Genomic DNA, 57,671 nt, shown 5'->3' with positions numbered 1-57,671 from the left:
CGCCGACTTGCGCGTTCGGAAGATCGTCAGAATGATCGCGAGCCCGATGACCACCTCGGCGGCGGCCACCACCATCACGAAGAACGCGATGACCTGGCCCTCGAGGTTGCCCTGTATCCGGGAGAAGGTGACCAGCGACAGGTTCACCGCGTTGAGCATCAGCTCGACGCACATGAACACGACGATCGCGTTGCGCCTGACCAGGACCCCGACCGCGCCGATCGCGAACAGCAGCCCGGACAGCACCAGGTAGTTCCCCGGGTTCACAGCCCGCTCCCCTTCCCGGCGCCGACCGGCGCCGCGCCTCCAGCCGCGCCCGGCCCCGTGGCGTCCACCGGGCCGGACGGGTCGTTGCCACCGCCCGCGTCGTCATCGCCGCCACGACCACCCGGCGCACCGTCACCAGGCCCCAGCTCGGACGGCGCGCCGCCGACCAGGCCGCTCGAGCCGCCGGGCAGCGCCGGCAGCTGGTCGACCGAGTCGGTGCGCGCGTACACGCCGGGGCCAGGCATCGGGGTGAGCACGGCGCCGCTCTCGATCCGCCGGCGCAAGGTCTCCCGCTGCGACGGCCTCGGCCCGGTCCGCTCGCGGTGGCTGAGGATCATCGYGCCCACGGCCGCGACGACCAGCAGCGCGGACACCGCCTCGAAGGCGAACACGTAGTCGGTGAACAACAGCCGGGCGATCGCGTGGATGTTGCCGCCGCCGGCCTTGTTCACGTCCGCGACGCCCGCGGCCGGCTGGCCCTTGATGACCTTCCCGAGGGGGAAGACCAGCAGGCCGGCGAACCCGAGGCCGAGCACGGCCGCCGCCAGCCGCTGCCCGCGCAACGTCTCGACGAGGGACTCGGTGGAGTCGACGCCGATCAGCATCAGCACGAACAGGAACAGGACCATGATCGCGCCCGTGTAGACCACGATCTGCACGAAGCCGAGGAACGGCGCGTCCTGCAGCAGATAACAGACCGCCACGCAGAACAGGTTGGCGACCAGCAGCAGGGCGCCGTGCACGGCGTTCTTGGCGAGCACCATGCCCAGGGCGCCGAGTACCGCGATCGGAGCGATGATCCAGAAGGTCAGCGCCTCGCCACCCGAGGTGCTGGTGATCGGCGCCGCCGCGGCGAGAAGGTGCGGGGTCATCAGTGCTCCGAACCGGACCCGCCGTCGCGCGCCAGCTCCTGGAAGGCGGGCAACGGTGTGTTCGGGTCCCAGCGGTAGTAGTCGGTCTCGCTGTCACCGAGGTACATCGGGTGGGGCGCTGCTTCCATCCCCTCCCGCAGCGGCGCGAGCAGCTGCTCCTTGGTGAAGATCAGGTCGTTCCGGCTGTCGTCGGCGAGCTCGTACTCGTTCGTCATGGTCAGCGCCCTGGTCGGGCACGCCTCGATGCACAGCCCGCACATGATGCAGCGCAGGTAGTTGATCTGGTAGACCTTGCCGTACCGCTCACCCGGCGAGAAACGCTCCTCGTCGGTGTTGTCGGCGCCCTCGACGTAGATCGCGTCCGCCGGGCAGGCCCACGCGCACAGCTCGCAGCCGACGCACTTCTCCAGCCCGTCCGGATGCCGGTTGAGCTGGTGACGGCCGTGGAAGCGCGGCGCCGTCTCCTTCTTCTCCTCCGGGTACGACTCCGTGACCGGCTTGCGGAACATGTTGCCGAAGGTGAGGCCGAAGCCCTTGAAAAAATCGAAGGAGCCCATGGTTCAGCTCTCCTGACGCTGGCGCGGGCCAGCCGGCATGACGATGGGTGAAGCGGCGGAGTTCGCGGCGCCCGTCTCGGCGGGCGGGGGCCACGGGATGCGTTCGAGGCTCGGCGGGCCGAGGTCGTCCTCGTCGTCGTCCTCGTCGATCTCGCCTCGCCGGCCACCGAACGCGAACTCGGCGACGACGAACAGACCGAGGATGACGGCCACGGCGATCAGCCAGGGACGCAGGCCCGAGGAGTTGTTGTCCCGCATGGTCCGCAGCGCCGCGATGAACAGCACCCAGACCAGGCCGACCGGGATGAGGATCTTCCAGCCGAAGCTCATGAACTGGTCGTAGCGCAGCCGGGGCAGCGTGCCGCGCAGCCAGACGAAGAAGAACATCACGATCAGCAGCTTGAGGATGAACCAGATCAGCGGGACCCAGCCGTGGTCGAGCCCCGACAGCCCCGGAATGGGCGGGGGCTGCCAGCCGCCGAGGAACAGCGTCGTCATGACCGCAGAGACGGTGACCAGGTTGACGTACTCGGCGAGGTAGAAGAACGCGAACTTGATCGAGCTGTACTCGGTGAGGAAGCCACCGACCAGCTCGCCCTCGGCCTCGGGGAGGTCGAACGGCGTCCGGTTCGTCTCGCCGACCATCGAGATCATGTAGATCACGAACGACGGGAACAGCCCGATGTACCACCAGTCGTGCTGGCTCTCGACGATGCCCGAGGTCGACAGCGTCCCGGAGTACATGAACACGGCGACGAACGCCAGGCCCATCGCGATCTCGTAGGAGATGATCTGCGCGGCCGAGCGCAGCGACCCGAGCAGCGGGTACGTCGACCCGCTGGACCAGCCGGACAGGATCAGCCCGTACACCCCGAGCGACGCCGCCGACAGCAGGTAGAGCACGCCGACCGGCAGGTCCGCGAGCTGCAGCACCGTGTGGTGGCCGAAGATCGAGACCTCGGGCCCGAACGGGATGACCGCGAACGCGATCAGCGCCGGGATGACGGACACCAGCGGCGCGAGGAGGAACACCGGCTTGTCGGCCAGCGCCGGGATGATGTCCTCCTTCAGCATCAGCTTGACGCCGTCGTAGAGGCTCTGCAGCCAGCCCTTCGGCCCGTGCCGGTTCGGGCCGAGCCGCACCTGCATGCGGGCGACGACCTTGCGCTCGAACACGATGCCGAACAGCGTCATGATCATAAGGAAGGCGAAGACCGCCACGCCCTTGATCAGGATCAGCCAGAAGGGGTCAGAGCCGAACCTGGTCAGGTCCGGGTCGGCGCCGGTGCTGCCCGCGGCGAGCAGCACGGTGGAAACCGAGCCGCTCATGCTCCGCCTCCGGCAGTGATGGTGCTTCCGGTTGTGGTCGCCGCCGGCGCCGCGGGCGCGGGCACCATCCCCGGCGCCGCCGCCCGGGCGACCGTGATCTTCACGATGCCGCCGGTGGACCCGGCCAGCGCCCGGCGGACGTGCGAGCCGGGTGAGTGGGTCGGCACCCAGACCACCCGGTCGGGCATGACGGCGATCTCCACCGGGAGTGTCACCGATCCCCGCTCGGTGCTGACGGTCAGCAGGCCACCGTCGGCCACGCCCGCCTCCGCGGCGGTCGCCGCCGACAGCAGCGCCGCGGCCGGGCGGGCGGTGCCGGCGAGGTAGGGCTCGCCGGCCTGCAGCGCGCCGTCGTCGATGAGCTGGTGCCAGCTCGCGAGCACGGCCGTACCGGCCGGCGGGATGACCGGCGCCACGGCCGACGCGGCGGGCGCGGGCACCCGGGCGACCTCGGCGCCGGCCCGGCCAAGCGCGGAGAGCTCGCGGGCCGCGGCGCCGACGTCCCCGACGCCGAGGTCGATGCCCATCTTGGCGGCCAGCAGGTGCAGCACCCGCAGGTCCGGCAGCGCCTGGGTCTCCAGCGCGCGCTGGAACGGGCGCAGCCGCCCCTCCCAGTCGACGAACGAGCCGGCCTTCTCCGCGGCCGGGGCGACCGGGAACACCACGTCGGCCACCTCGGTGACCGCCGAACGGCGGATCTCCAGCGAGACCAAAAACGGCACACTCGCGAGCGTCCGGAGCGCCGCCGCCGGGTCCGGCAGGTCCTCGACGTCGACACCGGCGACGACCAGGCCGTCGAGCCCGGCGTTCTCGAGGGCGGCGGCGGCGAGGATCTCGGCGGTGCTCCGGCCGGGCGCGCCGGGAACCGGGGCCCCCCAGACGGCCTCGACCTCGGCGCGCGCCGCCGGGTCGGCGACCGGGCGGCCACCGGGAAGCAGCGACGGGAAGGCACCGGCGGCGAGCGCGCCGCGCTCGCCCGCCCGGCGCGGCACCCAGCCGAGCCGGGCACCGGTCGCCTCGGCCAGGCGCAGCGCCGCGGTCAGCGTGCCGGGCGCCTCGACGGCCCGCTCGCCGACCAGGATCACCGCGCCGGGAGCGCGCAGCGCCTCGGAGACGCTCGCCGCGAGCTCACCGTCCGGGCCTGGCCGGCCGCCGGCGAGGCCGGCGAGCAGGTCGGCCTCGCCGCCCGGCACCACCGGCAGCAGGGTGCCGGCGAGCTTGCCGAGCGCGCGGGTCGCGACCGGGCCGACGGCGTAGACGGCCGTGCCGTGCTTCTTGGCCGCCTTGCGCAGCCGCAGGAAGACGATCGGCGACTCCTCCTCCGGCTCGAAGGCGACGAGCAGGACGGCGGGGGCGGCCTCCAGGTCGGCGTAGCTCACGCCGATGCCGGTGCCGGCGACCGCGTGCCCGAGGAACGCCTCCTCCTCGGCCGAGTGCGGCCGGGCCCGGAAGTCGATGTCGTTGGTGCGCAGCGCCAGCCGGGCGAACTTCGCGTAGGCGTAGGCGTCCTCGCGGGTGAGCCGGCCGCCGGCCAGCACCCCGACGCCGTAGCGGTCGCGAGTCTCGGCGAGGCCCTGCGCGGCGTACTCGAGCGCCTCGCTCCAGCTCGCCTCGACCAGCTCGCCGGTCTCGTCATCCCGGATGAGCGGGGTGGTGAGCCGGTCGGCCTGGCGGGCGTAGGTGAACGCGAACCGGCCCTTGTCGCAGTTCCACTCCTCGTTCACCGCGCCGTCGTCGCCGGCGAGGCGGCRCATCACCGTGCCGCGCCGGTGGTCGGTGCGCAGCGAGCAGCCCGACGCGCAGTGCTCGCACGCCGTCGGCGTGGAGACCAGGTCGAACGGGCGGGAGCGGAACCGGTAGGCGGCGCTGGTGAGCGCGCCGACCGGGCAGATCTGCACCGTGTTACCGGAGAAGTAGGACGCGAACGGCTCGTCGCTCGCGACCGCGACCTGCTCGGCGGCGCCCCGCTCGAACAGCTCGATGAACGGGTCACCGGCGATCTGCTCGGAGAACCGGGTGCAGCGGGCACAGAGCACGCAGCGCTCCCGGTCGAGCAGGATCTCCGAGGAGATGGCGAGCGGCTTCGGGTAGGTCCGCTTCTCCTCCTTGAACCTGGACTCGCTGCCACCGTTGGCCATCGCCTGGTTCTGCAGCGGGCACTCGCCGCCCTTGTCGCAGACCGGGCAGTCCAGCGGGTGGTTGAGAAGCAGGAACTCCATCGTCCCGGCCTGCGCCTTCTCGGCGACCGGGGAGGTCAGCTGCGTCCTGACCACCATGTCGGCGGCCACGGTCGTCGTGCAGGAGGCGACCGGCTTGCGCTGGCCTTCCACCTCGACGATGCACTGCCGGCAGGCACCCACCGGGTCGAGCAGCGGGTGGTCGCAGAAGCGCGGGACCTCGATGCCCAGCAGCTCGGCGGCCCGGATGATCAGCGTGCCCTTGGGGACGCTGACCGGCAGCCCGTCGATGGTCAGCGTGACGTGGCCCGGCGGCGGGGCGGGAGGCCCGCCCGGTCCGGCCGCGGCGTCCGCGGTGACAGTCATATTCCGACCGCTTCCATGATCAGTGACGATCCCATGTCAGTGCGCTCCCGCCAGCGCGGCAGGCCCGGTGGCGACGCCGTTGCTGGAGCCCTGCGCCGGGTCCGCCGGCCGCGGCTGGGCCGCCGCCGCGAACTCCTCCGGGAAGTGCTTGATRCCGGAGACGATCGGCGAGACCGCACCGTCGGCGAGCGCGCAGAACGCCCGGCCGAAGATGTTGTCGCAGGCATCGGTCAGGGTGTTGATGTCGCTCGGGTCGCCCTGGCCGCGCTCCATCCGGGACAGGATCTGCACCATCCAGGTGGTGCCCTCGCGACACGGCGTGCACTTGCCGCAGGACTCGTGCGCGTAGAACTGGGTGAGCCGGCGGACGACCTTGAGCATGTCCACCGTGTCATCCATGATCATGAGTGCCGCGGTGCCCAGCAGCGAGCCGGCGGCCACCACCCCGTCGAAGTCCAGCGGGACGTCGAGGTGCTCGGCGGTCAGCATCGGCGTCGACGAGCCACCGGGCGTCCAGGCCTTGAGCGCGCGGCCGCCGCGGATGCCGCCGGCCATCTCCAGCAGCTCGCGCAGCGTGGTACCCATCGGCGCCTCGTACTGGCCGGGCCGGGTGACGTGCCCCGAGAGGCTGTAGATCTTGGGGCCGGGCGACTTCTCGGTGCCCATCGAGCGGAACCACTCGACGCCGTTGTTGACGATGAACGGCACCGAGGCGATCGTCTCGACGTTGTTGACCACCGTTGGCGAGTTGTAGAGGCCGTGCGTCGCCGGGAACGGCGGGCGCAGCCGCGGCTGGCCGCGCCGGCCCTCGAGCGAGTCCAGCAGGGCCGTCTCCTCGCCGCAGATGTACGCGCCGGCGCCGGAGTGGATCACCAGGTCGAGGTCGAAGCCGCTGCCCAGGATGTCCTTGCCGAGGTAGCCGGCCCGGTACGCCTCGGCGACCGCGTTGCGCAGCCGCCGGGCGGCGTGCACCAGCTCCCCGCGGACGTAGACGAACGCCCGGTTGGCGCGCACCGCGTACGAGGCGACGATGATGCCCTCGATCAGCGAGTGCGGGTCGATCATCATCAGCGGGGCGTCCTTGCAGGTGCCCGGCTCGCCCTCGTCGGCGTTGATGACCAGGTAGTGCGGCTTGCCGTCGCCCTGCGGGATGAAGCTCCACTTCATCCCGGTCGGGAAGCCGGCGCCGCCGCGGCCGCGCAGCCCGGAGTCCTTGACCATCTTGATGATGTCGTCCGGGCCCAGGTCGAACGCGGCGCGCACGGAGTCGTAGCCGCCGTGGTCCACGAACGTGTCGAGCGTCCAGATGCCCGGCACCTTCCAGCGCGCGGTGAGAACCGGGGTGACGGGCATCGTCACGCCCCCTTCGTCGTCGTCGGGGCGCCGGCGGCCGGGCTGGCACCGGACCGGGCACCGTCCGCGGGCGCCTTGTCCGGCAGCACGTCCTCGACCGGCGCGGCGCCGGCCGGGCCGCCGGCCCTGTCCGTGTGCGCGATCTCGCCCCGCCAGCCGGCCTCCTCGGCGACGGTGAGGCCCACCACCGAGGGCTCGAGCCAGCCGGGGCCGGCGATGCCCTCGGGCCGCGGGTCCTCGAAGCCGGCGAGCTGGCGGGAGACCTCGGCGAACGTGCACAGCGGGCCGCCGCGGGTGGGCGGGGGGCGCTCGCCACGCTGGAGGGCGTCGACGATGCCCTCGGCCGCGCCCTCGTCGACGCCGTCGTAGAACTCGTAGTTGACGGTCATCACCGGGGCGTAGTCGCAGGCCGCCAGGCACTCCGCGTGCTCGAGCGTGATCGAGCCATCCTCGGTCGTCTGGTCATGCCCCACGCCGAGCTTCTTCGAGAGCCGGTCGTAGACCTCCTGGCCGCCCATCAGCGCGCAGGACAGGTTCGTGCAGACCGAGACCAGCCAGTCCCCGACCGGGCGACGCTTGTACATCGTGTAGAAGGTCGCGACCGCGCTGACCTCGGCCGCGGTGATCCCGATCTCGCGCGCGCAGAGGTCGACCCCCTCGGCCGTGACGCAGCCCTCCGCGGCCTGGACCAGGTGCAGCATCGGCAGCAACGCCGAGCGCTCSCGTCCCGCGGGGTAGCGGGCGATGATCTCGCGGGCGGCGGCCCGGGTCTCGTCCGTGAACGGCCCGGTCTTGGCCTGCGGTGACTCAGCCATCAACGATCAACTCCCCCGAGCACCGGGTCGACCGAGGCGACCGCGACGATCACGTCGCCGACCTGCCCGCCCTCGGTCATCGCGGGCACAGCCTGCAGGTTCACGAAGCTTGGGTCGCGCAGATGCACCCGGAACGGCTTGGTCCCACCGTCGCTGACCACGTGCGCGCCGAGCTCGCCGCGCGGGCCCTCGACGGCCGTGTAGACCTGGCCCGGCGRCACCCGGAAGCCCTCGGTGACCAGCTTGAAGTGGTGGATCAGGGCCTCCATCGAGGTGCCCATGATCTTGCGGATGTGGTCGAGCGAGTTGCCCATGCCGTCGGTCCCGATGGACAGCTGCGCCGGCCAGGCGATCTTCTTGTCCGCGACCATGACCGGGCCGGGGCCCAGCCTGCCGAGCCTGTCCAGGCACTGCTCGATGATCTTCAGGGACTCGCCCATCTCCTCCAGCCGCACCAGGTAGCGCGCGAAGGAGTCGGCCTCGGTCGCCGTCGGYACGTCGAACTCGTACGTCTCGTAGCCGCAGTACGGCATGGTCTTGCGCAGGTCCCAGGGCAGGCCCGCGGCCCGCAGGATCGGGCCGGTGATGCCGAGGGCGAGGCAGGACGACGCGTCGAGGTAGTTGACGTCGATCAGCCGGTTCTTCCAGATCGGCTGGCCGGTCAGCAGCCGGTGGTACTCCTTGATCCGCTTCGGCATGTCGACGAGGAACTCGCGGATCGCGCGCTCGGCGCCGTCCGGGAGGTCCTGGGCGAGCCCGCCGGGACGGACGTAGGCGTGGTTCATCCGCAGCCCAGTGATCATCTCGAGCAGGTCGAGGATCTTCTCGCGCTCACGGAAGCCGACGATCATCGCCGTCGTCGCGCCGAGCTCCATGCCGGAGGTGGCGAGGCCCACCAGGTGCGAGGAGATGCGCTGCAGCTCCATCACCAGGACGCGGATGACGGTCGCCCGCTCCGGTACCTGGTCGGTGACGCCGAGCAGCCGCTCCACGGACAGGCAGTAGGCCGTCTCGGTGAACAGCGGGGAGAGGTAGTCCGCCCTGGTCAGGAAGGTGACGGCCTGCGTCCAGGTGCGGAACTCGCTGCTCTTCTCGATGCCGGTGTGCAGGTAGCCGATGACCAGTCTGGTCTGGCGGACCGTCTCACCCTCGATGTCGAGGACCAGCCGCAGGACGCCGTGCGTCGACGGGTGCTGCGGGCCCATGTTGATGACGATCCGCTCGGCGCCCTCCTCACCGGCGCCGAGCACCTGCTCCCAGTCCCCACCGGTGACGGTGTAGACCCGGTTCGCGCCGTCCTCGGTGAAGCCAGCCTCATAGGGGTTCGCCCCGGGCGTGGTGTGCGTGTCGGCCGTCATGACGCACCTTCGTTCAAACACTGGGCGTTCAAAAACTGGGTCACGAGTAGCTCCGACGCTTCTCGGGTGGGGGCACCTGGGCGCCCTTGTACTCCACCGGGATGCCGCCGAGCGGGTAGTCCTTGCGCTGCGGGTGGCCCACCCAGTCGTCCGGCATCATGATCCGGGTCAGCGCGTGGTGGCCCTCGTAGATGATCCCGAAGAGGTCGTAGGCCTCCCGCTCGTGCCAGTCCGCCGTCGGCCAGAGCGAGGTGAGGCTCGGCATCACCGGGTCCTCGGCGGTCACGGACACCTCCACCCGGATCCGGCGCCGGTGGGTCAGCGACACCAGGTGGACCACGGAGTGCAGCCGGCGCCCGGTCGGGTCGTCCAGGTAGTCCGCGCCGGACAGCGAGGACAGCAGCTCGAAGCGCAGCGCCGGGTCGTCCCGCAGGGAGCGCCCGACCGCGAGCAGGTGCTCGCGGCCCACGTACAGCGTCAGCTCGCCGCGGTCGAACACGACCCGCTCGATCGCCTCGTCGAGACCGGGGAACGCCCGCTCCAGCGCGTCGTAGACGGTGTCCGCCTCGTCGTCGCCGAACGGCCGCTCGCTCGAGCCCAGAACCCGCGCCGGGGCGACGAGGCCGCCGAAGCCCGAGGTGTCGCCGCTGCCCTTCGCGCCGAACGCGTCGCGCCGGCGGCCGTCGGCGGCCGCCGACCCGTTCGGTACCAGTTCGCTCATCAGCCCAGGTCCTCGGTGGTCGGTCCGCCGTCCCGCCCGTGTACGTCGTCGGTCGGCTCCGCGTCGAACAGCTCGTCGAGCCTGCCGGTCGTCGACGGCTGCCCGACGACCGGGAGCTGCTTGCGGCGGCCGAACACCGACGGCGGGGTGACCGCGGCCGGCTTGCGCGCGTCGAGCGCCGCGGGCTCGACGGCCCCGCGACCGGCCGGCAGCGGGGCGCCCGCGGGCATCCTGAAGCGCTTGCGGTCGTTGACCGACAGCGTCCGAGTGTCGAGACTGCCCGCCGGCAGCGCCGACTGCGCGGTCGCGACCTCGATGGGCTTCGGGTACGGCGACTCGCCGATCTCGGTGCGGTCCAGCTTGCCGTTCACCGGGCCGGTCTGGATCTTCCGATGCAGCTTCATGATCGCGTCCATGAGCATCTCAGGGCGCGGCGGGCAGCCGGGCAGGTACATGTCGACCGGAACGATGTGGTCGACGCCCTGCACGATCGCGTAGTTGTTGAACATGCCGCCGCTGGAGGCACAGACGCCCATCGACAGCACCCACTTGGGCTCGGCCATCTGGTCGTAGATCTGGCGCAGCACGGGGGCCATCTTCTGACTGACCCGGCCGGCGACGATCATCAGGTCGGCCTGGCGGGGGCTCRCCCGGAAGACCTCCATGCCGAAGCGGGCAAGGTCGTACCGCGCCGCGCCGGTACCCATCATCTCGATGGCGCAGCAGGCGAGGCCGAACGTCACCGGCCACAGCGACGACTTGCGACCCAGTCCCGCGAGCTTCTCGACGCTGGCGAGAAGCACACCGCCGGGCAGCTTCTCTTCTAGTCCCATTCCAGGCCTCCTCGCCGCCAGATGTAGGCGTAGGCGACGAACACCGTAGCCACGAACAGCACCATCTCGACGAGCCCGAAAACGCCGAGCCCACCGAAGGCGACCGCCCACGGGTACATGAAGATGATCTCGATGTCGAACACGATGAAGAGCATCGCGATGAGGTAGAACTTCACCGGGAACCGGCGGGGGCCGGCCTCCTTCGGCGCCGGTTCGATACCGCACTCATAGGCGTCGAGCTTGGCCCGGTTGAACCGCTTCGGCCCGACCAACATGCTGATCACGATCGACCCGCCCGCGAACGCCGTGGCGATCGCGATCAGGACGAGGATCGGCACGTAGTTGGAGAGCATGCCGAGCTCCTCTCCCCAGAGAAAATGTGGCCGGCGGTGCGCCGGGCTCCCTGCCCCGCCTCCGGCCGGTCAGGACCGCTTCCCCCGGAGGCCTGTCTTGGTGATGCCGTCCCGCCGGTCGCGGCGGTGATTCCCCGCCGCCGCCCAACGGGCGAGTTGCCTTCGCTTTCTACACGCACACCCAGGGGACCTACGCGCTCGGTGCCAGCCGGCACAGCGCGTTGATCACCCGGTCGTGCGCATCACCTCCCCGCGGATCGGTGAGGTTCGCCATGATCTTCAACATGAACCTCATCAGCACCGGGTGCGGCAGCCCGTACTTCGTGGCCACCCGCATCACGGTCGGGTTGCCGATGAGGTTCACGAAGACCCGCCCGAGCGTGTAGTAACCGCCGTAGCGGGCCCGCACCGCCTCGGGATACTGGCGTAGCGCCTTCTCCCTGGCGGCGTCGCTCGTCCTGGCCAGCGCCTGCGCGACCACCTCGGCGGCGAGCTCGCCGGACTCCATCGCGTACGCGATGCCCTCGCCGTTGAAGGGATTGACCATCCCGGCCGCGTCGCCGACGAGGAGCACGCCGTCGGCGTAGTGCGGGGTCCGGTTGAAGCCCATCGGCAGCGCGCTGCCGCGGACCGGGCCGGTCGCGTTGTCCTCGGTGTAGCCCCACTCCGGCGGCAGCGCCGACAGCCAGCGGCGCAGCAGGTCGCGGTAGTCGGTGTTACCGAAGGCCGGGGTGGTGTTCAGGATCCCCAGACCGACGTTACTCGTCCCGTCACCCATGCCGAAGATCCAGCCGTAGCCGGGCAGCAGCCGGCTCGCGTTCGGCTTGCCCTCCCAGAGCTCCAGGTGGGACTCGAGGTAGTCGTCATGGGTGCGTGGGCTGCGGTAGTAACGGCGGACCGCGACGCCCAGCGGCCGGTCGTCCCGGCGGCGGATGCCCAGCGAGAGCGCGAGCCGAGCGCTGTTGCCGTCGGCGGCCACGACCACCGGGGCGCGGTAGGTGACGGGCTCGCGGTCCGCGCCGGAGCGGGCCGTGACGCCGACCACCTGGCCGGTCCGCTCCTCGCGGACGACGCCGGCGACCGTCGTGCCCTCGTGCAGCCGGGCGCCGGCCTTCTGCGCGGTACGGGCCAGCAGCTCGTCGAAGTCGGAGCGCGGCCGGACCAGTCCGTAGTCGGGAAAGCTCGCCAGCTCCGGCCATGGCAGCTCGAGGCGCAGGCCGCCGCCGACGATCCGCAGGCCCTTGTTGCGCGCCCAGCCGGAGTCCGCCTCGGCCGCGTCGCTCCCGGTCCCTCCGGCCGGCGCGCCGCTGGCGTCGTCAGCGCCGTCGGCGTCGGTTCCGCCGGATGCCGTGGGTCCGGCCGTCGCCGGGCGGGCGGGGCCGGTGTCGATGCCCATCCGCACGAGGCTCGCGACCGCCCGTGGCGTCAGGCCGTCCCCGCAGACCTTGTCGCGCGGAAAGGACGCCTTCTCCAGCAGGAGCACGTCCAGGCCGGTGTTCGCGAGGTGGTAGGCGGCCGCCGAGCCCGCGGGACCGGCACCGACGACGATCACGTCGGCATCGGCGCGCGTCGCGCCATCCGACCGCGTCGTGGTCTTCGTCGTCACCGATACTCCCCACCGACAACCGACTCTCCAGCAGGTCCCACGCCGATCCGCCTCCCTTGAGGTTCCGCTGTCCCACCACGGATCCTGGGGTGTGGAGYGATGCGTACTCCAGCCGTTCGCCGGTCGTTGACCGCGCGTTCCTCACACGCTCGTGAATTTCTTCACGAGCGTCTCGCCACGGCCGAGTCTAGGCCCTCATACCGCCATTGGCATCAACCAGGATGCGGCGGGCGCTGGGGGTGGGCGTGGAGCACCCACCCCAGCGCCCGCTTGTCGGGCGCGAGTGCCCTCTTTATGTGGTTCCGGGCCGGGGCAGGTGGCGGCAGCCGGCCGGGGGCCGAGCCAGGGAGGTGACAACGTTGACACCGCGTCAGATCAACGTCACGATCCGTCACCCAATAACGCTTCCGCGCAACGGGTAAAACTTCACACCCCACCCCGCGCCCCACCCCACACCGGACGCCCAAATGCCGGCGGCCTCAGGACGGGATGGACCCCTGGTTGTCGCCGTGGTGGAGGGCGACGATGCCGCCGGTGAGGTTGCGCCAGCCCACGCCCGTCCAGCCGGCGGCGCGCAGCGTGTCGGCGAGATCGGACTGCGCGGGCCAGGCGCGGATCGACTCCGCCAGGTAGACGTAGGAGTCCGCGCTGCTGCTGACGCGGCGGGCGACCGCGGGCAGCGCGCGCATCAGGTAGCCCAGGTAGACCCGGCGCAGCGGGCCCCAGGTGGGCTGGCTGAACTCGCACACGACCAGCCGGCCGCCCGGCCGGGTCACCCGGCGCAGCTCGGTCAGGCAGCGGGGCACGTCGGCGACGTTGCGCAGCCCGAACGAGATCGTCACCCGGTCGAACGCGCCGTCCGGGAACGGCAGCCGCAGGCCGTCGCCCGCGACCAGCTCGACGCTGCCCGTCGCGGCCGGCCGCTTCGCCAGCCGTGCCTGGCCGGCGCGCAGCATCCCGACGGAGAAGTCGCAGGCGACCACATCGACGCCGGCCGCCGCGAAGGCGCGCGACGAGGTGGCGGTGCCGGCCGCGAGATCGAGAACCAGCTGGCCCGGTTCAAKACGTAGCGCCTTCGCGGTGGCCCTGCGCCAGCCGCGGTCCATCCCGGCCGAGAGCACCGCGTTGGTCACGTCGTAGCGCCGGGCCACCTGGTCGAACATCGCCGCGACCTCGTCGGGCCGCTTGTCCAGCCCGGCGCGCCCGCCCCTGCCCCTGCCCGAAGCCGAAGTCGACGCCGGCACCTGCTCCGGCAGGTCGGCCTCGCCGGGCGGTTCGTGCGCGTCGGTCGCGGCCGCGGGCGCGGGCCGCGCGGCCACGTCGGGATCGCCTTGCGCCGCCGCCACGGCGGTCAGCTCGCCTGGACGAGCGGGAGGGCGGTGGAGGAGAAGTGCGAGGCGACGCGCTCGTCGAGCGGGTCGTCGGCCGGGTCGCGGTGGACGACCAGGTGGTTGTAGAGGGTGTCGCGCTGGGCGGGGATCCGGTCGGCCGCACGGATCAGGTGGATCAGCTCGGACCGGTTGGTGCGGTGCCGCGCGCCGGCGGAGGAGACCACGTTCTCCTCGAGCATCACCGAGCCCAGGTCGTCGGCGCCCATGTGCAGCGTGAGCTGGCCGACCTCCTTGCCGGTCGTGAGCCACGAGCCCTGCAGGTGGGCGACGTTGTCGAAGAACAGCCGCGCGACGGCGACCAGGCGCAGGTACTCGAACGTCGTCGCCTGGGTGCGACCGCGCAGGTGATTGTTCTCCGGCTGGTAGGTCCACGGGATGAACGAGCGGAATCCACCGGTGYGGTCCTGGACGTCACGGATCATCCRCATGTGTTCGATGCGCTCGGCGTTGGTCTCGCCGGTGCCCATCATGAACGTCGCCGTCGACTCCAGGCCAAGGCCGTGAGCGGTCTCCATGACCGACAGCCAGACGTGGCCGGCCTCCTTGAGCGGGGCGATCGCGGCCCGAGGACGCTCGGTGAGGATCTCGGCGCCCGCGCCGGCGAAGCTGTCCAGGCCCGCCTCGCGCAGCCGGACGATGACCTGCTCGTGCGTCAGCCCGGAGGTGCGGCCGATGTGCACGACCTCGCTCGCGCCGAGCGAGTGCAGCGCCAGCTGTGGATACGCGGCCTTGATGGCGGAGAAGGCGCTCTCGTACCACTCGATGCCGAAGTCCGGATGGTGACCGCCCTGCAGCATGATCTGGGTGGCGCCCAGCTCGACCGCCTCGCCGCACTTGGCGACGATGTCGTCGACGTCGCGGACCCAGCCTTCCGGGTGTTTCGGGGCCCGGTAGAAGGCGCAGAATTTGCAGGCGGTCACACAGACGTTGGTGTAGTTGATGTTGCGGTCGATGATGTAGGTCGCGATGCCGTCCGGGAAGCGGCGCCGACGCACGGCGTCCGCGGCCTGCCCGAGTTCGTGCAGCGGCGCCTGCGTGTAGAGCAGCAGCGCCTCGTCGGGCGTGATCCGGCCGCCGTCGGCGGCCCGGGCCAGCAGGGATCGGATCTCGCTCATCGGCCAGATGCTATTTCATGGTTCGCTCCGTCCGGGCGCGGCGCTACGGCCCCTTCCCTCGCTTCGCTTCGGGAAGGGACCTTCGCGCCGCGTCCTTCTCCGCTCACGGGCGCTCCGGCGACCTCGCTGCGGCCCCACCCACATCGCTTCGCTCGTGGGCAGGGCCTCCGCGAGGCGCGCCTCCGCACCCAGCTCAGTGACGAATGCGTACCGTTACGAACCCAGACCAACGCAGCCGGGGCCGCCGGAGCCACACCCTGGCAAGATCAATAACCGGGGCCGCTGTGGCCAGAGGACGAGCCGCTACCTGAGGACGAGCCGCGGTTGCGGAACTTGTCCTTGAACTGCGTGATCTTCGCCTTGTTCTCCGGCTTCGTAGCCTGAGACTTGACCTTGTTGATCATCTCCTGGGTCTTCGGGTTGTGCAGCATCTCCGAGACCCGCTGCGTGAAGTTCGCCATGACGGGGTTGTACCTGCCAGGCGCCTTCATCATGCGCCCAGAACACTTTCTGTCTGGACTGTCGTCAYCCAGCGCAGGAACTCTCAGGGCGTCCCAGCCGACGGCGAGCCGCTGGTGGCCCTGTCCTCGAACCGGTCCCGCACCTGCCCGGGCAGGTCGCCCACCTGACCCGGCAGGTCCTTGGTCGCGTTGCCGCGCCATTCGTCGAACTGCTGCTCCACCCGATTCACGACACGGTCCCAGACCGCTTGGCGCTGCTTGTCGATCGCGCTCGCGATCCGATCGGCCGCCGAGAGCAGAAGCAGGACGATCAGCACAAAGAGGATCGTCTTCTTGAACGGGATCCGGAGCCGGAAACCGCGACGGCGGCGAGGGGCGCGCTCACGGCGCTGCACCGGCGCGGGAGCGGGCGGCGGCGCTGGCGGCGCCGGACGGGCCGGCGCGGGCGCCGGCGGCTGGTATGGGGGCCGGTAGGGCGCCGGCTCACGGGCGGCCGGCCGCCGGGCCGGCGGGGCGGGCGCGGGGGCCGGGGGCTCCTCGTAGCGGATGTAGCCACCGCCGCGGGCCTTACGGCCAGCGTCTCGCCCGGCCCTGTCCACGGCACCGCCCGCGCCACCCGCGTAGCCGGCGCCCTGCCTGCCGCCGACGCGAGAATCCCCGGGCTGGCCGTAGCGGCCGTCACCGGCGTAGCCAGCGGGCTGGCGAGGGGCGGGCGCCTGCCCGCCCTGGTAGCCGCCGTAACCGGCGGCCGCGCCGGGCCGCTCCCGCGCGCCCGGCCGAGCCGCACCGGCACCGCCCTGGCGCGCGGGGGCCTCCGTAGGGCCGCCGATCCGGGTCGGGTCGAGCCCGGCGGCGCCCTGCTCGACGCCCGGCCACGTGCCGCCGAGCACCCGGGTCGCGGCCGCCCGGACGTTGCCCCGCCCGGTCTCCCCGAGCAGCGTCAGCAGGATCTGGTCCGCCGACGGCCGCAGCCGCGGGTCGCGGCCCAGTGTCGCGGCGACGACGGGGCGCAGGTCGGACGGGAGGCCGGAAAGGTCGGGTTTGCCGACGAGCACCCGTTCGGAGATCTCGTAGAAGGTGCCCTCGCCGTACGGGTGGACGCCCGTCGAGGCGTAGCCGATCAGCAGGCCCCAGGCGAAGATGTCGGTGGCTGGCCCGACCGGGCTGCCCTCCATCTGCTCGGGGGCCATCCAGCCGAGCGACCCGAGCACGATGCCGGAACGGGTACGGTTCGCGACCGCGTCCAGCGCGCGGGCGATCCCGAAGTCGATCACCCGCGGGCCCGAGTAGGACAGCATGACGTTGCTCGGCTTGAGGTCGCGGTGCACGATCCCGGCACCGTGGATCGCGGTCAGCGCGCTGGCCACGCCGATGGCGACACCCTGCAGCGTGGACTTGCCGAGCGGGCCGGACTCCTCGACGACCGTGTCGAGCCGCTTGCCGTCGATGTACTCGGTGACGAGGTACGGCTGCCGGGCGTCCGGGTCGGCGTCGAGCACCTCCGCGGTACAGAAGGGCGCGACCCGCCGGGCGGCCGTCACCTCGTCGCCGAAGCGGGCCCGGAACTCCGGGTCGTTGGCGAGCTCGCCACGGATCACCTTGATCGCGACCCGTCGGCCGCTGGCGTCCCGGGCGAGATAGACGGCGCCCATCCCGCCGGCGCCGAGCCGGCTCAACAGCTCGTACCGGCCGATCATGCGCGGGTCGGAGGAGCGCAGCGGCTCACCGGGAACCGGTGGGCCCGCGGACCGCTCCGTCCAGACCGATCGTTCCGACACTGCCACCCCGCTCGTCGACCTCATTCTATCGTCCACGATCGTCCCGGCATCTGTACCATGATCCGGATCGCATGCCGTTCGACTCTCCGGCGGCTCGAGACTTCGGAGGCCGCGGGACCCACGTTCCGAGTCCATGATCCTGGGACCTCTGGCCTCGTACTGGCCGACGGTAACCCGCCGGCCAGCGGGCCCCGTCAACTTGTCTAAGTTCTGACCTTTCCCGGGCAAACGGCGCGACGATTATCACAGTCCGCCTATCACAGTCCGCCAACCACCGCCAACCACCGCCCACCGCCGACCGCCGACCGCCGACCGCCGACCGCCGGCAGACATCCCATGGACTCGTCGTATGCCAGCCATGGGCTCGTATGCCAGCCGCGCGGCAGCCCGCGACACCGTTCCGGCGACCAGCAAGCGAAGCTCACCTACACCTGGTGACAACGCATCGGCGCAGCGCCAACCCAGCCACGTCGTCAGCTCGGCCCAAGCCCTACCACCGCCATGTGCCAGGGCCCGGAACCACCCGGAGAGGGCGCCCAGCACCCGACACGGGGGGAGCGCGTCCAGCGCTTCCCCCCGACTCTCCGACAAGCCGGATCAGGGCACGTGACCCGGGCGTCGGGCAGTATGAGGGCCCAGGAGTACTCCAGTGGCATCGAACCGTGGCCTGGGGCTCGGCCGGCGGAAGGACTCTGCCAGGCCGGAGCGTTGCCCCCATGGCACGGTCGGGCCACCGGTAGTCCGGGCCCGCCTTGGGCCCGCATTGATCCTCAGGGCCGGGGCCCGGGTGCCAGCGGATGGAGATACGCCATGGGTGACACGTCCGTCGACCATTCGGTCGACATGCTCATCGTCGGAGCCGGCCCGGCCGGGCTGTTTGGCGCCTACTACGCGGGCTTCCGCGGCATGTCGGTCGCGCTGATGGACTCGCTTCCCGAGCCCGGCGGCCAGGTGACCGCGATGTACCCGGAGAAGGTCATCTACGACGTCGCGGGCTTCCCGGCGGTGCGCGGGCGTGAGCTCGTCAACGCGCTCGTCGAGCAGGTGGCCCCGTTCAACCCGACCTACCTGCTCGACCAGCAGGCCGCCGAGATCGAGCACGAACCAGACGCCGTCCTGGTCACCAGCGCGCAGGGCCTGAAGGTCCGCGCCAAGGTCATCGTCATCACCGGCGGCCTCGGCACCTTCACCCCGCGCCCGCTGCCGACCGGCATCGAGCACCTGGGCCGCGGCCTGGTGTACTTCGTGCCCCGCCTCGACGACTACCGCGGCCTCGACGTCGTGGTGGTCGGCGGCGGCGACAGCGCGTTCGACTGGGCACTGGCGCTGGAGCCCCTGGCGAAGTCGGTCACGGTCGTRCACCGCCGGGACAAGTTCCGCGCCCACCAGCACACCGTCGACCGGGTGCACGCCTCCTCCTGCGAGGTGCTGACCTTCACCGAGGTCGCCACCATCAGCGGCGACGAGCGGATCGAGAAGGTCGAGCTGGTCCACAGCAAGACCGGCGAGCGCCAGGTCCGCGAGGCTCAGGCCGTCGTCGCCGCGCTCGGCTTCACCGCCGACCTCGGCCCGCTCACCCGCTGGGGCCTCAACATCGACAAGCGGCACATCGTGGTGGACACGACGATGTACACCGGCGTCGAGCGCATCTTCGCCGCGGGTGACATCACCGAGTACCCCGGCAAGGTCCGCCTGATCGCCACCGGCTTCGGCGAGGTCGCGACCGCCGTCAACAACGCGGCCCCGGTCATCGACCCCACCGCGAAGGTCTTCCCCGGCCACAGCTCCGACGACGGCACCGTTTAGACGGCACGCTCCGTGCGGGCACGGCGCAGACTAGGGGCATGCGTGGGCTGCTGGTCATCGGGCATGGGTCGCGACGGGAAGAGGCCAACGCGACCGTGCGGACCCTCGCGGCGGCGCTGGCGGGCGAGCCGACGGTGACCGCCGAGACGTCCCCGGCGTGGGCCGYGGTGGAACCAGCCTTTCTCGACGTACTCCGGCCGGATATCGCGGACGGGTATGCCGCGCTGGTAGCGGCCGGATGCACCGAGATCGTCGCGCATCCATTCTTCCTGTTCGCGGGAAAGCACACCGCGCGGGACATTCCGGACGCACTGGCGGCGGCACAGGCGAGGCATCCACACACCACCTGGACGGTGACCGAGCCGCTCGGCCTGCATCCCGGGGTCGTCGCGACGGTCCGGGCCCGCATCGCCGACCGTCTCCCCGAGACCGCCCCCAACAGCCATTCATGATCGTCGCGATCGTGTCGTCGCGGTAGTGATTTCACCAAATCCGCGACCGCGACAACACGTCAGCGGTGATCAAGGGCCGGCTCCGGCGCACGCCGTGCCGGCCAGAAGCGGTCACGGCCGACGGTCGTCCTCGGCCGCCAGCCGGCAGAGAGCGGCCACGAGGCCGGCGATGCCGGGCTCGTCGGCGACCGCGTCGACGCGGATGCCGGCCTGGCCGCAGGCGACGACCGTTCGCCGGCCCATGGCGGCCACCAGGAGGCCGGGCGGCAACGGGCCATAGAGATCGGCGGTGATCCGGGCGGCCGTGGACGACGCGAACGCGACGGCGTGCAGCGTGCCGCGGCGCAGCTCTTCCGCGATCATCGGGTCCGGCTCCGCCGGGATGTCGGTCTGCAGGGTGATCCTGCGGACGGTCCGGACGCCCATCGGAGGCGCCGCGGCGGCGCAGACGGCGACCCGCAGGCCGGTCACCGGAATGTCGGTGACGACCACATGCGCCACCCGTACCTCGGCCGAGGAGCGGACGCTGGCGAGCCCAAGCGCGTCCAGGGCCGTCGCGGCCGACTCGGACGCGGACACCAGCGTGAGACCGGCCAGCGCCCGTACGTCATGCCCGGCGCCACGCAGCAGGGTGACCACGGCACCCACCTCGTCCTTGTCGGCGAGGACCAGCGAGTCCGCACCCGGCAGCGCCTCCAGCAGCGCGCCCGCGTCCGGCACCGGCGACAGGCGCGACACCACCGTCTCGACCACGTCGGCGCCCTGGCGTCGCAGGTCGCGCGCGAGCAGGCCGGGGCGGTCCCTGGTACGCGGCACCAGCACCCGCACGCCGGCCAGTGGACCGGTGGCGCCGTTCACCGGCGGCGCGGGCAGCGCCAACCGCTCCGGCTGGCCGGCGTACTCCGGCCGGTTAACGTGCTCCGGCTGGCCTCCGAACTCCGGCTGACCACCGCGCTCGTCCCGGCCGTCCCGCCCGTCCCGCCCGTCCACGTCGTCGTGTTCCTTCCACCCGCCGCCCCGGCCGCCGGCGAGCCCCGGCCCTGCCTGCGGCCGTGGCCTCGTCCCACCCGGAGCCGCGAGGCGGGTCGCGGCGAGGCGCGCCGACGCGGGTCGGGAAGCCGTGCCGCGGGCGTCGATGCGCGCCGCGACATCGCCGACGACGATCACGGCCGGCGAGCGCACTCCCGTCTCGACCGCGTCCGCGCCCAGCGAATCCAGTGTGGTGCGCAGCACTCGCTGGGAGACGGTGGTGGCGCGCTCGACCACGGCGACCGGTGTGCTCGGATCTCGGCCGGCCGCCAACAGCGCGTCCGCGATCGCGACCAGGTGCGCGACGCCCATCATGATCACGACGGTGAGCGATGGCGAGACGAGCGCCGACCAGTCGACGGTCGAGTCCGGATGGCCGGGCGGCAGGTGGCCGGCGATGATCGCGACATCCTGGGCGATGCCCCGGTGGGTGACCGGAATCCCGGCATAGGCCGGGCCGGCGAGCGCGGACGACACTCCCGGCACGACTGTCACGCCGATCCCAGCGGCGGCGCACGCCTCGGACTCCTCGCCGCCCCGGCCCAGCAGGTAGGGGTCGCCCACCTTGAGCCGCACCACCCGGGCGCCGCGCCGCGCGCGGTCGACCAGCACCGCGTTCACCTCGTCCTGGCCGTGCGCGTCGCCATCAGGGCCGACGCGCACGATCTCGGCGCTGGCGCGGGTGTAGCCGTGCAACGGGGCGTCCGCCGCCAGGTCGCTGACGATCACGTCGGCACCCGCCAGCAGCTCGGCGCCACGCACAGTGATCAGGCCAGGGTCACCGGGGCCCGCGCCCACCAGCCAGACATGGCCGCGGCGCCCCGCCCCCGCACCGCCAGGGCGCGGCGACCCTCCGCCGCCACCCGACCCCCCACTGGCCACCCACGGAACGTTACCGACCTAGGGCACCGCAGCACCGACCAGCCGCCGTTCCGCTATCTCAGCTAATGGATTCCGCACTCGGTCTTGGTGCTGCCGGCCCAGCGGCCGGCGCGGCCGGCGCCGCGTTGGGTGCAGGGCCAGCAGCCGACCGACTCGTAGCCGTCGGAGAGCAGCGGGTTGACGATCACGTTGTTCTCGGCGACGTAACGCTCGACGTCCTCGTCCGTCCAGGTCGCGAGCGGATGGATCTTCACCTTGCCGCGGCGCTCGTCCCAGCCGACGACCGGCAGAGCGCGGCGGCCGGCCGACTCGGCCCGCCGTGACCCGGCCGCCCACGCCTTGTACGGGGCGAGCGCCCGGTCCAGCGGGACGACCTTGCGCATCCGGCAGCACAGGTCCGGGTCGCTGGCGTACAGGTCCTTGCCGTGGACGGCGTCCTGGCCGGCGACGGTCAGCTGCGGCCGGACGCTGATCAGCGGCAGGTTGTAGGTGGCGGCCACCGCGTCGCGGGTCCCGACCGTCTCGGCGAAGTGGTAGCCGGTGTCGATGAAGACGACCGGCACGTCGGACCGGATCTTCGCGAGCATGTCGACGAGGACAGCCTCGGCCATCGAGGCGGCGACGACGAGCTTCGTGCCGAACTCGTCGACGGCCCATTGCAGCACCTCTTCGGCGGGTGCGTCGGCGAGGTCCCTGCCGGCGCGCTCCGCGCGGGTCTTCAGTCCGGCGTCCATCAGCCGTTCTCCTCCGGTGCGGTCGTGCCAGTGGTGCGGGGGGTGCCAGTGGCGCCAGGGGTGGTGCCGGTGATCGTGGTGGCGCTGGTGATCGTGGTGGCGCTGGCGAGCGCCGTGAGGCTCAGCCGGAAGGAGCGCTGGCACGCCCGACAGGCCCAGTGGCCGTGCCCCTCGCCGGTCGCGCCTTCCGGGACATCGGGAACGAGGTCCTCTTCGCCGCAGTACGGGCAGTAGAACGGAACCGCGCGACCCGGGGTCCCTGCCGGGCCGGCGGAGCCGGTCTGGGAGGTCCGACTCACGGGTGCGCCATGACCGCGTCGTGGGTGAGGATCGACTCGTCCGCTCGCTCGACCCAGTCGGCGAACGCCTCGCCGTCGGCGCGGTCGGCCTGGTAGGTCTTCAGCAGCCCGACGACGTAGTCGACCAGCTCGCCCGAGGTGATCTTCAGGCCGCGCGACTTGCGGCCCAGCCTCGAGCGGGTGCCGAGGTGGCCGCCGAGGTGCAGCTGGAAGCCCTCGACCATCTCGCCGTCCGGCCCGGGCACGAGCGACCCCTTCAGGCCGATGTCGGCGACCTGGAAACGGGCGCAGGCGTTCGGGCAGCCGTTGATGTTGATCCCGATCGGCTCGTCGAACTCCGGCAGCCGCCGCTCCAGCTCCTCGATGAGGGCGGCGGCGTTGGCCTTGGTCTCGACGATCGCGAGCTTGCAGAACTCGATGCCGGTGCAGGCCATCGTGCCCTGACGGAACACGCTCGGGCGCGCGACCAGGTCGAGCTCGGCGAGCGCCGCCTCCAGCGCCGGCACGTCGCTCTCGGCGACGCCGAGGATGACCAGCTTCTGCGTCGTGGTGGCGCGGATGTGGCCCTGGCCGTACTGGTCGGCGAGGTTCGCGACGGCCGTCAGCGCCGTCCCGGTGAGCCGGCCGGCGCGCGGCGCGAAGCCGACGGCGAACCTGCCGTCCGTCTGCCGGTTGATACCGACGTGGTCGCGCCCTTCGGAGCGCGGCGGCGCCGGCGGCGGGCCGTCCGGCAGCGGCGTGTCCAGGTACTCCTTCTCGAGGGTGGCCCGCACCCACTCGGCGCCCATGTCGTCGACCAGGAACTTCAGGCGGGCGCGGGTACGCATCCGCCGGTAGCCATAGTCACGGAACAGCGAGGCCACGCCGTGCCAGACCTCGGCGACCCGGTCCGGCTGCACGAACGTTCCGAGCCGGACGGCCAGCTTCGGGTTGGTGGACAGGCCACCGCCGACCCACAGGTCGTAGCCGGGGCCGAGTTCGGGATGGACGACGCCGACGAAGGCGACGTCGTTGATCTCGTGGAGCGTGCACTGGTCGGCGCACCCCGACATCGCCGTCTTGAACTTGCGCGGCAGGTTCGCCAGCGACGGGTCGCCCACGAAGCGGCGCACGGTCTCCTCGATCGCCGGGGTGGCGTCGATGATCTCGTCGCTGTCGACGCCGGCCACCGGGCAGCCGACCATGACGCGCGGGGTGTCGCCGCAGGACTCCTCGGTGGTCATGCCGGCGCCCTCAAGCGCGCCCCAGATCGCGGGGACGTCCTCGATGCGGATCCAGTGCAGCTGGATGTTCTGCCGGTCGGTGACGTCGGCGACGTCCCGGCCGTAGCGCGTCGAGATATCGCCGATCACCCGCAGCTGGTCGGACGTCATCCGTCCGCCGTCGAGGCGGATCCGCTGCATGAAGTAGGAGTCCTCGATCTCCTCGGGCTCCAGGATCGCGGTGCGGCCACCGTCGATGCCGGGCTTGCGCTGGGTGTAAAGACCCCACCAGCGGAACCGGCCACGCAGGTCCTGCGGGTCGATGCTGTCGAATCCGGTGTAGGGGTAGCGGTTGAGAATCCGGTCACGGACCTCGAGGCCGCCCTGGTCCTTCTTCATCCGCTCGTTGGCGTTGAGCGGCTCGGTGTAGCCAAGGGCCCACTGGCCCTGGCCCTTCGGGCGGGCCGGGCGTGCGGGCCGTGCAGGAGAAGTCATCTGATCTCTCGCGACGCGGGTGACGGAGCGCCGAACGGCTGGACGGCGCCAGGATCCGGGAACGTCCCGGCGGGCACGACGGACCCAGGGAGACTGGGCCGTGACCGGCGAAAGGGGACGGCGGGGTCAGCAGGCGCGACGACAGCAGGCGCTGGCTACCCGGAGCAGGTCGACGTGCAGCCGCGCGACCAKCAGAAGCTCCGGAACACCCTCAACCACCGGGGCCACTGGCCGCATGGTCGGTTGGGGCGCAGACATGGGACCTATGGTTTCACAGATGTGACCGACGTGCCGCAGTTGTGGCCTAATCGATCCTCTGCACGCTGAGCTAACGACAATTACCCACTAGATGAATCGAGATAGGGCTCTCGGGCGTCAGGATGGCGGTTTGTCCGGGCCCAGCCGGACTCAGGTGTCCGGGCCCAGGGTGTCCGGGCCCGAGGTGTCCGAGCTCAGGATGTCCCGGCTCAGGCCGCGGGTGCCGGGCGCCGGCAGACGGCGCGCAGGCGATCGACGAGCGGGCCTGAGCCCAGACCCTTCTCCATCACGTCGTCGGCGCCAAGGGCGAGCACCTCATCGCGCACCGTGTACGCGGAGAAACCGGTGAAGACCACGACCCGGGCACCCGGCACCAGCCGGCGCACCCTGGGCAGCGCGGCGATCCCGTCGAGCACCGGCATCGCCACGTCGAGGATGACCAGGTCCGGACCGGTCTCGGCGACGAGATCGATCGCCTCGGCGCCGTTGGCGGCCCGGCCCACAACGGTGAAGTCCGGCTCCAGGTCCAGCAGGAGGCAGATCAGGTCGCGCACGCCATCGGCGTCATCCGCGACGACCACCCGCAACGGGCCCGGCCCGCCGTGAGGCACGGCACCGTCGGCGCCGGCACGGCTCGGGCCCGGTCCCGTGGCCAGGGAGAGCTCGGCGGCGCGGGGGCCACCCTCTGGACGCGCGCCACCGTCCGGACGGACGTCGCCGGTGGGGAAGCTGTCCGGACGGAAGCCAACAGGGTGGAGCGCCTCGGTCTCTACCGCCTCGGCGCCCGCCTCGAGGTGCCGGTCCACTCGTACCGTTCTACCGGACCACACAAGGTGTGCCCATCGTCATTCAGGGTGGTATTCGCGCATGGCCCGGGCGGGTCTCGCCCGAGCCCGGCGCGACGGAAACCAATCGCGATGCGCAATCGAATCGCATACACACGGTAATCGATGTGACCATACGCGTATGTGACCTTTGGCCTCTAGCCCTGTGTAGTGCTCGAAGCAATAGACTGATCACCAACAGTGACACGCACGCGAGTCATGCAACGGCCAAATCCCGCCGGTGGGGCCTGCTCGACAGAGCCCTCCCAACGGGGCCTCGTCGAGTGGTCTTCGCGGCATAGTCGCCGCACAGCCTGGCTGCKCGGCGGGCTGCCGCGTGGCGACAGTATGACCGCGGCCGGGACCAGTGGAGCGCAGATGCGGCATTCGGGCAACCGGCAGAGCAGCCGTGGCCCGGAAGACGCGGCCACCGCCGAGGAGATCTTCCATCGGGAGGTCCGTCGTCGCAGGTGCGCCCGCGGACTCTCCCGCGACGATGTCGCGCAGCGAACTGGCTACAGCCGCCAGTACGTCAGCCAGCTGGAGCAGCCGAGCAAGGGCATTCCTCCCCGGCCCGTGGTCGCCGCCGTCGACGCGGTGCTGGGCGCCGACGGAGTGCTGATCGCGTTGCGTGACCAGGCCGTGGTGGCGCGCGCCGAACGGGCCGGCCAGCCGCGCGACCCGGAGCGCGAGTCCCGCCGCCGGGTTCACGACCTGCTGCACAACCGTCGCCGCGACACCGACCTCGACTACCTGGACCGCATGGTGGGCGAGCTGATCGCGATGGCGGACAGCCTCAGCCCGCGGGACGTCTCCAGCCGGGTCCTCGACCAGCAGGAGTTCGTCGACTCCCTGCTGCGCACCCCGATGCTGCCGCATCAGCAGTTCCGGCTCTACATGATCGCCGGGCATCTCGCGGGGCTGCTCGCGATCGCGCAGCTCGACATGGGTGACCTCACCGGCGCGAGCACCTGCTGCCTGGAGGCCGCGGTCTTCACCGAGCTCACCGGTMACGAAGGACTGCGAGCCTGGACGCTGGCGGTCAACCGGCTGGTCGGTGAGGCCGCGCGACACGCGGCGACGCTCATCGACGGCGGTGGTGGGGCGAACCCGCCGTACGGGCCCGACACGGCACAACTCGTCGACCCGGTCGGCTTCACCGACCAGATCCAGCTCGCCGACCACATCGAGCTCGCGGACGGGGCCGAGCTCCCCGACGCCGCGTCGATCTTCCTCGCCGACAGTTACGACGAGCCCAGCCGGATGGACTACGCGGCCACGGCGGGCGCCGCCGAGGCGTCCTCCGACCCGATCGTGCGGCGCGCGGACGAGCTGGCCGCCGGCCGGCCGGCCGGTCACGAGCGGGCGTTTCTCGACGCCGAGCCGACCAGCCCGCCGTGGCGTGGCCTCTCGGACCTGATGACCGCCCCGGGCGGGCGGGCCAGCACGCCGCGCCTGGTCGCGCTGGTCAAGGGCCGGATCGCCCGGTTCGCCACCACCAGTGCTCGCCGCGAGCGCCCGCCATACGGCATTTCCCGCGCTTTCCACCCGCCCGTATGACTCAGCCCGCCCGTATGACTCACCGGTCCAAAGGCGGCGCCGCGCTTCGCGCGCCTTCAGCCTTTGGACGACCGGCCTTTGGACGACCGGTCTTTAGACGTCCGGTCTTTAGACGTCCGCGAAGGTGAGTTCGCGGAGTGCGGGGACGGCGCCGCGGGTGGTGGCGCGGCGGGCGAACTCGGTGATGCCCTCGAGTTGGCGGGGGCCGAGCCGGAAGTCCAGGGTCGTGAAATAGCGGACGAGCGACGCCGGGTCGAAGACCTCCCAGCGCGCCGCGCTGGCCGCGACCGTCGCCACCTCGGAGAGCGCGAGGTCGAGGCTCGCCCGAAAGGCGCCGTGGACCTCCTTGACCAGGCCTGGGTGCGCTCGCGCGAACTCGCGGCGGACCGCCCAGACGGCGAAGACCATCGGCAGGCCGGTCCACTCCCGCCAGGCCGCGCCCAGGTCGAGGACCGCCGGCTGATGGCCCGGGCCGCCCTGCTCGTGCTCGTAGTAGGCGCGCAGGGCGACATCGCCGATCGTCACCGCCGCGTCGGCCTCGCGCAGCATCATCGGCACGTCCGGCGGCATCGTGACGTAGTCGGGACGGACCCCGAAGCGGTCCTCGAGCATCATCCGGGCCAGCAGCACGCTCGTCCGCGACGTGGACCCGAGTGCGACCGAGCGGATCTCGCCGACCGGCACCTGGGTGCTCAGCACCACCGACAGCACCGGCCCGTCCGAGCCGACGGCGATGTCGGGCAGCACGACGAGCTCGTCGGCGTGCCGCAGGTACTCGACGAGGCTGATCGGGCCGATGTCGAGGTCCCCGGCGACGAGCGCCTCACTCAGGTGGTCTGGCGTGTCCTTGAACAGGTCGATGTCGAGCAGCGCGCCCGAGTGGACCAGGCCCCAGTAGAGCGGCAGGCAGTTGAGGAACTGGATGTGCCCGACCCGTGGCCGGCTGGGGACGTCGCCCTCCGCGGTATGTGGGCCGTCGGCCCCGCCCGGCGCCTCCCCCGCGGTCTCGGCGGCGGCGCCGGCGCCGCCCGAGCCGCCTGGGTCCGCCCGCAGCGTCACCGCTGGCCCCGGCGGATCTCGAACGCCCGCTGCGCGGCCCGCCGCTGGCGCAGCGCGAGCGGGAAGCTCATGATCCCGCTGACGACCAGTGCGGCGAAGAACGCGAGCCACCCGTTCACGCCGAGCAGCAGCACCGCCGTCAGCACCGCGCCGAACAGCACGACACGCAGCGCGAAGTAGCGAAGATTGATCGCGAGCAGCCCCGGCGGTTCCTTGGACGAGGACACCAGGCTTGTCTCGGGCTTCATCGGCACGGGCTTGGGCATCGGGCCCCTCCAGTACTTCCGGGATTCTCCGGATCTAACGGCGGCGGGAACGCCTGCGCACCCAGCCCAGCCGGACCAGCACGCTCGGGTAGCAGCCCAGACAGACGATGACCGTCAACAGCCCCAGCAGCGAGGCCGGGCCGAGCGCCAGGCCGAGCGCGTGCGATACCAGGTAGACCAGGACTCCGGGCACCAGGATCACGATGAAGGCGAGCACGAAGATCGACCCGATGCCAGCCTGGCCCGGCCGCGGCGCACCCGGATGCCTCGGGTGGCCCGTCCCCTGGCCCGGGCCAGGGGAAGGCTGGCCGGCCTGCGGGTCGGTCACGTCAGCCCTCGCTCACGCGTCGATCGGTTGGGGGATGTCACGGCGGGCCGGGTCAGGGCCGTCAAAGGTACGGATCACCCGGTAGCGGGTGTCGCGCTCGACCGGCTGGAAGCCGGCGTCGCGGATCACCGCGAGCAGGTCGTCCCGGGTCATCGTGGTCGGCGTGCCGAACCGGTCGGCATCATGAGTGATCTTGTAYTCGACGACCGAGCCGTCCAGGTCGTCCGCGCCGAAGTTCAGCGCGAGCTGTGCGGTAGTCAGACCGTGCATCACCCAGAAACACTTGACGTGGTCGACGTTGTCGAACAGCAGCCGGGAGACGGCGAACGTCTTGAGCGCCTCCGCGCCCGTCGCCATCGGCTGGTTCATCAACCGATTGCGGGGGTCGCCGGCGGCGTCGTGCTGGAAGCGCAGCGGAATGAAGACGGCGAAGCCGCCGGTCTCATCCTGGAGCTCGCGCAGCCGGAGCACATGGTCGACGCGGTGCCGCGGCTGCTCGACGTGGCCGTAGAGCATCGTGCACGGCGTGCGCAGACCCTTGGCATGCGCCAGCCGGTGGATACGCGACCAGTCTTCCCAGTGAGTCTCGTGACCCACGATCTGCTGGCGGATCTCCCAGTCGAAGATCTCCGCGCCGCCGCCGGTCAACGACTCGAGACCGGCGTCGATCAGTTCGTCGAGGATCTCGTCGGCGGTCAGACCGCTGATCTTCTCGAACCAGTGGATCTCGGTGGCGGTGAACGCCTTGAGCGCGACGCCCGGCAGCGCGGCACGCAGCTCGCGCAGCGAGCGCGGGTAGTACCGCCACGGCAGCGTCGGATGCAGGCCGTTGACGATGTGCARCTCGGTGATGCCGGCGGGCTCCATCTCCTTGGCCAGGCGGACGGCCTCTTCGATACGCATCGTGTACGCGTCGGCCTCGCCGGGCTTGCGCTGGAAGGAGCAGTAGGCACAGGAGGCCGAGCAGACGTTTGTCAGGTTGAGATGACGGTTGACGTTGAAGAACGTCTGGTTCCCGTTCTTGCGGGTCCGCACCTCGTGCGCGAGGTTACCGAGCCAGGCCAGGTCATCGGAGGCATAGAGCGCCTCTCCGTCGGCCCGGTCCAGCCGTTCCCCGGCATGAACCTTCTGCTCGATCTCCCGCTTCAGCCCGGCGTCCATACCGACGAGACTAGACCCACGGCCGGCGCGATCATCAACGACGAGACCACCAGCACAAGGGATGCCGTCCCACGGATGCCTTGGCCGAACCGGCCTCCRGGCAGCGGCCGGCGCCCTGTGACGATCGAGCTACTTGGCTGACCTGGCCGACCTCGCCGATCCGGCGGGGTCGCGGCGGGCGACGCGCTTCTGGATGCGCGCGATCGGCCAGGTCACGACGGAGGCCGCGATCATCCCGATCAGCAGCGCCCAGAGAACGTAGAAGCCGACCAGGATGAGGACCACGGTGATCACGGCGAAGACCGCGATCCGGATGAGGAAGTAGGGAAGCGCCGCCCTCAGGTCGGCGGGCTGGTGCGCGGACTTCTCGGGCTTGTCGCCCTTCGCGTTCTTCGGCCCCGCCTTCGGCATAGCCCTCACCGTCGGCACAGGCTTCGCCGCCGCCTTCGGCTTGGCCGGCGCCTTCGGCTGCGCCGCGGCCCCCTGGTTCCGCCCGCGTGCCATCCCGATCTCCCTCAGTCCCCTGGTCCGCCGAGGCGCGGGTCCGTTCCGGTGCCCGCGTCGGCGTCCGCCCCGTTTTCGCCGTTCTCGCCGGTCGGCGTGTCGTCTACTGTGCCAGGTCCCGGCTGGTACGTACGCGCCGCGCCGAGTTCTCCCGCCCACCGCCGGAAAAGCGTGTTGGGCACCCCCGCCGCGTCGAGCACCCGGCCGGCGACGAAATCGACGAGCGCCTGCGCGTCCGCCGCGCCCGCGTAGAAGCCCGGGCTCGCGGCGGCGACCACCGCGCCCGAGTCGTGCAGCGACAGGAGGTGACGCAGGGTGGCGCCGGTGAAGGGCATCTCGCGGGGCACGACGACGAGCCGCCGGCCCTCCTTGAGGGTCACGTCGGCGGCGCGCTGCAGCAGGTCCTTGGACAGGCCGAGCGCGATTCCCGCGATCGACGCGGTGCTGGCCGGCACGACGATCATGCCGCGGGTCGGGTAGGAACCACTGCTCGGCCCAGCGGCCAGATTGTCGGCGCCGTGCACGCGCACCAGGCGGGCCACCTGCCCGGCGATGGGCCCGCGGTCTGGGCGCCCGGCGCCGGCGAGCGTCGTCCCGAGCCACTCCGTGAGCGCCCCCGGCCACGCGCCGTCGCCGTCGCGCCAGGCGATCCCCGTCTCATCCAGCAGGGTGAGCCGCGCGGCCCGGGAGACCACCAGGTCCACCGGCAGGCCGGCGGCCAGCAGGCCGCGCAGCGCCGACGCGGCGTATGGCGTGCCGCTCGCCCCGCTGACCCCGACGACCCACGGCCACCGTCCCGCACCAGGCGCGGCGCCGTCGTGGCCGTCGTGGGTGTCACCTGGCCGCCCGCCGGGGGGCATGGTCACGCGACGAGGCCGCGCGCGATCAGGTCGACGAGCGCGAAGCCGAACAGCGCGATGCCGACGAAGCCGTTCGCCGTGAAGAACGCGCGGTTGACCTTGGACAGGTCGCTCGGAGTGACGATCCTGTGCTCGTAGCCGAACGCGACCGCGGTCAGCCCCAGCCCCACCCACCAGAAGACGCCGAAGTCCTCGGCCAGCCCGAACAGCACGAACAGGGCGAACGTCACGACGTGGGTGACCGCTGATGCGATGAGGGCGGCTCGTACTCCGAACCGGGCCGGCACCGAGTGGACGCCGATCCGACGGTCCACCTCGACGTCCTGGCAGGCRTAGATCAGGTCGAAGCCACCGATCCAGCTGCCGACCGCCAACCCGAGCAGTACGGCGCTCCACGACCAGTGGCCGGTGATCGCGACCCAGGCGCCGATCGGCGCCACCGCCTGCGCGACCCCGAGGACGACCTGCGGGAAGTTCGTGAACCGCTTGGCGTAGGGATAGACGACCAACGGGGCGACGGCCGCCGGAGCGAGCACCAGGCACAGCCAGCCAAGCGCCGCCGCCGCCGCGAGGAACACCACCAGGGCGATGACCGCGCCGATGATCGCGGTACGGACGGCCACCACGCCGGTGACCAGTTCCCGGTGCGCGGTGCGCGGGTTACGGGCGTCGATCTCCCGGTCGATGATCCGGTTGGCCGCCATCGCGAACGTCCGAGCGGCCACCATCGCGACGGTCACCAGCACCAGGTCGGCCCAGTGCACCGACCGCGACACCCGAAACCCCGCCGCCAGCGCCGCCACATAAGCAAACGGCAAAGCAAACACCGAATGCTCGATCGTCACCAACCGCAGAAACGCCCGCGGTCGCGCCATCGGCCTGGGCAACGCCGCCTCAGTCACCGCACACCTCCCGATCCTCGCGATCCCGGCCGGCTCTCACCACAAGGCACCTGACCGACACCCGACGGTTTCGGTGTCCAGCACGGCGATGGGCTGTCGTGCTGGCGAGCACCGTGCGCAACCCAGCCACAGTCGGTAACGGCGCATTGGCGCAGCGCCAACCCAACCACCCCATCAGCCCGGAACCAGGTCAGCCACCGTCATACACCGTGGTCCGAAACCAGGCGGGAGGGCGCCTTGGCGCCCGATGGCATGGCGACGAGGAGGCGCCCCTAGGGCGCCGATTTCGGAGCAAGGCCGTACTCCTTCCAGCGGTCAGTGACCAGGGCACGGGTGGCGTCGTCCATCACGCACTCCGCCGGCCAGCCGCCGGCTCGGCGGTAGCCCTCGGTCGGGAGCTTCCTCGTGGCGTCGATGCCGGCCTTGCCGCCCCAGAACTGCTCGTAGGACGAGTGGTCGAGGTGGTCGACCGGGCCGATCGTGGTGACCAGGTCGTGGGCGTAGTCGACGTTGCCGAACGCCCGCCAGGCGACCTCGGTGTAGTCGTGCACATCACAGTCGGCGTCGACGACGATCACCAGCTTGGACAGCGACAGCAGCCCGGCGCCCCAGACCGCGTGCATGACCTTCTGTGCCTGCTTCGGATAGCGCTTGTCGATCGAGACGATCGCGCAGTTGTGAAAGACGCCGGCCTCGGGAAGGTCGTAGTCGACGATCTCGGGAACCAGCATCCTGATGAGCGGCCGGAAGATGCGCTCGGTGGCCTTTCCCATCGGACCGTCCTCCTGCGGGGGGCGGCCGACGACGATCGTCTGGTAGATCGGGTCCCGTCGCATCGTCATCACCTCGACGTGCAGGGCGGGGAAGGGCTCGACCGGGGTGTAGAAGCCGGTGTGATCGCCGAACGGCCCTTCTGGGCGGCGCTCCCCCGGCTCAAGCCAGCCCTCCAGCACGATCTGCGCGTTGGCCGGGACCTGAAGCGGGACGCTCACGCAGTCGACCAGCTCGACCCGCTCACCGCGGAGGAAGCCGGCGAAGAGGTACTCGTCGATGTCGGCGGGAAGCGGCGCGGACGCGGCGTAGGTGACCGCCGGGTCGCAGCCGAACGCGATCGCGACCGGCAGCCGCTCGCCGCGCCGCTCGGCGACCGCGTGGTGGGCGTTGGAGTCCTTGTGGATCTGCCAGTGCATGCCGACGGTGCGCGCGTCGTGCCGCTGCAGCCGGTACATGCCGAGATTGCGGGCGCCGGTCTCCGGGTGGCGGGTGTGCGTGAGGCCCAGGTTGAGGAACGCGCCGCCGTCGTCCGGCCAGGAGGTGACGGCCGGCAGCCGGAACAGGTCGACCTCGTCGCCCTTGTAGACGACCTCCTGGCAGGGCGCGGTGCGGACCTTCTTCGGCGGCATGTTCGTCAGCCGGGCGGCCTTGCCAAGCGCCTCACGCATGCCGGAGAAGCCCTGCGGCAGCTCCGGGCGCAGCATGTCGGCTATCCGGTCGCCCAGGTCGTCGAGCCGCTCGACGCCGAGCGCCCTCGCCATCCGCTTCTCGGTGCCGAAGACGTTGATGGCCAGCGGCATGTCCGAGCCCGCCGGGTTCTCGAACAGCAACGCCGGACCGCCGGCGCGAACGACTCGCTGGACGATCTCGGTCACCTCCAGCCTCGGGTCCACCGTCGCCGCCACGCGACGCAGCTCACCGTGCTTCTCGAGGTCACGCAGGAACGCCCGCAGATCCGCCCATGCCATACCGCCATCCTCCCAGCGCACATCCTCCCCGCGTCCAGTGCGCTCAGTGCGCTGCGCCGCTTCCTCGTCCGCGGGCACGCGCCGCCCGGCCAGACCGGTCTGGCCCGTCTGGCCGTCTGACGACCTGGTCGGTGGAGCGGAATCGGTCGGCCGGATCGGCGGTTGTCGTCAGTAGCCAGACGCCGCCAGAAGCCAGGGCGCACACTGACTCCTAGGCGACACCCGCCCCTGTGCACCGGATGGGCCATCCCCGCCGCGCCGAAGATGCTGGTCAGCGCGGCGGCGCGGAGACGACCATCGGTCTGGGTGGGTCCCGCTGGCGTCGTAAGGTGGTCAAGTGCCGTGAACGACGCAAGACGAACGGCTAGTAGGAAAGGGGGGCGACGAGCCGGTGGTTCTCCTGCTCTACGTCGTGGTCTGCGCGGCCATGGCCTACGTGATCCTGGACATCGCGCGAGCCCCCCGAAGCGGGATCCGCGTGCTGTCCAAGCCGGTCTGGATCGCGCTTGTTCTTCTGTTCGGCCTGCTGTTCGGCCCGATCAGCTGCGTGCTCTGGTTCATCTTCGGTCGGCCGCGGTCGGCCATCGGCCGCGGCGGCGCACGCGCCCGCCGCGAGCACCCGGCCTACGGCGGTTCCGGCCGGTGGGACGCCATCCCGTCGCACCGTTCCGACGGCCTGGGCCGTGCGCGAGGCCGCGTTCACTGGCTCGAGCAGCCCGACCGCCCGCGCGGCCCCGATGACGATCCCGAGTTCCTGCTCGAGCTCTCGGAGCGCCTGCGCCGCCAGGACCCGGACGGTCCCTCCCCGCGTCCCTGAGGCGTCGTTCCCGAGTCTCAGACCTCCCAGATCGCATCCCCAGATCGCATCGCGATCGGGCAGGAACCATGTCGCCAGTCCCCGGGCAGGGACTCCAAGATCAGGCGCTGAGTGCCCTGCCCGCGGACCATCGAGGCTCGTCACTGGTTCCCCGCCGCTCCGAACGAACAGGCTTCGGGCTGAACTCGTCAGACTCCGGCGTAGGAGTGCAGGCCCGAGATGACGAGGTTCACCAGGTAGTAGTCGACGAACAGGGCGCTGAACGCGACCAGGGAGACGGCGGCGGCCTTGTAGCCGCGCCAGCCAGCGGTCGCCCGCGCATGCAGGTAGGCGGCGTAGCAGACCCAGGTGATGAACGACCAGGTCTCCTTCGGGTCCCAGCCCCAGTAGCGGCCCCAGGCGGCCTCGGCCCAGATCGCGCCGGCGATGACGGCGAACGTCCAGATCGGGAAGCCGAACGCGATCAGCCGGTAGGTCAGCGTGTCGAGCGACGCCGACGCCGGYAGCTTCATGACGATGCCGCCGCGGTTGCGCATCGCGGCCGAGACGGGTGCCCGCCCGGCCGCGACCTCGGCGAGCCGGCGCTCCCACCGGTCCTTGACCAGGAACAGCACCGTGGTGACCGCGGACACCAGGAAGATGCCGCTGGACAGGATCGCGGCGACGACGTGGATCTTCAGCCAGTAGGAGTTCAGCGCCGGCACCAGCGGGCCGGCGGGGACGTAGAGCACCGTCCTGGCGAAGCCCAGGTAGACCAGCGCGGGGAACACCAGGAAGACGCCGAGCCAGCGGACCGGGTAGCGGGTCAGCAGCAGGAGGAACGCCGAGATCGCGATCAGGCAGATCATGGACGAGAACTCGTACATGTTGCCCCACGGCACCCGGTGCGCCGCGAGGCCGCGGGTGACCAGGGAGCCGACGTGCAGCCCCCAGCCGAGCACCGTGAGCACGACGGCGATCCGGCCGATCAGGACCGCCTGCGCCTCCTCTCCTCCACGGGCCGAGCCCGAGCCGCCGGCGGCTTTGCCAACCGTGGCGCCCTTGGCGTCCTTGGCGGCGGGAGCGGCGGTCGAAGCGTCACTCGCGGGGGCGCCCGCCTGGCCGGCCGCGGCACCGACGAGCGCCGGCTCGCGGACCGCGGCCTTCGCCGTTCTCTCGGCCCTCGGCGCCGCCGCCGCGGCCGCGTCCGCCGTCCGGCCGATGCGGTTGAACGCGAACTCGGCCGCGTAGCCCAGCATCGCGACCGCGTAGACGGCCATGGCACCGTCGACGAGATGATCGGACAGGTGGGCGAGGCCCTCGTTGACGGCCATCAAGGCTCCCGTCTGGTGCTGGAGGGGTTGTTCTGATCATCGGGCTCGGCGGATGGTTCCGCCTGCCCGCTGGCTTCCGTGGCACCCGCGGCTCTCGCCGTGGCGGCCGATGGCTGAGCGGGCAGTGGCTGAGCGGCCGATGACTGAGCGGCCGGTGACTGAGCGGCCGATGACTGAGCGGCCGGTGGCGATGCGGCCGCGGGCGGCGGGGTGCGCTCGCCCGGCGCTGGCGCGCCGGGAGGTTCCGTCGCCAGGCGGATCCGGCCGGTGAGGGCGGCCAGTTCGGCCGCGAAGCCCTCGGCGTCCGAGCGGGACAGGCCACCGATCTCGACGGTGCTCCCCGTGCCGGCGCCGGCGACCGGGTGGGCGCGGACCCAGACCCGGCGGCGACGCACCCGCAGGCTCGTCACCAGCCCGACGATGATCGCGATCGCCGCGTAGAGCACCAGGCCCTTGTACGGGTCGGACTTCGTCTCGAAGGTGGCGAACTCGCGCAGACTGTCGACCTCGAGCGACATGCCGTCGGGCAGGCCCGTCATCGTGCGGTTCTTCGGGTCGTTCAGGGCCAACCGCTGGGCGAGCAGCGCCTCACCGCTCGRGCCGTCGGTGCGGAACTGCGTGAGGTCCTTCGTGTCAAGCGCGTAGATGTTCTGCGGGATGCCCTCGTTGACGTGCAGGTTGCCGAGCCAGCCGGTGAGGAACAGCCCCGGCGCGATCGCCGCGGGGTAGACCGACACTGGCCCTTGGACCGGGTCGACGATGGTCGTGGGGGTGAAGAACCCGGTGAAGGCCAGCTGCTGTGGCGACTTGAGCGGCCCCGCGGGTGGCAGTCCAGTGTCAGGGATCTTGACGGTGCAGGTCGACGTGAACATCCCATCCCGTGGGGTGCACGGAACGTAGGACTCCCAGACGGTCTTGCCGCTCTTGTCACGCAGCACGAAGTGCGGCGCGTAGCCATGCCCCAATAGGTAGATCTTGCTGCCGCCGACGTTCAGCGGGTGGTTCACCCGGATCTCGGCATGCTTCGTCGGCGCGCCCAGGTCCTCGGCGTAGTCGACGGTCGCCACGAAGTCCTTGGGCTGGCCGTTCGCCTCATAGGTGGCCTTGAAGTCGTCCAGGTCGAGGGAGAACGGCCGCAGCTTGGCGGTGTCGACCAGCGGGCCGGCGCTGAACTGGTCATAGGAGATCAGCGTGTTCGAGTAGCCGTCGCCCTGGATCACCAGGACGGTGCCCTGGTAGCCGAACCAGGAGCCGAGGCCGACGCCGAGCAGCACGACGACGAGCGCGATGTGGAAGATCAGGTTCCCGGTCTCGCGCAGGTAGCCCTTCTCCGCCGCGACCGAGTAGTCGGGGTCACCGCTGGCGCGGGTCGCGCCGGGGGGCGCCACCGCCACCCGGAACCGCCGGCCTCGCAGCACCTTGCCGGCCGCCGCGACGGCCTCCTCCGGCGCGAGCGTGCTCGCCCAGGATGACCCGCCGGCGAGCCGACTGGGCTTCGCCGGCGCCGCCGGCGGCCGGCCGACGAGCGCTCGCAGGTGCCACTGCACCCGCGACCACAGGCAGCCGATCAGCGAGATGAACAGCAGCAGGTAGATCGCCGCGAACCACGGCGCGCCGAAGACGTGGAAGAGGCTGAGACGGTTCGCCCACGGCGCCCACGTCGGATGGGCGGCGTAGTACTCCTGCACCTTCAGCGGGTTGATGCTGCGCTGCGGGAAGATCGAGCCGGGGATGGCGAACACTGCCAGGAAGAACAGCAGGATCAGCGCGGTGCGCATGCTGGTGAGCACCCGCCACGCCCACCGCGGCAGGTCGAGCAGCCGGGCGAGCCGCCCGCGTTCGCCGGCGCGCGCCTTCCCACCGTCACGACCGGCGCCGTCGCGGTCGCCGCCAGGCGCGGCATTCGACGTTGACTTCGGCTTTGTGGAGGTACGTGCCGCGGACGTTTCCGGGATTGAGAACTCGTCCGGATGAGCGACGATCTGGTCGGTGCCGGCGCCCGCGGCGGGGCTCGGCTCGTCCGAGCCTGGCTCGTTCCCTGCCCGCGCCGTCGGCACGGAGGTCGTCGAGGGTGGCGTCACAGCGGCGTCTCCGCGAATCCGGGGGCGTAGGGGCGCAGCGTCGCGACCAGGTCCGCCCACTGACCGGTCACCTGCAGGACCCCGACGGCGACGAGCAGCACGCCACCCGCGACCGTCAGCAGCCGGGCATGCGAGCGCACGGCGCGCAGGGCGCCGGCGACACGTCGAAAGGCGAGCCCGGTGACGATGAACGRCACCCCTAGGCCGAGGCAGTAGACCGCGGACAGGTACGCGCCGCGGCCGGCGGTGGCACTCTGCACCGCCAGACCCTGCACGGCCGCGAGAGTCGGACCGAGGCATGGCGCCCAGCCGAGGCCGAACAGCGCACCGAGCACCGGCGCGCCGAGCAGGCCCCGGGTGGGTGGTAGCCGGTGGATCCGGAACTCCCGGTTGGCCCAGGAAAACCGGGAGAACACGCCCGCGAACAGCAGGCCCATGACGATCGTGACCGCGCCCAGCACCTGCGCGATCCCGACCTGGTGCACCTTCAGCCACTGCCCGAGCCCGCCGAAGGCGGCGCCGAAGGACACGAACACGATCATGAATCCGAGCACGAACAGCCCGGTCCCGGCAGTGACCCGCCCTGTTCGTCGAAGCCCGCCCAGCCCGTGCCGGACGGCCGTGGCGGTCGTCACCAGCCACGGCCGCTCCGCCGCAGGCTGGCCGTCAGCCGGCTGGTCGTCGACCGGCTGCCCCGTCGACGGCCCGGTGGGCGCCGACAGGTCCGACGTGTGCGCGCCGCGGGCATCGGCGCCGGGCGCCATCGCCGAGGTCACCCCCGCGGTCACGAGCGCTGGCCCGGGCACCGCGTACGCCGGTTCGGCGCCGCCGGCCGGTCCGGCGGTGCCCCGCCGCGATCTGACCCCGCCCGGCTCGCCTTCCAGGTCTGCCCCGGACAGGCCGGTGACGTAGGAGAGGTAGCCCGGGACGAGCGGCAGGACGCACGGCGAGAAGAACGACAACAGACCGGCCGCCGCGGCGACCGGGGTCGCGAGCAGCAGGGGCCCGTCGGAGATCAGCCCGGTGAGGCTCACCCGCGACCCCTCGCGGCGGCCCGACGGCACAGGGCGCTCAAGGGACTCAGGGCGCTCAGGTCGATCACGTCTCGGCCGCCATCTGGTCGAGGACTCCGGCGAGGCCTTCGGACGAGACCGGGCCGGTGAACCGGGCCGCGATCTGGCCCTTGGCGTCGAGCACGACCGTCGAGGGCAGGCCCAGCGAGATCGGCCAGCCCGCCGAGAGGATGCCGTTCTTGTCGGAGATGCTGGGATAGCTGACGGAGTAGTCGCGAGCGAACGCCAGACCCGGCGAGGTGCGCGGCTCCTCGTTCACCCCGACGAACTCGACGCCTGGACGCTGCCTCGCGAGCTCGACGAGATGCGGGGTCTCCTCGCGGCAGGGCGCGCACCAGCTCGCCCAGAAGTTGATCACGACGGGCTTGCCGCGCAACGACGCGACGTCCAGCTTCTCTCCGGTCAGCGTGTCACCGGCCAGCTCGGGCGCCGGCTTCCGCTCGGCGGGTGGGACGAAGTCCTGCCCCGCGGACTGCTGCACGAACCCGAAGCTGCCGCCGCCGGTCGCGTCGACGGGGTTCGAGCCCGTCGAGCAGCCGCTGAGCCCGAGGCCCACCGCCAGCGCCAGGGCGGCCGGCGCACCCGCGAGCCCGACGATTCGCCGCCGCGCCCCCGGCCGCGCGCCGGGCAGTGACGGCCGCCGGCCACGCACACGCGAATCCCGCCGTCGCATCTCCAGCACGCCACCCAGTATGTGCGCCACGCTCGCCGCCCCGACACGGTGTCTACGACCACTCGTAGAACTTCCCCTCCACAGTAAGTCGCGCCCGTCCGACACGCGCCACCCAGCCCCCGCCAATCGCCGCCACGCCAGTGCGTTCGGCCCGCGTGGACCATCGGGTAACGAAGCGAACACGGGGCGCCACGGCCGGGCGTGGCGAAGTTCAYCGCCCGCCCGGAGGCCACCTCACCGGTGGATGTCGTCCATCGATCGGGGGACGCGGCGACCCAACTCCCGGTGGTTCCGCGCCGACCACTCCGACGGAGATCATGGCGGCATGCCAGCGATAGAGATCTCGGCACTGCGTAAGACGTATGACGGGCGGGTCGTCGTCCACGATCTCGACCTGACCATCGAGGCCGGCGAGTGCTTCGCGCTCCTGGGGCCCAACGGGGCGGGCAAGACGACGACCGTCGAGATCCTGGAGGGGTTCCGCTCCAGGGACGGCGGCACGGTCACCGTGCTCGGCCGCGATCCCGCCAGGGCGGACCGGAGGTGGCGGTCACGGATCGGGGTCGTCGCGCAGACGACCGGCGCGGCGCTCGACCTCAGCGTCGCCGAGGCGGTCCGTCACTTCGGTGCCTACCATGCCTCGCCGCGGCCCACCGACGAGCTGATCGAGGCCGTCGGGCTCACGGAGAAGGCGAACACCCGGATCGTCGATCTCTCCGGCGGGCAGCGCCGGCGGCTCGACGTCGCGCTCGGCGTCCAGGGGCGCCCGGAGCTGCTCTTCCTGGACGAGCCGACGACCGGCCTCGACCCTCAGGGCCGCCGGCAGCTCTGGGAGCTGGTCACGAAGCTGCGCGCCGACGGGACGACGATCCTGCTCACCACGCACTACCTGGACGAGGCGGCGCGGCTGTCCGACCGGGTCGGAGCGATCGCGCGCGGACGGCTGCTGGAGGTCGCGCCGACGGCCGAGTTCGGCGGCGAGCTGCGCGACGGCGCGACCGTCCGCTGGCGCACCGGCGGCCTGGTCCACGAGGTCGCCACCCGGACCCCGACGGCGGTCGTCCGCCAGCTGCTGGCCGAGACGCCTGACGACGAGGTCGAGGACCTGGAGATCCGCCGCCCCACCCTCGAGGACATCTACCTGAAACTGATCGCCGCCGCCGACAACGGCGACGCCGACAACGGCGGCGGCGACGCGGCGCACGGCGAGACCGGCCGACCCGCGGGAGAGACCGAGCCGCCATCCGAACCCGAGCTGCCGCGCCAGCCGCGCGCCATCACCAGGAGCAGGTCATGACCACCGCCACCGAACCCGTCACCGTCCGCGGCCCGGTCACGGCGCCGCCGAGCGCGGCCCGGATCGCCAGAGCGCGGGCCGCTCTGGAGCTCCGGCTCTACGTCCGCGCCCGCCAGGCAATGGTCTTCTCCTTCCTCTACCCGATCATCATGCTGGTGATCTTCGGGTCGATCAGCATCGACGACACGGTCGCTGGCGACGTCACCTACGTCCAGTACTTCACCGCCGGGATCGCCGCGACCGGCATCATCCTCAACACGTTCCAGCAGCTGGGTATCCGGATCGCGAACGAGCGGGACGCCGGCGAGCTCGCCCGGCTGCAGGCACTCGGCACACCCGCGATCTCCTACCTGGCCGGCAAGGCGGCGCAGGTGCTGGTGACGACCGCCTCCCAGCTGGCCATCCTGGTCGTGGTGGCGCGCTACGCCTTCGACGTCCCGTTCCCGGTGGACGCCGCCCACTGGATGACGTTCGTCTGGGTGGCGCTGCTGGGCACGCTGGCCGGGACGGTGCTCGGCTTCGCCGTGTCGCTGCTGCCGAAATCGGCGAAGAACGCGGACACGGTCATCGTGCCGATCGCGCTGGTGCTGCAGTTCTTCTCCGGGGTCTTCTTCGTCTACAGCGACCTTCCCGGCTGGATGCAGACGATCGCCAGCGTCTTTCCGCTGAAGTGGCTGACGCAGGGGATGCGCTCGGTGTTCCTGCCCGACGCGGCCGCGAGCGCCGAGGTGGCCGGCGGCTGGGAGCATGGCCGGACGGTGCTCGTCCTCGCCGCCTGGATCGTCGTCGGCATCGCCGTCTGCGCCCGCAGCTTCCGCTGGCGCCGCGTCTCCTAACCTTTAGTCCCTTTCCCTGAATCGTTAGACCGGCAGCCATAGACCAGCTGTCGTAGACCAGCTGTCGTAGACCAGCTGTCGTAGACCAGCTGTCGTAGACCAGCTGTCGTGGTGGCATGAGCCGAGAACGGAGGTCACGGTGAGCTCGGACGCGGCACTGGCGACGACGAGGCCCGCGGCAACACGGCTCGCGGCAACACGGCTCTGGCGCGGCGTCGGCTCGTTCCTGCTCCCCAACCAGGCCGACCCGTCGACGCACGAGGGGCCTCCCCTGGGAGCGCGCGTCTGGCGCCGGGTGCTGGTCGGCCTGCACGCGTCCTTCGTGATCCTCGCGGCGCTCGCCGTGCTCACGATCCTGACCAACGAGCTGTCCGAGTCCTGGTGCCGGCCGGCGGCGCTGACCGCGATCGGCGCGATCGTGCTCGCCTACGCGGTAGCCGGCCGGATGGGCCTGACGGCGGCGAGGGTGTCACGCCGCGGTCGCGCGCTCATCGTCGTCTACCTGGTCGTGCTCGTCGCCGGAATCGGCGTACTGGCCAGGACTGAGCCGGACACCCTGTTCATCTTCTTCATCGTCTACGCCCAGGTGTGGTCCCTGGTCGATCGGCCCCTGCCGGGCACCTTCTGGTCGCTCATGCTGGTCACCGCCAGCATCGTCGGGATGGCGCTGCGCCCGGCGCGGGACCGGCCGGATCTCGTCAGCCTGATCGCCAACCAGGCCATCGGGGTCGCGTTCGCCCTGCTGATGGGCATCTGGGTCCACAGCCTGTTCGACCGCAGCCGCGAGCAGGCCCGCCTGATCGAGAAGCTGGAGAGCGCGCGGGCGGAGGTCGCGGCGCTGGAGCGCGAACGCGGCGCGCAGGCCGAACGGGAGCGGATGGCCCGCGACGTCCACGACACCCTCGCGCAGGGCTACACGAGCATCCTGATGCTGGYCCGCACCGCGATCGCCCAGCTCGGCGCGGACCCGGCGGCCGCGCGCGAGCGCCTCGAGCTGGTCGAGGAGGTCGCGAGCGAGAACCTGGCGCAGGCGCGGGCCCTGGTGGCGGCCCAGTCTCCGGTCGAGCTGGACGGCACCAGCCTGCGCGACGCGCTCACCCAGCTCGCCGGCCGCTTCACCCGGGAGACCGGCATCGAGGTCGACATCCGGTTGGCTCCCGAGCCCGCCGGCGACGGTACCGGCGCCGCCGGGCCGTCCGGCCTGCGCCCGGCCGAGGAGCTCATGCTGCTGCGCACCGCCCAGGAGGCCCTGACCAACGCCCGCCGGCACGCCTCACCCACCAGGGTCAGCCTCACCCTGGCCACGGCCCGCCCGGGCGAGGCGACGCTGCGGGTCGTGGACGACGGGGTCGGCTTCGCGGCGGGCACCGAGACCGGCAGCGGCCTCATCGGCCTGCGCCGCCGGGTGGAGGAGGGTGGAGGCGAGCTGCTGGTCACCTCGGCACCGGGCGCCGGCACGCAGGTGGTCGCCCGGGTCGTGCGCGCGCGATGACGCCACCGGGCCAGCCACGCAGACGAAGGCGGACATCGTGACGGCCGACGGGGAGCGAGCGACAGCCGGGGAACGAGCGACGGACAGGGAACGAGTGACAGGCGGGGAACAGGCCACGGACGGGGAACGGGCGACGATCGGGGTCCTGGTCGCCGACGACCACCCGGTGGTGCGGTCGGGGCTGGTCGGGATGCTCGCCAGCCAGCCCGGCCTGCGCGTCGTCGGCACCGCCGCCGACGGCGAGCAGGCCGTCGCCCGGACCGCCGAACTGCTGCCCGACGTCGTGCTGATGGACCTGCGGATGCCGCGGCTGGACGGCGTCGCGGCCATCGAGCGGATCGGTGTGAGCCAGCCCGGCGTCGCCGTGCTCGTGCTGACCACCTACGACAGCGACGCCGACATCGTCCGTGCCGTCGCGGCCGGCGCCGCCGGCTACCTGCTCAAGGACGCCCCGCTCGACACGCTCGCCGAGGCGATCCGCGCGGCGGCCCGCGGCGAGACCGTGCTCGCCCCGCCCGTCGCCGCCCGGCTGGCCTCCCGGCTGCGCGCGCCCGAGCCGGTCACCCTGACCCGCCGCGAGACCCAGGTGCTCGCGGCGGTCGCCCGCGGCGGCACCAACGCCGAGATCGCCCGCGAGCTGTTCATCGGCGAGGCCACCGTGAAGACCCACCTGGTGCGCGTCTTCGCCAAGCTCCAGGTCGACGACCGCACCCACGCCGTCACCGTCGCCCTCGAACGCGGCCTGCTCCCACCCATCACCCCAGGCTGACCCGAATTCGCCCCGATCTGATCCGCACGTTCCTGAGACAGGCCTCGTCGTCGCTCACGGCCGGGCGGGGCACGCACACGGGCGGAAAACCCCAGACGAGCGACAGGTCGGCCGTGGGAAGCCGTCTCCGATTTCGACCACGGTGACGCAGGCTGGCGGCGTCTAGAATTCGGGTGTGCACCTCCTTCAGATCTACGGCTGACACGGACGGGGCCGCGTCCCCGTCCCGCGCGCCTGTGGGCGTGCTCCACGGCAGACCCTGGCCGTCGCGAGCAGCGATCCACTGGTTCGCCGTGTCCTTGTTCGCCGCAGATATGAATCGAGTGAACTCCTATGTCTCGTCGGCGTTCCCACGTCGCGATGGTCGGCGTTCCCGCCGTCAGCCACGTCCTTCCCAGCCTTGAGATCATCCGCGAGCTGGTCGCCCGCGGCCATCGGGTGACCTACGCGAACGACCCGGCCATGGCCGACCTGATCACGGCCACCGGAGCCGAGCTTGTCCCGTTCTCATCGGGGCTGCCCGTCGCCGACAACGACTGGCCGGACGACCCCATCGCCGCGATGGGTGTCTTCCTCGACGACGCCATCGCGGTGCTCCCGCGGCTGCGCGCCGCCTACGGCCACGACCCCGCCGATCTCTACCTGTACGACATCGGTGGCTACGCCGCACGTGCGCTCGGCGAGGCCCAGGGCCGGCCCGTCCTGCAACTGTCGCCGACGTTCGTGGCCTGGGACGGCTATGAAAGGGAGACGGCGGATCTCTGGAGCCTGCCCGGCGCCGACGCGTTTCGGGCCAGGTTCGCCACGTGGCTCGCGACCTGCGGGGCGACCACGACGGACGTCGACACGTTCTCCGGACGTCCCCCGCGCGCGCTGGCGCTCATCCCCAGGGCGATGCAGCCCCACGCGGACCGGGTCGACACCGACACCGTGACGTTCATCGGCCCCTGCTTCGGCACCCGGGCGGACCAGGACGGATGGGTACGCCCCGATGACGCCGAGAACCTGCTGCTCATCTCCCTGGGCTCGGCCTACACCCGCCAGCCGGAGTTCTACCGTCGCTGTCTCGCCGCCTACGGCGACCTGCCCGGCTGGCACGTCGTCCTCCAGATCGGGAAGTACACCGACCCCAGCGAACTCGGCGCCATCCCGGCCAACATCGAGGTGCATTCCTGGGTGCCRCAGCTCGCGATCCTGGAGCATGCCGACGCGTTCGTCACCCATGCCGGGATGGGCGGCAGCAGCGAGGGGCTCTACACCGGTACCCCTATGATCGCCGTCCCACAGGCCGTCGACCAGTTCGCCAACGCCGACCGTCTCGTGGAGCTCGGGGTGGCGCGCCGGCTGGACACGGCGGACGCCACCCCCGACGCCCTGCGCGACGCTCTGACCAGCCTCGTCGCCGACGCGGAGGTCGCCCGCCGCGCCGCACTGCTTCGCGCCGAGACCCGGGCCGAGGGCGGCACGATCCGAGCCGCCGACCTCATCGAGGACATGCTGCCCTGACCGCGGACAGCTGACTGCCGACCTCTGACTACGGACGGCTGCCCTCTGCCATCAGACCTCGGACCTCGGACCTCAGGCCGCCGGCCTTGAACGTTGGACGTGCCCTCGCCACCCCGGCGACACCGCCGCCCCGTCCGTCTCTCCCGGCCAGGCTCAGCCGGCGGCCGTGGGTGGCGGGGTCGGGGCGAGCCGGGGGCCCAGGAGGCTCCCGCCGTCTACTACCAGAACCTCGCCGGTGATCCAGGAGGCCGCGTCGCTGACCAGGAACAGGGCGGCCGACGCGACGTCGGGAGGCTGGCCGATACGGCCCAGCGCCCAGCCGTAGTCGGCCTCAGGGCCGGCCCCCGTCCACAGATAGCGGGCGAAGTCGGTCTGGACCAGGCCTGGCGCGATCGCGTTGACGCGCACGCCGGGTCCCAGCTCGGTCGCCAGATGGCGCGTCTGGTAGATCAGCGCCGCCTTCGTCATGTCGTAGGCGCCGAGCGGCCCGCCGTGCTTCAGCCCTCCGATGGAGGCGATGTTCAGCACCGTACCGCCGTGCTCGCGCAGCCGCGCCCGCCAGGCCGCCTGCGTCCAGACCAGCGGGCCGCGCACGTTGACCTCGATGGTCTTGTCCAGCCTCGGCAGGTCGATGTCGATCAGCGGGCCGGCGTACGGGTTGGTCGCGGCGTTGTTGACCAGGATGTCGAGCCCGCCGAACCGCTCGACCGTCGCGGCCACCGCGGCCTCGGCCCCCTCCGGGCTACCAGCGTGGGCCGCGAACACCGCCACCTCGCCGGCCCCGTCGACGTCCGCGAGGCCGCCGGAGATCTCCGCGGCCGCTTCCGCCAGCACGGGCGGCTTGCGGGCGGTCAGCATCACCCGCGCACCGTTCTGGGCGAGCGCCCGCGCGATGGCGAGCCCGATCCCCCGCGACGCCCCGGTGACCAGCGCCACGCGCCCGTCCAGCTCCACCCGCATGCTTCCTCCTCGTTCAAGGCAGGACGGCTCCCTGTCCAGAGCCAAGAGAGGAATCATCGGACCGCCGAGCGTCCGGACGCCAAGATCGGCACGGGACGCCACCCGAACGCAGCGCCCCGTGGTCGAGCCCTCGACGCGACACCAACAAGATCATCGGTTGTGCCCTCTGGTGGTCACGATCTGGGGCAACCGCCCTTGGATTCGCGTGCAGCAGGCAGGGACTGGCAGATGYAGCAGAATGGTAGTCTGGACTGTGGCTGACTGGCATCCATAGATGCGTGAGCGTGGTAGTCCGGTTGCCGCATGGAGAATCCGAGGTGGTTGTGGACAGGTCCTATCTGCCTCGGCTGGTGGATGCTCGGATCAGCGAGATGCTCTCCGAGCTGCCGGCCGTGCTGATCGTCGGGCCGCGGGCGACAGGCAAGACCACCACGGCGGCGCGGCATGCGCGGACCGTGATCCGCCTCGACGAACCCGCCGAGGCGGTCGCCTTCGCGGCGGATCCCGACGCGGCGCTGCGCCAGTTCCCCGAGCCTGTGCTGCTCGACGAGTGGCAGGCCGTTCCGGGTGTGCTGGGCGCGATCAAACGAACCGTGGACGTCAGCCCCACGCCCGGCCGGTTCCTGGTCGCCGGCTCCGTGCGCGCCGACCTGCAGGCCGAGAGCTGGCCCGGCACCGGCCGTCTGGTCCGGATCGCGATGACCGGCCTGTCCATGCGCGAAATCGACGGCCAGATCGACGGGCCGACGTTTGTCGACCGGATCGCCGAGAGCGGTCTGGATGCGCTGCCTACGCCGACTGACCCGCCGGACCTGCCCGGTTACCTCGAACTGGCATTGCGCAGCGGCTTCCCCGAGCCCGCGCTGCGCCTCTCACCCACTCGCCGCGAGGAGTGGCTCGAAAGCTACCTCGACCAGCTTCTCACCCGCGACGTCGAACTCCTCGGCGAGTCCCGCGACCCTAACCGCCTACGCCGATTCTTCGAGGCTCTGGCACTGAACTCCGCTGGCATCGTCACCAACAAGACCGTGTTTGAAGCAGCCAGAATCAATGCCAAGACCGCCGACGCCTACGAAAGCCTGTTCAAGAACCTGCTCGTCGTCGACAGTCTGCCCTCCTGGTGGACCAACCGCCTCAAGCGACTGGTCCAGGTCCCCAAGCGGTACGTCACCGACCCCGGCCTCATCGGCGCCGCGCTGCGCGTCGACGTCCGCGCCGTCCTGCGCGACGGCGACCTTCTCGGCCGCATCCTCGACACCTTCGTCGTCGCCCAGTTGCGCACCGACATCCCGGTCAGCGTCAGCCGCCCACGCCTTTACCACCTCCGTCAGGAAGGCGGCCGCCACGAGATCGACATCCTCATCGAACTCGGCGGCGGACGCGTCATCGCCCTCGAGGTCAAAGCCGACGCCGCACCCAACCGCGACGCCGGCCGCCACCTCGCCTGGCTCCGCGACGAACTCGACGACCGGTTCGTCGCCGGTCTCGTCCTCCACACCGGCAAACGCACCTACCCCCTCGGCACCAACATCACCGCCGCCCCGATCGCCACCCTGTGGAGCTGACCCGGCCCAGCGGCAAGATCACAGAAATCCGCCTGGTGCCGCCGCACTCCGTGACTGTTCGACGGCCGGACCGTCGGTCGTCGGTCGTCGGTGGTCGGAAGCGTCAGGCGCCGACGGAGCCGGCGCCGGTCGAGGTGGGGCCGTTGGGTTCTGCGTAGTCGACGCGCAGCAGGGCGCCGTCGGCGGCGTAGACGGCGGAGGTGACGCTGGCCAGGGCGCACTGGCGGCGGTCGGGGCGGTGGAAGAGGCGCAGGCCCTCGAGTGCCCGACGGGCGGTCCAGACGGGCAGCTGGTGGCTGACCAGTACGACGTGCCGGCCGGGGAAGGTGTCGCGCCACTCGGCGGCGGCGCGCAGCATCCGCTCGGCGATCTCGGTGTAGGGCTCGCCCCAGGATGGGCGCAGCGGGTTGCGCAGCACCGACCACATCTTCGGGTCCCGCAGCAGGCGGGGGCTCGCCTCGAACGCCCTGCCCTCGAAGAAGTTGCGGCTCTCGATCAGCCGGTGGTCGGTGATCACGGCCAGCCGGTGGGCGGCGGCGATCGGCGCGGCGGTCTGCTGGGCACGCAACAGCGGGCTCGCGATGACGGCCGCGACGTCGAAGCCGGCGAGGAACTCCGCGGTGACCTTCGCCTGCTGCTCCCCCGTCTCGGAGAGCCGGTAGTTCGGCAGCCGGCCGTAGAGGATCTTCTCGGGGTTGAAGACCTCGCCGTGACGCACCAGGTGGACGGTCGTCGTCCCCGGCTCACCGGCCGCCCTGGGCGACGCGTCGGCCACGGCAACAGCGTCGCCAAGGCCAGCACCAGCACCAACACCACCGACACCGACACCGGCACCGGCACCGACACCGACACCGRCACCGGCACCGGCACCGGCACCGGCACCGGTGACAGAACCAGCAACGGCACCAGTACCGGCGCTCTCGCCGCCCTGCCGGGCCGTGCTCTCGGTCTCGGCATCCGGCGTCCGCTCCACCGCCTCGCTCACGGCGCCCCCGCCTCGCTCGCGCCGGCGGCGACCGGCGGGTCGGCGACCGCCGCGGCGGCGCGGGCGGCGGCCGGGGCCGCGTCGGCGAGGCGGTTGACGGCCTCGTCGTCATGCGCGGCGGAGACGAACCAGGCCTCGAAGGCGGACGGAGGCAGGTAGATGCCGGCGTCGAGCATGCTGTGGAAGAAGGCGGCGTAACGGGCGGTGTGCTGGGCGGCGGCGCCCGCGTAGTCGATGACGGCGGCCGCGTCGGTGAAGAAGAAGCTGAACAGGTTGCCGGCGCTGGCGGGCAGGTGCGCGACGCCGGCCTCGGTCAGGGCGGTGGAGATGATGCCGGCGACGTCGGCGGCGCGGGCGTCGACGGTGGCGTAGACCTCGTCCGTGCAGGAGCGCAACGTGGCCAGCCCCGCGGCGACGGCCAGCGGGTTGCCGGACAGGGTGCCGGCCTGGTAGACGGGGCCGGCCGGCGCCAGCCGGGCCATCACCTCGGCGCGGCCGCCGAAGGCGGCGGCGGGCAGCCCGCCGCCCATGACCTTGCCGAAGGTGAACAGGTCGGGGGCCCAGCCCTCGGTGGCGCCTTCCAGGCCCCACCAGCCGGCGCGGGAGACCCGGAAGCCGGTCATGACCTCGTCGAAGATGAACAGTGCCCCGTACTGGTCGCACAGCCGGCGAAGGCCGGCGTTGAAGCCGGGCAGGGGCGGGACGACGCCCATGTTCGCCGCCACGGCCTCGGTGATGACCGCCGCGATCGCGTCGCCGTGCTCGGAGAAGGCGGCCTCGACCAGGGCCAGGTCGTTGTAGGGCAGGACGATGGTGTCGGCGGTGGCCGCGCCGGTCACCCCGGGGGTGTCGGGCAGCCCGAGGGTGGCGATGCCCGAGCCCGCGGCGGCCAGCAGGGAGTCGACGTGGCCGTGGTAGCAGCCGGCGAACTTCACGATCTTCGGCCGGCCGGTGAACCCGCGGGCCAGCCGGATCGCGCTCATCGTCGCCTCGGTGCCGGAGTTGACGAGGCGGACCTGTGCCAACGGCGCCACCCGGTCGACGAGCGTCTCGGCGAGCTCGACCTCACCCGGGGTCGGGGTGCCGAAGCTGGTGCCGCCGGCGGCGGCCCGGTGCAGCGCGTCGACGACGTCCGGATGCGCGTGGCCGAGGATCATCGGCCCCCAGGAGCAGACCAGGTCGACGTAGCGCCGGCCGTCCGCGTCCGTCAGGTAGGCGCCCTTGCCGGACACCATGAACCGCGGCACGCCCCCGACCGCCCGGAACGCTCGGACCGGGGAGTTGACGCCACCTGGGATGACCCGCCCGGCGCGGGCGAACAGATGCTCGGAAGCCGGTGCCGCGGACGGGTTCACCGTGCCGGCCGCTGGAACGTGCATGCCCCGATCCTCGCAGGTCCGTCGGGCACGGCTCACGACCTGCTCGCCTTTGAGTCCTTTCCCTCGACGATCGGCTCCCTCGACGATCGACTCGGTGGTTGGCCGCCGCGTCGACGTTCGCGCCCCGGGGCTCAGGAGGCCAGGGCGGCCGTGACCCGGCCGACAAGGCGCGATTCCTGATCGCGCTGGCGGAAGGCTCATCCCCGAGCCCTCGGGACGTGAGACAGCTCACAGTTGGCCGGTGCGGCCGGGCCTGGGCACCGTGGCGGCGCGCGGACCGGTCCGCGATAGTGGCAGGCGCCGCTCACCGCGCCACAACACCGCTCGCGTCCCGGCGTAGCTTGCTCGCGCCTGCGCGGGCCGGACGATCGGAGTCGCCATGCGCATCGGGACCCTGCTATCGAGCCCGGAGGGGTCGGACGCGTTCGCGAAGCTGCGCGACGCGCTGGCCCGCGCCGCCGACGACGGGCTCGCGTCGGCCTGGATGTCGAACATCTTCGGCCTGGACGCGCTGACGGCGCTGGCCGTCGTCGGCAGCCAGGTGCCCGGGATCGAGGTGGGCACGGCGGTGGTGCCGACGTACCCGCGGCATCCGGTCGCGCTCGCGCAGCAGGCGTTGACGACGGCGCTGGCGGCCGGCGGCCGGCTCACCCTCGGCATCGGCCTGTCACACAAGGTCGTGATCGAGGACATGCTGGGCTACAGCTTCGAGCGACCGGCGCGCCACATGTCGGAGTACCTGTCGGTGCTCGTGCCGCTGCTCGAGGGCAAGCCCGTGGACGTGAAGGGCGAGACGCTGCGGGCCGCGGCTGGGCTCTCGACGCCCCGGCTCGGGCGGGTGCCCGTGCTGGTCGCGGCCCTCGGGCCGGCGATGCTGCGGCTGGCGGGCGCGCACGCCGACGGCACCGTGCTGTGGATGACGGGGCCCGCGACCATACGTGATCACATCGTGCCGACGATCGGGACGGCGGCCGCGGCGGCCGGCCGGCCCGAGCCCCGGGTGGTCGCCTCCCTGCCGGTCTGCGTCACCGACGACCCGGCCACCGCCCACGCCCAGGCCGGCAAGATCTTCGCGATCTACGGCAATCTGCCGTCCTACCGGGCGATGCTCGACAGGGAGGGCGCCGCCGGGCCCGCGGACGTCGCGATCATCGGCGACGAGGACACCGTCTCGGCACGGATCGCCGATCTCGCGGCCGCCGGTACGACCGACTTCGTGGCCAACGTTTTCGCCGCTCCCGACACCGCCGAGGAGCGGCGCACCCGCACCCTGCTGAGCGCCCTCGCCCAGGGCTAGCGCTTCGCGCCAGCCCGCTGATACGCCGTCACGAGACGAGCCAGGGCACTAGATCAGTCGAAGGCGACGGGTGTCCCCTCGTCCGGCGACGTTCGCCCCGCGCACGCATGAGGCCCTACGCCCACCTGTCCGGCGTCGCGGGAAATCGCGTCAGACATCAGGGGCACGACCAGCATCGTTACGTGGCCCTGATGTCTGACAGGACGCCTGAGATCTTCGGCGTCCGGCGACAGGCGTCAGGAGCTGGCGTCGTGGAAGGACGAGAAGTCGCCGTCGCCGCCGAACCCGCCGTCGGTGTGGCTCGCCTCGTGCGCCCAGGCATCCTCGTGGCCGGTGTGGACGTGATCGGCGGCGTTGTAGGTGTCGTAGCCAGAACCGTCGTAACCGGAGCCGGAGCCGTCCGGGCCCTCGGTGCCATCCGTGTGGGGGCTTTCGGTGCCATCCGCGTGGAGGTGCCCCGGGTCGGTGTGGCTCGTCGCCGGGCCGGGCCCGGCCTTGTCCTGGCTGTCGTGGTCCGCGTCGGCCGCGGTCGTCTCGGTGAAGAGCTGATGGGCCTGCGAGCCGGCCGTTCTCCCGAGGATGTCGGTCTCGTGGCCGGCCGCCGTGGCCCCGGCGTGACCGCCGGCGGCCAGCCGGTGACTGGACTCCGCGTCCCAGCCGTCGTCCCAGCCGTCTCCCCAGCCAGCGCCCCAGGCGTCGGCATGCCCGTGAGCGTTCGCTTCCTGGGCGTTCGCTCCGTGAGCATCCGCGCCGTGAGTGTCCGCGCCGTGAGCATCCGCGCCGTCGACGCCCTGGGACCCGGTGTCGCCCGCCTCATGGGCCGCCGCGTTCTCCGGGCCGGCGTGCGCCTTGGCCATGGCGTCCGCGTGGCCGTCCGGGTGGGCGTCCGCGTGGCCGTCCGGGTGGCCGTCCGGGTGGCCGTCCGGGTGGCCGTCCGGGTGGGGATCGGCGTGCGCGTCGTGATGGGCGCCCGCGCCCGCGTCGCCGTCGAAGAACGCGTCGACGGCGGCCGCCGCGGCGAGGCCGGCGACGACCCCGCCCGCCGCCAGGGCCGCGACCACCCCGCCGGCGAGGAGCCCTCCGCCGCCGGTGGCGGCCCCCCGGGGCGTTCGCCAGGTCGTGTCGTCGGGCCGGCCGGTGTAGAGGCCCGTATAGACCCGGGCCTGGTCGAACTGGCTCGTGAAGATGGACATCACGGCTCCCTCGCGGCTGAGCAGGAGGCCAAAGGGTGCGCGAATATGCTCTTCCTTCGCGGACCCGGTGGCCGTAGTACCGATGAGCACAGGGCCGAAGGGTGCGCGAACATGCTCTTCCTTCGCATACCCGACGGCCATTGTTCCGGAGTCACTGTGGGAATCAGAAGTCGACGAACCGGGGGGTGCTGACCGAGTCGCGCGCGGCACGAAGATGGTGCGCGATCTCGCCACGGGTGAGCCGGATGCCAGTGCCCGCCGGATAGCGACGCAGCACGTCGAGACGGGCGAGCCGGCGGGCGACCCCACCCATCGCGGCCCCACGCGTCGCCGGTGCCGCGTGCCGCAGCTCATCGGCGAGCCGACGGGCGGTCTCCCAGCGCAAGGCGAACAGGTTCTCGGTCAGCACATAGCCGAGCACCGGGACCGTGGTGGCGACCAGCGTGTTCCACCGGTCGAGGGCGCTCGCCCAGCCGCTCACCGCCTGCGCGCTCATCTGAGCCGACCGCTGCGCCCGCTGGTTGTACTGGTTGAACGCCTGGGTGGCGCCCGAAACCAGGAACACCGGGTTCAGCAGTGCCGCTCCAAGCGCGACCGCGGCGCCCGCGTAGTTGGCCTTCGGCAGCGCGGACGGGTCGAGGTCCATCAGGCGCTGCACCTGCGCCGACAGCGCCCCGGTCTCGGCCGCCGCGCGCTGCGCGGGGGCGAGCGCCGCCCGCAGCCGGGTCTCCTGGGCCTTCAGCCACTCCGGCTCCGCCCGTCCGCCGGTGGCCGGCGCCAGCAGCAGCGCGTCACGGTGACGGATGAAGGCGGGCAGAACCGAGCCGACCTGGTCGAGGTGGCGCCGCAGCTCGTCGAGGCCCTCCGACAGCGCCGCGGCGGTGCGCAGCTGGCCCTCGTCGTCCGCCGGCAGCGCCACCGGGGCGGCCAGGTCACCCGCGGCCGCGTCGCCGAGCAGGGCGGCGTGCAGCTCGTAGAACGGACCGAAGATCGTGTAGAGGAAGTAGTCGTCCTCGAGGCCCGCCGCCGCCCGCAGCATGTCGGGAAGGTGGCGCGGGTCCTCGGTGGCGTAGTTGCCGGCGACGATGTCCGTGTGCAGCGCGCGGACCAGCTCCAGCTGGCCGACGACCGTGACGTCCGCGCTCGCGGCCGCCACCCGCAGGCTGGCGCGCGCCGCGTCGGCGGTGCCCTCGACGGACTGGATCTCCGAGAACGGCACCCGGAGGTCGGCACCAGGGCCCTTCACCCGCAACGCGCCGGCCGCGACCGCGCAGGCCACCGGCCCGCCGTCCGCCAGCTCGGCCGGGTAGGGGCCGGCCGCCAGCGTCCGCTCGGCCGCCGCCCGCACCCCGGGGTGGGCCCCCACCCGCTGGCCGAAGGCCTCCGAGTCGCTTTCCACGACCACCGGGCCGTGCTCCGGGTCGAAGATGACGAACCGCTGCGCCGACCCGGCCACCCGCAGCCGGGAGTCGGTCAGCTCGAAGCGGGTCAGCGCCGTGGCGCTCTCCCGCGGCTGCAGCTCCAGCACGGTGTCACCGAGCACGCAGTCCGCCCGGCCCCGTGCCGCGTCGCCGCCCAGCCCACTCGCCCACACCGGCGCGGAGGTTCCGATGGCCGCGGGCTCGGCCTCGCGCCGCTCGGCGCGCGCGGCGGTCAGGAAGGCGGCGAGCACCTCCGGGGTGGCCAGGTGCAGCGTCACGCCGTCGAGGAACCGGCCGGCGAGCACGGCACCGCCCCGCACCGCCGCGCTCGTGGGACCGGCCTGCTCGACGGCGACCCGGTTCAGCGGCCAATCGATCATCGACTGGCCGCGGGAGCGCAGCTCGAGCCGGCCGCCCTTCACGACGACGTAGGCGGTGAGCTCCCCGTCGGGAGCGGCGGGGGCACCCGCCTGCCCCTCGCTCGCGGACGTGCCGCGGGCGGCGGCCGCGACCTTGGCGGCGGCGCCCCTGACGGTCGCGGCGGAGAGCCCGCCGGCGGTCGCCTCGACGGGAGGTGGCGTCACGGCGACCGGGGGCGCGGCGGCCTTGAGGGTGGCGTCAGCGCCCGGGTCCCGCTCGTAGTGCGGCGTGACGGACATGGCGCAGGGGCTGACGAACGCCGTCGACCACACGTCCGGCTGCAGGCGGCCGAACAGGCCGGTGAGCGCGGCGCGCAGCTCCGGCGGCAGCGGGGTGACGGTCGCGGCCTGGTAGGTCCGCCCGTCGGGGAACGCGATGTCGACGGCGAGTCGCGTGCTGCCCTCGTGAAGCTCGACCGTCGCGACGGGGTCGAAGGCGGGTTCCAGCGTGCTCAGGACCGCGGCGCCGAACCCGCCGGTGTCGTGCACGTACACCGCCGGCAGGTCGGTGAGCAGCAGCTGGCGGCTGCCGATCATCGAGAAGCCACTGGTCCGCCCCTCCCGCAGCGGGCACCACGCGCTGTCGAACACGACCCGGCCCCGCACCTGCGCCCAGTGCGCGGGCACCGGTGCGGCGGCGCCCCCGCCGCCCCACGGCGCGGCGCCCGGGGGCGGCGGAGGGGGCGGAGGGGGCGGCGCTGGCGGGGGCGGCGGGCCGGCGATCGTGGGCGCGCTGGCGTGCCAGGGAGCGATCGGGGGGCCCGCGACCTGCCCTGGCGCGGGAGCGGGAGCGGCCACGCCGACGACCGGTGGATGGATGGGCGGCGGCTGCGGGGGATGGATGGGCGGCGGCGGGTGGATGGGCTGCGGCGGGGCGCCCTCGACCGGCCTGTCGGCCGGGCCGGGGGTGGTCGGTGGCCAGTTCCAGCCCGCCGGCTGGCCGGCCTGCTGGGAATCGCCGGGATCGCCGTTCACGTGGTTTCGCCGCCCCCATCCGGATAGGACGTGACCGGCCGCGCGCCCGGCGCGCGTGAGGTTTCCGATCGGATAACGGTGGCGGGGCGCGCCCGGTCGCGGCCTTTCCTGGAAAGTACCGGCTTATCGGATCCTTTGCGCAAGCTGGCGGGCGCCGCCGCTATCGAGGGTCGTGGCCGGTGGCCGACGAGGTGGGTTCCGGGCCCTCGTCGACAGGGTTGCGCTGGCCGACCACGGCGCCACGGACCTGGCCCGGAGCGCTGATCCGATCACGGATGGGCGGCTGCTCGGGGAGCAGAAGCCGGCGCAGCGCGTCGATCTGGTCCACAGCGGGCTCGATGGCACGGGCGGGCCCCGCGTCCGCGGTGGTGGCCGGGACGCCGTAGGTACGGCCCTTCCAGGCGGCGCCGCGGCCGGCGCGGTGGCGGCGGGCCGAGTCGAGAGTCATCGCCAGGTAGAACATCGCCGTCAGCGGAAGCAGCAGCGCCGCGGGCGGCGGCTGGCGGTAGTAGCGGATCATCGGCAGGTAGGTGCCGGCAAGCACCAGCCAGCCGGCCGCTCCAAGCGCCGCCAGCACCGGATCACCGGCCGCGAGCCCGGTCACCGCCGCCGCCACCGGCACGGCGAACAGCAGCAGCATGCCGACCGTGGTCGCGGCGAGCAGCGCGATCGAGTGGCGCAGCTGGGTGTAGGCGGTGCGGGCGATCATGTTCCACAGGTCGGCGAGCGCCGGGTAGGGCCGCACGCTGTCGACCCGGTCGGCGAGGCCGAGCCACGTCCGCCCGCCGGCCTTCTTGACCAGCCGGGCGATCGCCACATCGTCGATGACCGCGCCGCGCACCGCCGCGAGCCCGCCCGCCTCGACCAGCACCCCGCGGCGGACGAGCGAACAGCCGCCCGCGGCCGCCGCGATCGCCGACCGCGGCCGGTTCGACCAGCGGAACGGGTAGAGCATCGCGAAAAAGTACACGAAGGCCGGGACGACGAGCCGCTCCCAGCGGGTGGCGACGTTCAGCCGGGCCATCTGGGAGACCATGTCCAGCCGGTGCGTCGTCGCCGCCTCGACGAGCGCGCGCAGCGAGCCCGGCCGGTGCGCGATGTCGGCGTCGGTGAGCAGCACGAACTCGGCCTCACCCGCGAACTCCACGCCGTGCTGGAGCGCCCACAGCTTGCCGGTCCAGCCAGGCGGCGGTGGGGTGGACGCGAGCACGGTCAGCCCGACGCCGCCGAGCGCGGCGGGGTCGCCGGCGTCGCGCGCCTCGGCCCGGCGGGCGAGCTCCCGCGCGCCGAGGTCGCGGGCGACCTCGGCGGTGCTGTCGGTGCTCGCGTCGTCGACGAGAACCAGCGTCACCGGGCCCGGGTAGTCCTGGGCGAGCAGGGTCGGCAGCGTCAGCGGCAGCACCGCCGCCTCGTCCCTGGCGGGCACGATGATCGCGACCGCGGGCCACTTGGCCGGCGTGCGCCGGGACGGCAATCGTTGGTCGGTCCGCCAGTACCCGCCCCAGCAGGTCGCCAGCGAGACCCAGGAGGCCAGCGCGACGATCGCCACGCCCGTCAGCACCGTCAGCACCGTCTGCCCCGTCACCCTCCGTAGCGTGCCACGCTCGCGCAGTCGCCGCTCGTACACGACGGCGCCCCCGCACGCCCTGGCTGGTAGCGGTCCCTACCTACCCGAGCATGCGCGACCGAGAGGTACCAGACGGCTCGCGTACGCGGCCGAGTCCGTCAGAGCGAACGGCCGAGCTGGCGCGGAGGCGCGCCTCGCGGAGGCCCAGCCCACGAGCGAAGCGACGTGCCACCTATGTGAGTGGTGCGGTTTTGGGTTGGTGACGTTCAGCGCGACGCAACCGTGCTGGGCGCGGAGGCGCGCCTCGCGGAGGCCCAGCCCACGAGCGAAGCGACGTG

General features: G+C 72.1%; 51 protein-coding genes (1 of these 51 running past the window's edge). 11 read left to right on the top strand and 40 right to left on the bottom strand.

The genetic code is table 11. From position 1 onward, the window contains the following. The 16 genes from nuoK to BL253_RS15670 all read right to left on the bottom strand — a co-directional run. Positions 1-267, bottom strand: the 5' portion of a protein-coding gene (nuoK, locus tag BL253_RS15745) for an NADH-quinone oxidoreductase subunit NuoK (protein ID WP_076817633.1). The gene continues 33 nt to the left of window position 1, outside the view; 267 of the gene's 300 nt are visible here — the first part of the coding sequence; it begins with the start codon at positions 265-267; its stop codon lies beyond the left edge, outside the window. Further along, positions 264-1,139, bottom strand: a complete 876-nt coding sequence (locus tag BL253_RS15740; RefSeq protein WP_076817632.1) for an NADH-quinone oxidoreductase subunit J — start codon at positions 1,137-1,139, stop codon at positions 264-266. The genes nuoK and BL253_RS15740 overlap by 4 nt, the downstream gene beginning before the upstream one ends. Beyond that, positions 1,139-1,696: an NADH-quinone oxidoreductase subunit NuoI gene (gene nuoI, locus BL253_RS15735; protein WP_007514766.1), complete on the bottom strand. Its 558-nt coding sequence runs from the start codon at positions 1,694-1,696 to the stop codon at positions 1,139-1,141. The genes BL253_RS15740 and nuoI overlap by 1 nt, the downstream gene beginning before the upstream one ends. A gap of 3 nt (positions 1,697-1,699) precedes the next feature. Further along, positions 1,700-3,025, bottom strand: a complete 1,326-nt coding sequence (nuoH, locus tag BL253_RS15730) for an NADH-quinone oxidoreductase subunit NuoH (protein WP_076817630.1) — start codon at positions 3,023-3,025, stop codon at positions 1,700-1,702. After that, positions 3,022-5,568 carry an NADH-quinone oxidoreductase subunit G gene (locus tag BL253_RS15725; protein ID WP_076817628.1) on the bottom strand — a complete coding sequence of 849 codons (2,547 nt, stop codon included), beginning with the start codon at positions 5,566-5,568 and terminating at the stop codon, positions 3,022-3,024. The genes nuoH and BL253_RS15725 overlap by 4 nt, the downstream gene beginning before the upstream one ends. Before the next feature lie 36 nt (positions 5,569-5,604). Continuing rightward, a complete protein-coding gene (nuoF, locus tag BL253_RS15720) occupies positions 5,605-6,921 on the bottom strand; it encodes an NADH-quinone oxidoreductase subunit NuoF (RefSeq protein WP_076817708.1) in 1,317 nt (438 codons plus the stop codon). Positions 6,922-6,923: 2 nt separating this feature from the next. Continuing rightward, positions 6,924-7,736, bottom strand: a complete 813-nt coding sequence (gene nuoE, locus BL253_RS15715; RefSeq protein ID WP_076817626.1) for an NADH-quinone oxidoreductase subunit NuoE — start codon at positions 7,734-7,736, stop codon at positions 6,924-6,926. Continuing rightward, positions 7,736-9,094, bottom strand: a complete 1,359-nt coding sequence (locus BL253_RS15710; protein WP_076817624.1) for an NADH-quinone oxidoreductase subunit D — start codon at positions 9,092-9,094, stop codon at positions 7,736-7,738. The genes nuoE and BL253_RS15710 overlap by 1 nt, the downstream gene beginning before the upstream one ends. A gap of 40 nt (positions 9,095-9,134) precedes the next feature. Beyond that, a complete protein-coding gene (locus BL253_RS15705; RefSeq protein WP_076817622.1) occupies positions 9,135-9,815 on the bottom strand; it encodes an NADH-quinone oxidoreductase subunit C in 681 nt (226 codons plus the stop codon). Beyond that, entirely contained in the window at positions 9,815-10,648 is an 834-nt protein-coding gene (locus BL253_RS45400) for a NuoB/complex I 20 kDa subunit family protein (protein WP_076817620.1), read from the bottom strand. Before BL253_RS45400 ends, BL253_RS15705 begins: the two co-directional genes overlap by 1 nt. Next, entirely contained in the window at positions 10,639-11,001 is a 363-nt protein-coding gene (locus tag BL253_RS15695; protein WP_076817618.1) for an NADH-quinone oxidoreductase subunit A, read from the bottom strand. Before BL253_RS15695 ends, BL253_RS45400 begins: the two co-directional genes overlap by 10 nt. Before the next feature lie 190 nt (positions 11,002-11,191). Continuing rightward, a complete protein-coding gene (locus BL253_RS15690) occupies positions 11,192-12,607 on the bottom strand; it encodes a geranylgeranyl reductase family protein (RefSeq protein ID WP_076817616.1) in 1,416 nt (471 codons plus the stop codon). A gap of 479 nt (positions 12,608-13,086) precedes the next feature. After that, entirely contained in the window at positions 13,087-13,770 is a 684-nt protein-coding gene (locus BL253_RS15685; RefSeq protein ID WP_241834834.1) for a demethylmenaquinone methyltransferase, read from the bottom strand. A 188-nt stretch (positions 13,771-13,958) separates the two neighbouring features. After that, complete coding sequence (gene mqnC / locus BL253_RS15680) at positions 13,959-15,113, bottom strand: cyclic dehypoxanthinyl futalosine synthase (protein ID WP_076817614.1); 1,155 nt, start codon at positions 15,111-15,113, stop codon at positions 13,959-13,961. A 266-nt stretch (positions 15,114-15,379) separates the two neighbouring features. Beyond that, complete coding sequence (locus tag BL253_RS15675; RefSeq protein WP_076817612.1) at positions 15,380-15,607, bottom strand: hypothetical protein; 228 nt, start codon at positions 15,605-15,607, stop codon at positions 15,380-15,382. Between the two features lie 50 nt (positions 15,608-15,657). After that, on the bottom strand, positions 15,658-17,271 hold the full coding sequence (locus BL253_RS15670) for a serine/threonine-protein kinase (protein WP_241834833.1): 1,614 nt from the start codon (positions 17,269-17,271) through the stop codon (positions 15,658-15,660). A gap of 891 nt (positions 17,272-18,162) precedes the next feature. Between BL253_RS15670 and BL253_RS15665 the strand changes: the two genes are divergently transcribed. Next, a complete protein-coding gene (locus BL253_RS15665; protein ID WP_076817609.1) occupies positions 18,163-19,158 on the top strand; it encodes an NAD(P)/FAD-dependent oxidoreductase in 996 nt (331 codons plus the stop codon). Between the two features lie 38 nt (positions 19,159-19,196). Continuing rightward, entirely contained in the window at positions 19,197-19,610 is a 414-nt protein-coding gene (locus tag BL253_RS15660; protein WP_076817607.1) for a sirohydrochlorin chelatase, read from the top strand. A 111-nt stretch (positions 19,611-19,721) separates the two neighbouring features. Here the strand turns inward: BL253_RS15660 and cobA are convergent, their stop codons facing one another. The 6 genes from cobA to BL253_RS15635 all read right to left on the bottom strand — a co-directional run bounded on the left by cobA (position 19,722) and on the right by BL253_RS15635 (position 25,315). Beyond that, positions 19,722-21,521 carry a uroporphyrinogen-III C-methyltransferase gene (gene cobA / locus BL253_RS15655; protein WP_076817605.1) on the bottom strand — a complete coding sequence of 600 codons (1,800 nt, stop codon included), beginning with the start codon at positions 21,519-21,521 and terminating at the stop codon, positions 19,722-19,724. A gap of 62 nt (positions 21,522-21,583) precedes the next feature. Continuing rightward, positions 21,584-22,255: a phosphoadenylyl-sulfate reductase gene (locus BL253_RS15650; protein ID WP_076817603.1), complete on the bottom strand. Its 672-nt coding sequence runs from the start codon at positions 22,253-22,255 to the stop codon at positions 21,584-21,586. Next, positions 22,255-22,554, bottom strand: coding sequence for a transposase (locus tag BL253_RS15645; RefSeq protein ID WP_076817601.1), 300 nt, complete (start codon positions 22,552-22,554; stop codon positions 22,255-22,257). Before BL253_RS15645 ends, BL253_RS15650 begins: the two co-directional genes overlap by 1 nt. Then, the gene (locus BL253_RS15640) at positions 22,551-24,251 is read right to left on the bottom strand and encodes a nitrite/sulfite reductase (RefSeq protein ID WP_076817599.1); all 1,701 of its coding nucleotides are present in this window, start codon (positions 24,249-24,251) and stop codon (positions 22,551-22,553) included. The genes BL253_RS15645 and BL253_RS15640 overlap by 4 nt, the downstream gene beginning before the upstream one ends. A 126-nt stretch (positions 24,252-24,377) precedes the next feature. Further along, complete coding sequence (locus tag BL253_RS45395; protein WP_420801673.1) at positions 24,378-24,488, bottom strand: putative leader peptide; 111 nt, start codon at positions 24,486-24,488, stop codon at positions 24,378-24,380. Positions 24,489-24,718: 230 nt separating this feature from the next. Then, positions 24,719-25,315 carry a response regulator transcription factor gene (locus BL253_RS15635; protein ID WP_241834828.1) on the bottom strand — a complete coding sequence of 199 codons (597 nt, stop codon included), beginning with the start codon at positions 25,313-25,315 and terminating at the stop codon, positions 24,719-24,721. Positions 25,316-25,711: 396 nt separating this feature from the next. Between BL253_RS15635 and BL253_RS15630 the strand changes: the two genes are divergently transcribed. Beyond that, positions 25,712-26,893, top strand: coding sequence for a helix-turn-helix domain-containing protein (locus BL253_RS15630; protein WP_076817597.1), 1,182 nt, complete (start codon positions 25,712-25,714; stop codon positions 26,891-26,893). A 108-nt stretch (positions 26,894-27,001) separates the two neighbouring features. On the opposite strand, the gene BL253_RS15625 is transcribed toward BL253_RS15630, so the two are convergent. From BL253_RS15625 to BL253_RS15590, 8 genes are all read right to left on the bottom strand, one after another. Further along, positions 27,002-27,952 carry a menaquinone biosynthetic enzyme MqnA/MqnD family protein gene (locus tag BL253_RS15625; protein ID WP_420801672.1) on the bottom strand — a complete coding sequence of 317 codons (951 nt, stop codon included), beginning with the start codon at positions 27,950-27,952 and terminating at the stop codon, positions 27,002-27,004. Continuing rightward, positions 27,949-28,218 (bottom strand): hypothetical protein, encoded by a 270-nt coding sequence (locus BL253_RS15620; protein WP_081438352.1) that lies wholly within the window; start codon positions 28,216-28,218, stop codon positions 27,949-27,951. Before BL253_RS15620 ends, BL253_RS15625 begins: the two co-directional genes overlap by 4 nt. A gap of 34 nt (positions 28,219-28,252) precedes the next feature. Beyond that, positions 28,253-28,546: a hypothetical protein gene (locus tag BL253_RS15615; protein WP_076817595.1), complete on the bottom strand. Its 294-nt coding sequence runs from the start codon at positions 28,544-28,546 to the stop codon at positions 28,253-28,255. A 12-nt stretch (positions 28,547-28,558) separates the two neighbouring features. Beyond that, positions 28,559-29,707 carry an aminofutalosine synthase MqnE gene (gene mqnE / locus BL253_RS15610; protein ID WP_076817593.1) on the bottom strand — a complete coding sequence of 383 codons (1,149 nt, stop codon included), beginning with the start codon at positions 29,705-29,707 and terminating at the stop codon, positions 28,559-28,561. Between the two features lie 129 nt (positions 29,708-29,836). Next, positions 29,837-30,211 carry a hypothetical protein gene (locus tag BL253_RS40335; RefSeq protein WP_096336014.1) on the bottom strand — a complete coding sequence of 125 codons (375 nt, stop codon included), beginning with the start codon at positions 30,209-30,211 and terminating at the stop codon, positions 29,837-29,839. 11 nt (positions 30,212-30,222) lie between these two features. Beyond that, the gene (locus tag BL253_RS15600) at positions 30,223-31,077 is read right to left on the bottom strand and encodes a UbiX family flavin prenyltransferase (RefSeq protein ID WP_241834827.1); all 855 of its coding nucleotides are present in this window, start codon (positions 31,075-31,077) and stop codon (positions 30,223-30,225) included. Next, the gene (gene mqnP, locus BL253_RS15595; protein WP_076817592.1) at positions 31,074-31,973 is read right to left on the bottom strand and encodes a menaquinone biosynthesis prenyltransferase MqnP; all 900 of its coding nucleotides are present in this window, start codon (positions 31,971-31,973) and stop codon (positions 31,074-31,076) included. The genes BL253_RS15600 and mqnP overlap by 4 nt, the downstream gene beginning before the upstream one ends. 272 nt (positions 31,974-32,245) lie before the next feature. Next, complete coding sequence (locus BL253_RS15590) at positions 32,246-33,715, bottom strand: menaquinone biosynthesis decarboxylase (protein WP_076817590.1); 1,470 nt, start codon at positions 33,713-33,715, stop codon at positions 32,246-32,248. A 391-nt stretch (positions 33,716-34,106) separates the two neighbouring features. On the opposite strand from BL253_RS15590, the gene BL253_RS15585 reads away from it, so the two are divergent. Beyond that, complete coding sequence (locus BL253_RS15585; RefSeq protein ID WP_081438350.1) at positions 34,107-34,532, top strand: hypothetical protein; 426 nt, start codon at positions 34,107-34,109, stop codon at positions 34,530-34,532. 188 nt (positions 34,533-34,720) lie between these two features. Here BL253_RS15585 and ccsB read toward each other — a convergent pair whose 3' ends face one another. The 4 genes from ccsB to BL253_RS15565 all read right to left on the bottom strand — a co-directional run bounded on the left by ccsB (position 34,721) and on the right by BL253_RS15565 (position 39,702). Then, entirely contained in the window at positions 34,721-35,845 is a 1,125-nt protein-coding gene (gene ccsB / locus BL253_RS15580; RefSeq protein ID WP_076817697.1) for a c-type cytochrome biogenesis protein CcsB, read from the bottom strand. Beyond that, positions 35,845-37,926 (bottom strand): cytochrome c biogenesis protein ResB, encoded by a 2,082-nt coding sequence (resB, locus tag BL253_RS15575; protein WP_076817588.1) that lies wholly within the window; start codon positions 37,924-37,926, stop codon positions 35,845-35,847. The genes ccsB and resB overlap by 1 nt, the downstream gene beginning before the upstream one ends. Continuing rightward, positions 37,923-38,960, bottom strand: coding sequence for a cytochrome c biogenesis CcdA family protein (locus tag BL253_RS15570; RefSeq protein WP_076817695.1), 1,038 nt, complete (start codon positions 38,958-38,960; stop codon positions 37,923-37,925). Before BL253_RS15570 ends, resB begins: the two co-directional genes overlap by 4 nt. A gap of 64 nt (positions 38,961-39,024) precedes the next feature. Further along, positions 39,025-39,702 carry a TlpA family protein disulfide reductase gene (locus BL253_RS15565; RefSeq protein WP_081438349.1) on the bottom strand — a complete coding sequence of 226 codons (678 nt, stop codon included), beginning with the start codon at positions 39,700-39,702 and terminating at the stop codon, positions 39,025-39,027. A 295-nt stretch (positions 39,703-39,997) separates the two neighbouring features. On the opposite strand from BL253_RS15565, the gene BL253_RS15560 reads away from it, so the two are divergent. From BL253_RS15560 to BL253_RS15540, 5 genes are all read left to right on the top strand, one after another. Then, positions 39,998-40,969 (top strand): ABC transporter ATP-binding protein, encoded by a 972-nt coding sequence (locus BL253_RS15560; RefSeq protein ID WP_076817587.1) that lies wholly within the window; start codon positions 39,998-40,000, stop codon positions 40,967-40,969. Further along, the gene (locus BL253_RS15555; protein ID WP_076817585.1) at positions 40,966-41,805 is read left to right on the top strand and encodes an ABC transporter permease; all 840 of its coding nucleotides are present in this window, start codon (positions 40,966-40,968) and stop codon (positions 41,803-41,805) included. The genes BL253_RS15560 and BL253_RS15555 overlap by 4 nt, the downstream gene beginning before the upstream one ends. Before the next feature lie 139 nt (positions 41,806-41,944). Next, positions 41,945-43,297, top strand: a complete 1,353-nt coding sequence (locus BL253_RS15550) for a sensor histidine kinase (RefSeq protein ID WP_241834826.1) — start codon at positions 41,945-41,947, stop codon at positions 43,295-43,297. 37 nt (positions 43,298-43,334) lie between these two features. Next, entirely contained in the window at positions 43,335-44,066 is a 732-nt protein-coding gene (locus BL253_RS15545; RefSeq protein WP_476644111.1) for a response regulator, read from the top strand. A gap of 333 nt (positions 44,067-44,399) precedes the next feature. Beyond that, complete coding sequence (locus tag BL253_RS15540; protein ID WP_076817581.1) at positions 44,400-45,572, top strand: macrolide family glycosyltransferase; 1,173 nt, start codon at positions 44,400-44,402, stop codon at positions 45,570-45,572. Between the two features lie 153 nt (positions 45,573-45,725). Here the strand turns inward: BL253_RS15540 and BL253_RS15535 are convergent, their stop codons facing one another. Further along, complete coding sequence (locus tag BL253_RS15535; protein WP_076817580.1) at positions 45,726-46,532, bottom strand: SDR family oxidoreductase; 807 nt, start codon at positions 46,530-46,532, stop codon at positions 45,726-45,728. Positions 46,533-46,849: 317 nt separating this feature from the next. On the opposite strand from BL253_RS15535, the gene BL253_RS15530 reads away from it, so the two are divergent. Further along, positions 46,850-48,097 (top strand): ATP-binding protein, encoded by a 1,248-nt coding sequence (locus tag BL253_RS15530; protein ID WP_241834825.1) that lies wholly within the window; start codon positions 46,850-46,852, stop codon positions 48,095-48,097. A gap of 103 nt (positions 48,098-48,200) precedes the next feature. Here BL253_RS15530 and BL253_RS15525 read toward each other — a convergent pair whose 3' ends face one another. Both BL253_RS15525 and hemL read right to left on the bottom strand, forming a co-directional pair. Beyond that, a complete protein-coding gene (locus BL253_RS15525) occupies positions 48,201-48,872 on the bottom strand; it encodes a histidine phosphatase family protein (protein WP_076817578.1) in 672 nt (223 codons plus the stop codon). Positions 48,873-49,078: 206 nt separating this feature from the next. Further along, positions 49,079-50,461, bottom strand: coding sequence for a glutamate-1-semialdehyde 2,1-aminomutase (gene hemL, locus BL253_RS15520; RefSeq protein ID WP_076817576.1), 1,383 nt, complete (start codon positions 50,459-50,461; stop codon positions 49,079-49,081). A 379-nt stretch (positions 50,462-50,840) separates the two neighbouring features. On the opposite strand from hemL, the gene BL253_RS15515 reads away from it, so the two are divergent. Continuing rightward, on the top strand, positions 50,841-51,758 hold the full coding sequence (locus tag BL253_RS15515) for an LLM class F420-dependent oxidoreductase (RefSeq protein WP_076817574.1): 918 nt from the start codon (positions 50,841-50,843) through the stop codon (positions 51,756-51,758). 236 nt (positions 51,759-51,994) lie between these two features. Here the strand turns inward: BL253_RS15515 and BL253_RS42285 are convergent, their stop codons facing one another. The 3 genes from BL253_RS42285 to BL253_RS15500 all read right to left on the bottom strand — a co-directional run bounded on the left by BL253_RS42285 (position 51,995) and on the right by BL253_RS15500 (position 57,393). Beyond that, the gene (locus tag BL253_RS42285) at positions 51,995-52,951 is read right to left on the bottom strand and encodes a hypothetical protein (RefSeq protein ID WP_076817572.1); all 957 of its coding nucleotides are present in this window, start codon (positions 52,949-52,951) and stop codon (positions 51,995-51,997) included. Between the two features lie 163 nt (positions 52,952-53,114). Next, entirely contained in the window at positions 53,115-55,766 is a 2,652-nt protein-coding gene (locus tag BL253_RS15505; RefSeq protein WP_274535211.1) for a hypothetical protein, read from the bottom strand. A gap of 160 nt (positions 55,767-55,926) precedes the next feature. After that, on the bottom strand, positions 55,927-57,393 hold the full coding sequence (locus BL253_RS15500) for a glycosyltransferase (protein WP_241834824.1): 1,467 nt from the start codon (positions 57,391-57,393) through the stop codon (positions 55,927-55,929). Between the last annotated feature and the right edge of the window lie 278 nt (positions 57,394-57,671).

The organism is Pseudofrankia asymbiotica (assembly GCF_001983105.1).
Classification (GTDB): Bacteria; Actinomycetota; Actinomycetes; order Frankiales; family Frankiaceae; genus Pseudofrankia; species Pseudofrankia asymbiotica.
Note: the sequence above shows the minus strand (reverse complement) of the source record. Positions and strands in the feature narration are given on the sequence as shown.

Coding starts and splice junctions, on each gene's coding strand:
- BL253_RS15650 (WP_076817603.1), bottom strand. CDS start 22,255: ATGGACGCCGGACTGAAGACCCGCGCGGAGCGCGCCGGCAGGGACCTC.
- BL253_RS15695 (WP_076817618.1), bottom strand. CDS start 11,001: ATGCTCTCCAACTACGTGCCGATCCTCGTCCTGATCGCGATCGCCACG.
- BL253_RS15535 (WP_076817580.1), bottom strand. CDS start 46,532: ATGCGGGTGGAGCTGGACGGGCGCGTGGCGCTGGTCACCGGGGCGTCG.
- nuoI (WP_007514766.1), bottom strand. CDS start 1,696: ATGGGCTCCTTCGATTTTTTCAAGGGCTTCGGCCTCACCTTCGGCAAC.
- nuoH (WP_076817630.1), bottom strand. CDS start 3,025: ATGAGCGGCTCGGTTTCCACCGTGCTGCTCGCCGCGGGCAGCACCGGC.
- BL253_RS15670 (WP_241834833.1), bottom strand. CDS start 17,271: ATGATCGGCCGGTACGAGCTGTTGAGCCGGCTCGGCGCCGGCGGGATG.
- BL253_RS15640 (WP_076817599.1), bottom strand. CDS start 24,251: ATGACTTCTCCTGCACGGCCCGCACGCCCGGCCCGCCCGAAGGGCCAG.
- BL253_RS15515 (WP_076817574.1), top strand. CDS start 50,841: ATGCGCATCGGGACCCTGCTATCGAGCCCGGAGGGGTCGGACGCGTTC.
- BL253_RS15560 (WP_076817587.1), top strand. CDS start 39,998: ATGCCAGCGATAGAGATCTCGGCACTGCGTAAGACGTATGACGGGCGG.
- BL253_RS15590 (WP_076817590.1), bottom strand. CDS start 33,715: ATGGCATGGGCGGATCTGCGGGCGTTCCTGCGTGACCTCGAGAAGCAC.
- BL253_RS15620 (WP_081438352.1), bottom strand. CDS start 28,218: ATGCCCAAGCCCGTGCCGATGAAGCCCGAGACAAGCCTGGTGTCCTCG.
- BL253_RS15705 (WP_076817622.1), bottom strand. CDS start 9,815: ATGAGCGAACTGGTACCGAACGGGTCGGCGGCCGCCGACGGCCGCCGG.
- BL253_RS42285 (WP_076817572.1), bottom strand. CDS start 52,951: ATGTCCATCTTCACGAGCCAGTTCGACCAGGCCCGGGTCTATACGGGC.
- BL253_RS15675 (WP_076817612.1), bottom strand. CDS start 15,607: ATGATGAAGGCGCCTGGCAGGTACAACCCCGTCATGGCGAACTTCACG.
- hemL (WP_076817576.1), bottom strand. CDS start 50,461: ATGCACGTTCCAGCGGCCGGCACGGTGAACCCGTCCGCGGCACCGGCT.
- BL253_RS15555 (WP_076817585.1), top strand. CDS start 40,966: ATGACCACCGCCACCGAACCCGTCACCGTCCGCGGCCCGGTCACGGCG.
- BL253_RS40335 (WP_096336014.1), bottom strand. CDS start 30,211: ATGGCACGCGGGCGGAACCAGGGGGCCGCGGCGCAGCCGAAGGCGCCG.